The sequence below is a fragment of the Blautia sp. MSK18_10 genome (assembly GCF_020553185.1).
Lineage (GTDB): Bacteria > Bacillota > Clostridia > Lachnospirales > Lachnospiraceae > Blautia_A > Blautia_A wexlerae.
Genome location: NZ_JAJCGT010000004.1, coordinates 1 through 57,671 on the forward strand (window position 1 = coordinate 1; position 57,671 = coordinate 57,671).

49 protein-coding genes, 5 pseudogenes and 1 riboswitch (1 of these 55 running past the window's edge) are annotated in these 57,671 nt (G+C 40.8%); of the genes and pseudogenes, 44 read left to right on the forward strand and 10 right to left on the reverse strand.

Annotated features, from left to right (window positions below):
• The first annotated feature begins 388 nt into the window (after positions 1 to 388).
• The 5 genes from LI074_RS03085 to LI074_RS03105 all read left to right on the forward strand — a co-directional run bounded on the left by LI074_RS03085 (position 389) and on the right by LI074_RS03105 (position 5,754).
• Positions 389 to 628, forward strand: a complete 240-nt coding sequence (locus LI074_RS03085) for a DUF6061 family protein (RefSeq protein ID WP_006859036.1) — start codon at positions 389 to 391, stop codon at positions 626 to 628.
• Between the two features lie 249 nt (positions 629 to 877).
• On the forward strand, positions 878 to 1,567 hold the full coding sequence (locus LI074_RS03090) for a response regulator transcription factor (protein WP_198411024.1): 690 nt from the start codon (positions 878 to 880) through the stop codon (positions 1,565 to 1,567).
• Positions 1,564 to 2,595 (forward strand): sensor histidine kinase, encoded by a 1,032-nt coding sequence (locus tag LI074_RS03095; protein WP_006859034.1) that lies wholly within the window; start codon positions 1,564 to 1,566, stop codon positions 2,593 to 2,595. The genes LI074_RS03090 and LI074_RS03095 overlap by 4 nt, the downstream gene beginning before the upstream one ends.
• Before the next feature lie 151 nt (positions 2,596 to 2,746).
• Positions 2,747 to 3,412: an ABC transporter ATP-binding protein gene (locus LI074_RS03100; protein ID WP_006859033.1), complete on the forward strand. Its 666-nt coding sequence runs from the start codon at positions 2,747 to 2,749 to the stop codon at positions 3,410 to 3,412.
• A gap of 14 nt (positions 3,413 to 3,426) precedes the next feature.
• On the forward strand, positions 3,427 to 5,754 hold the full coding sequence (locus LI074_RS03105) for an ABC transporter permease (RefSeq protein ID WP_118177424.1): 2,328 nt from the start codon (positions 3,427 to 3,429) through the stop codon (positions 5,752 to 5,754).
• Positions 5,755 to 5,949: 195 nt separating this feature from the next.
• On the opposite strand, the gene LI074_RS03110 is transcribed toward LI074_RS03105, so the two are convergent.
• The 5 genes from LI074_RS03110 to LI074_RS03130 form a co-directional block, all read right to left on the reverse strand.
• Positions 5,950 to 6,657, reverse strand: coding sequence for a DUF6040 family protein (locus LI074_RS03110; protein WP_008394183.1), 708 nt, complete (start codon positions 6,655 to 6,657; stop codon positions 5,950 to 5,952).
• Complete coding sequence (locus LI074_RS03115) at positions 6,635 to 8,356, reverse strand: MobA/MobL family protein (protein ID WP_119298419.1); 1,722 nt, start codon at positions 8,354 to 8,356, stop codon at positions 6,635 to 6,637. The genes LI074_RS03110 and LI074_RS03115 overlap by 23 nt, the downstream gene beginning before the upstream one ends.
• A complete protein-coding gene (locus LI074_RS03120; protein ID WP_015515801.1) occupies positions 8,326 to 8,685 on the reverse strand; it encodes a hypothetical protein in 360 nt (119 codons plus the stop codon). Before LI074_RS03120 ends, LI074_RS03115 begins: the two co-directional genes overlap by 31 nt.
• Entirely contained in the window at positions 8,685 to 8,999 is a 315-nt protein-coding gene (locus tag LI074_RS03125) for a hypothetical protein (protein ID WP_055152287.1), read from the reverse strand. The genes LI074_RS03120 and LI074_RS03125 overlap by 1 nt, the downstream gene beginning before the upstream one ends.
• 140 nt (positions 9,000 to 9,139) lie before the next feature.
• On the reverse strand, positions 9,140 to 9,370 hold the full coding sequence (locus LI074_RS03130; protein WP_008704241.1) for a helix-turn-helix domain-containing protein: 231 nt from the start codon (positions 9,368 to 9,370) through the stop codon (positions 9,140 to 9,142).
• Positions 9,371 to 9,541: 171 nt separating this feature from the next.
• Between LI074_RS03130 and LI074_RS03135 the strand changes: the two genes are divergently transcribed.
• The 7 genes and pseudogenes from LI074_RS03135 (at position 9,542) to LI074_RS03165 (ending at position 15,789) form a co-directional block, all read left to right on the forward strand.
• Positions 9,542 to 10,171, forward strand: a complete 630-nt coding sequence (locus tag LI074_RS03135) for a helix-turn-helix domain-containing protein (RefSeq protein ID WP_009265518.1) — start codon at positions 9,542 to 9,544, stop codon at positions 10,169 to 10,171.
• 86 nt (positions 10,172 to 10,257) lie between these two features.
• Entirely contained in the window at positions 10,258 to 11,553 is a 1,296-nt protein-coding gene (locus LI074_RS03140) for a tyrosine-type recombinase/integrase (RefSeq protein ID WP_009265517.1), read from the forward strand.
• Between the two features lie 243 nt (positions 11,554 to 11,796).
• Positions 11,797 to 12,234, forward strand: a complete 438-nt coding sequence (locus LI074_RS03145) for a radical SAM mobile pair system MarR family transcriptional regulator (RefSeq protein ID WP_055058001.1) — start codon at positions 11,797 to 11,799, stop codon at positions 12,232 to 12,234.
• Positions 12,231 to 12,920: a radical SAM mobile pair protein A gene (locus LI074_RS03150; RefSeq protein ID WP_120062780.1), complete on the forward strand. Its 690-nt coding sequence runs from the start codon at positions 12,231 to 12,233 to the stop codon at positions 12,918 to 12,920. The genes LI074_RS03145 and LI074_RS03150 overlap by 4 nt, the downstream gene beginning before the upstream one ends.
• Positions 12,908 to 13,816 carry a radical SAM mobile pair protein B gene (locus LI074_RS03155; RefSeq protein WP_055156457.1) on the forward strand — a complete coding sequence of 303 codons (909 nt, stop codon included), beginning with the start codon at positions 12,908 to 12,910 and terminating at the stop codon, positions 13,814 to 13,816. Before LI074_RS03150 ends, LI074_RS03155 begins: the two co-directional genes overlap by 13 nt.
• A 132-nt stretch (positions 13,817 to 13,948) precedes the next feature.
• Positions 13,949 to 14,809: pseudogene (locus LI074_RS03160) on the forward strand (ABC-three component system middle component 6); the annotation flags it as partial.
• Positions 14,810 to 15,237: 428 nt separating this feature from the next.
• Complete coding sequence (locus LI074_RS03165) at positions 15,238 to 15,789, forward strand: prolyl-tRNA synthetase associated domain-containing protein (protein ID WP_118568899.1); 552 nt, start codon at positions 15,238 to 15,240, stop codon at positions 15,787 to 15,789.
• 389 nt (positions 15,790 to 16,178) lie between these two features.
• Here LI074_RS03165 and LI074_RS17720 read toward each other — a convergent pair.
• Positions 16,179 to 16,364, reverse strand: a pseudogene (locus LI074_RS17720) (small, acid-soluble spore protein, alpha/beta type); the annotation flags it as partial.
• Positions 16,365 to 16,653: 289 nt separating this feature from the next.
• On the opposite strand from LI074_RS17720, the gene LI074_RS03175 reads away from it, so the two are divergent.
• The 4 genes from LI074_RS03175 to LI074_RS03190 all read left to right on the forward strand — a co-directional run bounded on the left by LI074_RS03175 (position 16,654) and on the right by LI074_RS03190 (position 18,909).
• Complete coding sequence (locus LI074_RS03175; RefSeq protein ID WP_008702973.1) at positions 16,654 to 17,049, forward strand: methylglyoxal synthase; 396 nt, start codon at positions 16,654 to 16,656, stop codon at positions 17,047 to 17,049.
• Positions 17,046 to 17,597, forward strand: a complete 552-nt coding sequence (gene rsmD / locus LI074_RS03180; protein WP_020993877.1) for a 16S rRNA (guanine(966)-N(2))-methyltransferase RsmD — start codon at positions 17,046 to 17,048, stop codon at positions 17,595 to 17,597. The genes LI074_RS03175 and rsmD overlap by 4 nt, the downstream gene beginning before the upstream one ends.
• A gap of 126 nt (positions 17,598 to 17,723) precedes the next feature.
• Entirely contained in the window at positions 17,724 to 18,218 is a 495-nt protein-coding gene (gene coaD, locus LI074_RS03185; RefSeq protein ID WP_008702978.1) for a pantetheine-phosphate adenylyltransferase, read from the forward strand.
• 58 nt (positions 18,219 to 18,276) lie between these two features.
• Positions 18,277 to 18,909 carry a hypothetical protein gene (locus LI074_RS03190; protein WP_008702979.1) on the forward strand — a complete coding sequence of 211 codons (633 nt, stop codon included), beginning with the start codon at positions 18,277 to 18,279 and terminating at the stop codon, positions 18,907 to 18,909.
• Between the two features lie 108 nt (positions 18,910 to 19,017).
• Here LI074_RS03190 and LI074_RS03195 read toward each other — a convergent pair whose 3' ends face one another.
• Complete coding sequence (locus LI074_RS03195; protein WP_008702980.1) at positions 19,018 to 19,944, reverse strand: hypothetical protein; 927 nt, start codon at positions 19,942 to 19,944, stop codon at positions 19,018 to 19,020.
• Between the two features lie 169 nt (positions 19,945 to 20,113).
• Between LI074_RS03195 and LI074_RS03200 the strand changes: the two genes are divergently transcribed.
• The 7 genes from LI074_RS03200 to LI074_RS03230 all read left to right on the forward strand — a co-directional run bounded on the left by LI074_RS03200 (position 20,114) and on the right by LI074_RS03230 (position 27,434).
• Entirely contained in the window at positions 20,114 to 21,565 is a 1,452-nt protein-coding gene (locus LI074_RS03200) for an aminoacyl-histidine dipeptidase (RefSeq protein WP_055058008.1), read from the forward strand.
• 198 nt (positions 21,566 to 21,763) lie between these two features.
• Positions 21,764 to 22,576: a GTP pyrophosphokinase gene (locus LI074_RS03205; RefSeq protein ID WP_025576989.1), complete on the forward strand. Its 813-nt coding sequence runs from the start codon at positions 21,764 to 21,766 to the stop codon at positions 22,574 to 22,576.
• Between the two features lie 102 nt (positions 22,577 to 22,678).
• Positions 22,679 to 24,634 (forward strand): YgiQ family radical SAM protein, encoded by a 1,956-nt coding sequence (locus LI074_RS03210; protein WP_118339407.1) that lies wholly within the window; start codon positions 22,679 to 22,681, stop codon positions 24,632 to 24,634.
• Positions 24,631 to 25,284, forward strand: coding sequence for a hypothetical protein (locus LI074_RS03215; RefSeq protein ID WP_008702984.1), 654 nt, complete (start codon positions 24,631 to 24,633; stop codon positions 25,282 to 25,284). Before LI074_RS03210 ends, LI074_RS03215 begins: the two co-directional genes overlap by 4 nt.
• An 81-nt stretch (positions 25,285 to 25,365) precedes the next feature.
• On the forward strand, positions 25,366 to 26,391 hold the full coding sequence (locus tag LI074_RS03220; protein ID WP_120062354.1) for an RluA family pseudouridine synthase: 1,026 nt from the start codon (positions 25,366 to 25,368) through the stop codon (positions 26,389 to 26,391).
• Positions 26,315 to 26,875 (forward strand): signal peptidase I, encoded by a 561-nt coding sequence (gene lepB, locus LI074_RS03225; protein WP_008702987.1) that lies wholly within the window; start codon positions 26,315 to 26,317, stop codon positions 26,873 to 26,875. The genes LI074_RS03220 and lepB overlap by 77 nt, the downstream gene beginning before the upstream one ends.
• A gap of 25 nt (positions 26,876 to 26,900) precedes the next feature.
• Positions 26,901 to 27,434 carry a Holliday junction resolvase RecU gene (locus LI074_RS03230; RefSeq protein WP_120062353.1) on the forward strand — a complete coding sequence of 178 codons (534 nt, stop codon included), beginning with the start codon at positions 26,901 to 26,903 and terminating at the stop codon, positions 27,432 to 27,434.
• Positions 27,435 to 27,602: 168 nt separating this feature from the next.
• Here LI074_RS03230 and LI074_RS17725 read toward each other — a convergent pair.
• Positions 27,603 to 27,734 (reverse strand): annotated as a pseudogene (locus tag LI074_RS17725) (DUF6783 domain-containing protein).
• Here LI074_RS17725 and LI074_RS17730 point away from each other — a divergent pair.
• From LI074_RS17730 to glmS, 15 genes and pseudogenes are all read left to right on the forward strand, one after another.
• Positions 27,684 to 27,809: pseudogene (locus tag LI074_RS17730) on the forward strand (DUF6783 domain-containing protein); the annotation flags it as partial. The pseudogenes LI074_RS17725 and LI074_RS17730 sit on opposite strands and share 51 nt — an antisense overlap.
• 645 nt (positions 27,810 to 28,454) lie before the next feature.
• On the forward strand, positions 28,455 to 29,573 hold the full coding sequence (gene hisZ / locus LI074_RS03235; protein WP_022381095.1) for an ATP phosphoribosyltransferase regulatory subunit: 1,119 nt from the start codon (positions 28,455 to 28,457) through the stop codon (positions 29,571 to 29,573).
• A 3-nt stretch (positions 29,574 to 29,576) separates the two neighbouring features.
• Complete coding sequence (hisG, locus tag LI074_RS03240) at positions 29,577 to 30,224, forward strand: ATP phosphoribosyltransferase (protein ID WP_008702990.1); 648 nt, start codon at positions 29,577 to 29,579, stop codon at positions 30,222 to 30,224.
• Between the two features lie 2 nt (positions 30,225 to 30,226).
• On the forward strand, positions 30,227 to 31,531 hold the full coding sequence (hisD, locus tag LI074_RS03245) for a histidinol dehydrogenase (protein ID WP_008702991.1): 1,305 nt from the start codon (positions 30,227 to 30,229) through the stop codon (positions 31,529 to 31,531).
• A 107-nt stretch (positions 31,532 to 31,638) separates the two neighbouring features.
• The gene (hisB, locus tag LI074_RS03250) at positions 31,639 to 32,226 is read left to right on the forward strand and encodes an imidazoleglycerol-phosphate dehydratase HisB (protein WP_008702993.1); all 588 of its coding nucleotides are present in this window, start codon (positions 31,639 to 31,641) and stop codon (positions 32,224 to 32,226) included.
• Positions 32,227 to 32,316: 90 nt separating this feature from the next.
• Positions 32,317 to 32,631: pseudogene (hisI, locus tag LI074_RS03255) on the forward strand (phosphoribosyl-AMP cyclohydrolase); the annotation flags it as partial.
• Between the two features lie 197 nt (positions 32,632 to 32,828).
• Positions 32,829 to 33,005: riboswitch (cobalamin riboswitch) on the forward strand.
• A 201-nt stretch (positions 33,006 to 33,206) separates the two neighbouring features.
• Positions 33,207 to 34,634, forward strand: a complete 1,428-nt coding sequence (locus LI074_RS03260; protein WP_055058010.1) for a sirohydrochlorin cobaltochelatase — start codon at positions 33,207 to 33,209, stop codon at positions 34,632 to 34,634.
• A 324-nt stretch (positions 34,635 to 34,958) separates the two neighbouring features.
• Entirely contained in the window at positions 34,959 to 35,978 is a 1,020-nt protein-coding gene (locus LI074_RS03265) for a hypothetical protein (RefSeq protein WP_022381097.1), read from the forward strand.
• A gap of 150 nt (positions 35,979 to 36,128) precedes the next feature.
• Complete coding sequence (locus LI074_RS03270) at positions 36,129 to 37,268, forward strand: ABC transporter substrate-binding protein (RefSeq protein WP_120062355.1); 1,140 nt, start codon at positions 36,129 to 36,131, stop codon at positions 37,266 to 37,268.
• A gap of 172 nt (positions 37,269 to 37,440) precedes the next feature.
• Complete coding sequence (locus LI074_RS03275) at positions 37,441 to 38,427, forward strand: FecCD family ABC transporter permease (protein ID WP_370865700.1); 987 nt, start codon at positions 37,441 to 37,443, stop codon at positions 38,425 to 38,427.
• Between the two features lie 79 nt (positions 38,428 to 38,506).
• Complete coding sequence (locus LI074_RS03280; RefSeq protein WP_008702999.1) at positions 38,507 to 39,664, forward strand: ABC transporter ATP-binding protein; 1,158 nt, start codon at positions 38,507 to 38,509, stop codon at positions 39,662 to 39,664.
• Between the two features lie 235 nt (positions 39,665 to 39,899).
• Complete coding sequence (locus LI074_RS03285) at positions 39,900 to 40,619, forward strand: glycosyltransferase family 2 protein (RefSeq protein ID WP_008703000.1); 720 nt, start codon at positions 39,900 to 39,902, stop codon at positions 40,617 to 40,619.
• 431 nt (positions 40,620 to 41,050) lie between these two features.
• Positions 41,051 to 41,314, forward strand: a complete 264-nt coding sequence (locus LI074_RS03290; protein ID WP_008703001.1) for a hypothetical protein — start codon at positions 41,051 to 41,053, stop codon at positions 41,312 to 41,314.
• 78 nt (positions 41,315 to 41,392) lie between these two features.
• The gene (locus LI074_RS03295) at positions 41,393 to 43,015 is read left to right on the forward strand and encodes a hypothetical protein (protein ID WP_120062350.1); all 1,623 of its coding nucleotides are present in this window, start codon (positions 41,393 to 41,395) and stop codon (positions 43,013 to 43,015) included.
• Positions 43,016 to 43,278: 263 nt separating this feature from the next.
• Positions 43,279 to 45,120: a glutamine--fructose-6-phosphate transaminase (isomerizing) gene (glmS, locus tag LI074_RS03300; RefSeq protein WP_120062349.1), complete on the forward strand. Its 1,842-nt coding sequence runs from the start codon at positions 43,279 to 43,281 to the stop codon at positions 45,118 to 45,120.
• Between the two features lie 74 nt (positions 45,121 to 45,194).
• On the opposite strand, the gene LI074_RS03305 is transcribed toward glmS, so the two are convergent.
• Both LI074_RS03305 and LI074_RS17305 read right to left on the reverse strand, forming a co-directional pair.
• Positions 45,195 to 46,250 (reverse strand): tetratricopeptide repeat-containing glycosyltransferase, encoded by a 1,056-nt coding sequence (locus tag LI074_RS03305; RefSeq protein ID WP_330597657.1) that lies wholly within the window; start codon positions 46,248 to 46,250, stop codon positions 45,195 to 45,197.
• Positions 46,251 to 46,331: 81 nt separating this feature from the next.
• Positions 46,332 to 46,832, reverse strand: a complete 501-nt coding sequence (locus LI074_RS17305) for a collagen-like protein (protein ID WP_118613704.1) — start codon at positions 46,830 to 46,832, stop codon at positions 46,332 to 46,334.
• Positions 46,833 to 47,665: 833 nt separating this feature from the next.
• Between LI074_RS17305 and LI074_RS03315 the strand changes: the two genes are divergently transcribed.
• From LI074_RS03315 to LI074_RS03340, 6 genes are all read left to right on the forward strand, one after another.
• Positions 47,666 to 49,261, forward strand: coding sequence for an AAA family ATPase (locus LI074_RS03315; protein ID WP_055058030.1), 1,596 nt, complete (start codon positions 47,666 to 47,668; stop codon positions 49,259 to 49,261).
• A 206-nt stretch (positions 49,262 to 49,467) separates the two neighbouring features.
• A complete protein-coding gene (locus LI074_RS03320; RefSeq protein WP_008703013.1) occupies positions 49,468 to 50,268 on the forward strand; it encodes a DUF4866 domain-containing protein in 801 nt (266 codons plus the stop codon).
• A 19-nt stretch (positions 50,269 to 50,287) separates the two neighbouring features.
• Positions 50,288 to 51,619, forward strand: a complete 1,332-nt coding sequence (locus LI074_RS03325; RefSeq protein WP_173697942.1) for a threonine/serine ThrE exporter family protein — start codon at positions 50,288 to 50,290, stop codon at positions 51,617 to 51,619.
• A gap of 116 nt (positions 51,620 to 51,735) precedes the next feature.
• Complete coding sequence (locus tag LI074_RS03330) at positions 51,736 to 52,077, forward strand: hypothetical protein (RefSeq protein ID WP_173697941.1); 342 nt, start codon at positions 51,736 to 51,738, stop codon at positions 52,075 to 52,077.
• A 231-nt stretch (positions 52,078 to 52,308) separates the two neighbouring features.
• Positions 52,309 to 56,886, forward strand: a complete 4,578-nt coding sequence (locus tag LI074_RS03335) for a leucine-rich repeat protein (protein WP_173702684.1) — start codon at positions 52,309 to 52,311, stop codon at positions 56,884 to 56,886.
• A 93-nt stretch (positions 56,887 to 56,979) separates the two neighbouring features.
• Positions 56,980 to 57,671: the 5' end (the start) of an Ig-like domain-containing protein gene (locus tag LI074_RS03340; protein ID WP_243278821.1), read on the forward strand. The gene runs 916 nt beyond the window's last position; only the first 692 of its 1,608 coding nucleotides appear in the window; the start codon lies at positions 56,980 to 56,982; its stop codon lies beyond the right edge, outside the window.

A 57,671-nucleotide genomic window follows, 5' to 3' on the forward strand; every position in this document is an offset into this window, starting at 1 on the left:
CCAATTGTTAATTCACTTGCTGACTTTGGTAACTACTATAAATCAATTATTGAACAGAATTAAGGACGTTAGTATTTGAAAAGCTTGAACAATTCCAGTTGATATTTCACATATTTTAGGAAATTTAATAACTGTTATATTTGATTATCAAATTCTTCGCAAACCCTTGAAAATACTAAGTTTGTAGCAAGTGAACTTTCCCTTACTCTTTCCCTTGTGTTACATTTTCCCATTGCTTTTCATGAACCTTAATATGGGAAAAATTAAGGGAAAGAAAATTTCATAACACAATATAACATATAACAATAACGACATGGTGAACTGATTGAAATGTTTTCGATATTTAACTCTGTAACTGATTATCAAAAGAAAATGGAGATAAGATACGATGAGAACAATTTATGCAGAATATAATATAAACCACGATAGTATTGATGTTTACACAAGTGCTGGATATATGCTTCGCATTGATTGCTGGGAAGCTGAAAAAAATTTAAAAACCACATATGGATCAGAATGTGCGCTTACTTCATTGGCTGTGGATGAGCCTTTGGAATATGCAAGATTATATCTTGATGGCAATTTACAGATGTGGGTGGATACAGAAGATTCATTAGAACTTTATTAAGCAAGAAGTGAGATAGTGTTGTAGGGAGTTTCCTGTAGTTAAAGATACCACACCCGATATGATGAACCCACGCTTATACACTACCAGCTATGATAAAAGAAAGGACAGCAATTTGACACTGCTGTCCTTTCTTTTATAAAATTGCAGTACACAGAAAAAAGCTGTAAAATGAAAAATATATTTGTCCTTGTAACAATTCTCGGACATTTGCCTGTTATACTATCTGCAAAAAGAAAAGGAAGTGATAATATGAAGCATATTTTAATTGTCGAAGATGATAATCTTTTGAATAAAACGCTTACTTATAATTTGGAATTGGACGGTTACACAATAATTTCTGTTCTGAATGCAAGGACAGCCGCTGAATCATTAAAAACAAACATTTTTGATTTGGTATTGCTGGATATAAATTTACCAGACGGAAATGGTTATGACCTATGCCGTCTTATCAAGCCAGAGCATCCTGATACAGTAGTTATATTTCTAACTGCCAACGATCAGGAAAGCAATCAGATACGGGGATATGAAGCTGGTGCAGTGGATTATATCACGAAACCTTTTTCGATTAGTGCTTTGCAGCGAAAAATCAAAGCCATGTTCGCTATGTTGGAGCATCACAAACCAGCTAAGGATATTTACGAGGATGGTAGCTTGTTTCTGGATTTTTCGGAACAATTTGCAAGTTTGAACGGGAAACCATTAGCACTTTCTGCGATGGAATATAAAATGTTGAACCTATTTCTTAAAAATCCGAAGCAGGTACTTACTCGCCAACAATTTTTAGAAAAACTGTGGGATGTTGATGAAAAATATGTAGATGAACATACCCTTACTACTTCTATCAGCCGTATTCGCAGTAAGATTGAAGCGGATGGCGACACATATATCAAAACGGTTTATGGTATGGGGTATCAATGGACAGGAGGCGAAAAGAAATGAATCTGAATAACCTTTCTGCTAAGAAAATTTGTAGACTGGTTAGTGCTGGCATGGTTTTCTCTATGCTGGTAATTACCGGTATTTTCGGCGGTATAATGCAGGATATACGAATTTTTATAGTGGGTGGAACATTGACACTCTGTGCGTTTTTCTGGATTTGGCTATTGGTGCTGATTTTTGGAAAACGCCTTTCTCATTTTACTTCTAATTTGTGCCGGACGCTGGACAACATGATTGATGGAAACGAGGAATTACAAAAGTCAAATGATAGTGAAACTCTTTTTGCCCGTATCAACCACCGCTTAATTCGGTTGTATGAGATTATGCAGAAAAACCGGCACAAGGTAGACATGGAACGACAGGAGCTTCAAATGCTGATTTCTGATATTTCACATCAAGTTAAAACGCCTGTCAGCAATTTGCAAATGGTAACGGACACACTTTTAACAAAGCCTGTTTCAGAAGAAGAACGGATGGACTTTTTACAAGGCATACGTAGTCAGACTGATAAACTGGATTTTCTGTTCCAAGCACTGGTTAAAACGTCCCGGTTGGAAACCGGAGCAATACGATTAGAAAAGAAAGACAGCAGCTTATTCCATACGCTTGCACAAGCCATGAGCAGTATTGTATATGCCGCAGAGAAAAAAGAAATTGCTGTATCCGTGGATTGCCCGGAAAATTTGATAATCTCCCATGACAGCAAGTGGACAAGCGAAGCCCTTTTCAATCTGCTGGACAATGCAGTAAAATACACTCCGTCAGGTGGAAAGATTTCTGTATCAGTGGTTCAGTGGGAAATGTACGTAGAGGTCAAAGTGACCGACACCGGCAAGGGCATTTCAGAAAGCAATCAGGCTGCCATCTTCCGGCGCTTCTATCGTGAGGAAGAAGTACACGATCAACAGGGTGTGGGAATAGGTTTGTATTTGGCTCGTGAGATTGTAACAAGGCAAGGGGGCTATATCAAGGTTGTTTCAGAGCTGAGGCAAGGCTCAGAATTTTCTATTATGCTTCCTGTAAGGTAAGATATAACCACTTTTTTTGAAATGTCCGAGCGTTGTAACATTTCACTCTGATTTTCGATAAAAATTTTTTCTATCTCGGACATTTGTGTAACATTTGTGGTTTACAATGGCTTTATCAACAGATAGAAAGCCTTGAAAGGAGCATTTGAATATGAGCATTTTACAAACAATCGACTTAAAGAAGTATTACGGCACAGAACCAAATATTACTCGTGCCCTTAATGGTGTAAATTTTACTGTGGAACAGGGAGAATTTGTTGCCGTAGTTGGAACTTCCGGCAGCGGTAAGTCTACATTGCTTCACATGATGGGAGGACTTGATACCCCCACTTCCGGCAGCGTGATTGTACGGGGAGAAGAACTCGCAAAAAAGAATGATGATGAATTGACAATTTTCCGCCGTCGTAACATCGGATTTATCTTCCAAAATTATAATCTGGTTCCGATTTTGAATGTATATGAAAATATCGTCCTGCCTGTGGAACTGGATGGCGATACAGTAGACCAGAAATTTATGGACGAAGTTGTGTATATGTTGGCTTTAGAAGATAAACTGGAAAATATGCCGAACAATCTTTCAGGCGGTCAACAGCAACGTGTAGCGATTGCACGAGCTTTAATTACGAAGCCTGCGATTATCCTTGCTGATGAACCGACCGGAAATCTTGATAGCAAGACCAGTGCAGATGTGTTAGGGCTTTTGAAGCATACCAGCGGAGAATTTAATCAGACCATTGTAATGATTACTCACAACAACGAGATCGCTCAACTCGCAGACCGCATTGTACGGATTGAAGATGGTAAAATTGTTGGCTAAAGGAGGTGGGAATTATGAATTATCCTTTTGAAAATGATACCAGTGCAGTAATTAAAAAATTAGCACGAAAAAGTGTGCGTTTTGATAAGAAGAAAAACTTATTTTGCCTTTCGGCAATTATTGTAGCCGTTGCTATGATAATGATGTCGTTGCTCACAGTGCAAAATATCATTTATCAAAATCAGAAAGAAATCGAAGGATTACATCAAGGGATTTTCTTTGACATTACGCAGGACAGTAAAGAAAAGTTGTTAGCAAACGAAGAAGTAAAAAGTGTAGGACTTTCCTGTAATATCAAAACAGTGAAAGAAAATTCTAAAGAACTGTCTCTGATTTATTATGATGATGACATGCTTAGTTTGATTCCTGCCTTTGACGGAAAATATCCAGAGAAAGCAAGTGAAATTGCTGTTACAGATGCCTTTTTTGCCAGTGAAAATAAGTCTCCGGAAATCAACGCCATAGTTCAGTTGAATCTGGATGGTACTTTGAAGAATTATACTATTGTTGGTATTTATCATGATAAAACTTCTAACGCTTATCCTGTTTTTGTTTCACTTGAAAAATGCCGGGAATTACGTGGAAATAACCTGCTTAATGGATATGTTTGGCTTGAAAATGCAGATACCCTTACAAAAGACGAAGCAACAGAAATATTATCTCAAATTTCAGAGGAGACTGGACTGAATAATTGGACAGTCAGCAGTTACTATGATTATGTAAATACAACTTTGTCCTTCAGTAATTATGCGGTATATGGTGTAGTTGCTGCCATTTTGTTTTTAGCTGCCGCACTTGTAATTTACAGCATTTTCTATATTTCGGTTGGACAAAAAGTTGCTGAGTTCGGACAGCTTCGGACAATAGGGGCAAGTAAAAAGCAAATTTATAAAATAGTTCTTAAACAGGGTTATATGCTTGCAGTTCCGGGGATTTTAATTGGTAGTATCATGGGAACGATCATCAGCTATTGTCTGCAATCAAAAGGCTGGTCAGTATTTGCATTTATTGTTTCTCTATGTGGCGCATGCCTTTTTGGAATACTGCTTGTTTATATTAGTGTTCGTAAACCAGCAAAAATTGCAGCGAATACTTCTCCAATTTCCGCCCTGAAAAATCCAGTGGGAATTGTAAATTACCGCACTCACAAAAGACATCGTATTACGCCTGTATATTTAGCGAAAATCAGCTTTTCCAGAAACAGAAAAAAATCTCTATTGACCATTTTATCATTGGGACTGTGCGGAGTTATATTTTTCCTTGCAGCAAGTTATCAGAGTTCTTTTAATGCCGAGAGTATGGCTCGTTATTGGGATATGAAGTACGGAGATTTCAAAATCAGCATTGATTTAGAAAACGAAAGTGAAAATTTGGATGCTCTCTTGCAGAAAGAATATTTTTCTGATTATGTAAAGCGTGTTGGAGATATAGAGGGAGTTAGCAATATATTTACTTATGCTACCGTACCAGTTGATTTCTCAACAGACAATGATATTTCAGATAGCACCTTGATGCTCGGCTATAATGAAAAGGATTTGGCGTCGCTAAATGCAGCGGTTTTGTCTGGAAATATTACTGATGATACAGAATTAGTTGTAAGTGATCCCGAACGTATTTATGATGTTTACCATTGGAAACCTCAAATTGGGGATACTGTGACCTTTAATTTCAAAAATCATAGTGGTAAAACAATAACAAAAGCATTCAAAATTGGTGCAATCACTTCCAGCAATGATGGAATGGGTGGCTATATTTTCAGAATGCCGGAAAATATGCTCAAAGAACTTGCAGGTTATGACTGTACATACGCAATCGAAATACAAGCAGAAGCTGAATATCAGGAGATAATCGAGCAAGAACTCAAATTACTCGTTTCTGACAATAGGGATGTTCGCTTACAAACCCTTCAAGATTTTATTGTAGAACACCAATCAGACAATCGTGCAGGTTTTACATTAGCTTATGCGATTGCAGCCATCTTGTGGATATTTGCGGTCATCAATCAAATCAATCTTACTGTGACAAATCTTTTATCACAGAAACAGGAAATGGGCACACTAAAATCTATTGGTATGACAAATAAGCAGTTGAAGCAAGCATTTATGATGGAAGGTCTTTTTACTACTTTGATTGCATTGCTTATAACTGCTGTTGTTGGAATCCCCGGCGGATATGCAATCGGTATATTTTTGAAAAATGCAGGCATGTCTACGGGATTTGTATTTCCGGTTGTTGCTTTTACTCTTTTTGCTGTTGCTATGTTTATGCTTGAAAGTTTGATGACAATATTGCTTATTCATTCATGGAAGAAGCAATCTGTTATTGCAATAATGCGAAATTGATGATAGAAAGCTTTTCATATCTCGGTCAGCTCCACAATTACATTACTCTGCTGATACAGCCAGTCCGTAAATTCTTTCGGGCTGGCTGTTCCTGTTTTTACAGCCTTTTTTCTCTGTAATACTTCTTTTCATACAGTAAATTTTCACTAGGCTGGTATGGAGTAATTTTACTGTCTATACAGTAAGTTGAAAATACTAATATGGTCTTTTTTCTAACCAAACTTTAAGATAACATCTAATTCCAACATATGCGCCCTGCGAAAGTACGAAAAGCAATAGAAGATTTACTGACAGTACTTTTTTGATTGATTCTCCAAAATAAATGACAATAGCAACACTTGTCAGTATCATTAGTAGAGTAATAACATCCCAACAGTTTTTCTTATATAATTCTATAACCTTTATTTCTATCAGTATCGCCAGCATCCCTGTTCCTGCCATACATATTCCTACAATCAATATTAGCAATAACCAATATACCATTCCGGCTATAAAAGCATTTGGAATTTTTGTACTAATCTGTGCCGCAGAATGCCCGGCATCAATCGTCCATCCGACAAAGGTTTGTATGAATGATGCTAAATCATTGAAGAATGATTTACAATCGACAAGGAACATATCTGACTGTACTGCTTGAAAAAGAGTGGTTGTCAACGAATACCATGCAAGAAGGAACAAGGTTGTTTGGAACATTACCGTTTTTGCTTTATACTGTCCTGCAAGTCGCTCTTTTTGTGTTTCGTATTTTGCTTTTGCATTCTGATAGGCTGTCCGGTTACAGGCTTCACATTTTTCATAGAGTACCGGCTTTTCTACCGGTATTTCTACGATTTTCTGATGTGTCCGGGCATAATCCCGTTCCTGTGTTAAATAGCATATTTTATCTTGACATTCCTCTATCATGACGTTTGCGCTTCGCAACTTCTCTTTCTCGATCCGCAATGCTCTGTCTGCCAGCTTCAAGTCGTTCTTTAATGCTTGAATATTCCCGGCTCTGTTCTCTTTGTTTAATTTCTCGTTCAAGGTCAGAGATTCGCTGAGCTGCGTCTTCAGTTCCACGATAAGCTGTTCTTTCTGTTCTAGTTCTTCTTGTATCTCCTCGGTCAAGAGCAGAAGTTCTTCCAACTGTTCGGCGTTCTTTGATTCTCTGGATTCGTTCATCTATATCACGTCCTTTCTCTATCTGCTGTTCCAGTTCAGCAATTCGGTGTTCTGTTTCAGTAATAAACTGTTTTCGCTGTTCAGCTTCTGTGCCAATTTCTGCCATTGCTGATTTTCGTTTTCCAAAAGCTCTATCTTCGTTTTCTGTTCTTCCATCTTGGAAAGCAGTTCCTCGGTATTTGGCAAAATGTTGAGCAGCTCGGATAACTCGTTGTTTAATTTTTGTAATTTCTGATTCTGTTTTTGCATAAGAGAGAGTTGAGTGTCCCGGTTCTGCATTTCCAGAATCATTTCTGCCATTAGGTTCTGCTGTTCTTCGATTTGACCAATCATGGATTCCATTAAGGGTATAATTTCCCGGCTTTCTTCTAATGTCATTTAATCGCTCCTTCCATAATGATAATGCACCCGATACTTTCCCAAAGGTGTTTAGTATCTTTTGCAATAACGTGTTTTGTTGTTTTATGATTTGATTTTCCGCTACTTTCCACGAGACTTTTATTTCCTGCCCGGCAAAAAACTTTTGTTCAATCTTTCTTGCGTCAGCTCCTTCATGGATGGTAGGAATCTGGAGTTTTCCCTGCTTTTCATAAGAACGATGATCAACTTGATTATGCAAAGGCAGATGTTCATTACATACCTTTGCCCATTCACTCCGCCACAGTTCACAATTTTTTGGATTGTTCCATCCAGTAGCATCGGTCAGCACCCGTTTCCATTGCAGGCGGTTTCTTGCTCCAATCTTCTGAATTCCGTTTTCGTCTAATACAGGGATACGGATTCCATGACGGTCAGGGTTTTTCTTATCCTGCCACCAGTTCGGATGGGATTCATCAATCACGATATTTCCGTTTTTATCTCTGACAAAATCCCAATCCTTGACTTCTTTCTTTCCCCAAGAATGATCCGGGTTAAAAGGACGCATAGTTAGAAGCAGATGGACATGGGGGTTGCCATCCCCTTTGTCGTGGATACTCCAATCAGCGCACATTCCTCTATCTACAAAAGTTTTTTGGATATAGTCGGTTGTATATTGAATTTGTTCCTGTCTGCTCCATTCTTTGGGGAGGGCAAATTCAAATGACCTGCCAAGTTGGGCATCTGCATTTTTTTCAATCTTCAATACCTCATTCCATAACCTCTGTTTCTGAAATGTGATTTTGAATTTTTTTAAAGCAGCTTCTTTATCTTCTGACCTTTTGTATCGGACAGATTTTTGAAAGCGTTTTATATTTTCTTCTGGTACTATCTGCCATTCAGGAGGTGCGTTTTCGCACATCATCAGCCGGGTGTAGACCACTTCTTTTTTAGAAGTGTAATAACTGATTCTCCCTGTTTCCTCGTTTTTCATCACATCCCCATTGAGATATGCGGAAGCGGAGATAACAGATTTCCCTTTACTTCGTCCGACTATTTTGATTGTGTAATGAAAAATCGCCATGTCTGGATTCCTCCTTTCTGACGTATCCGGCATAGATTTCCGGCAACATTGCTTTCAGTTTTAGAAAAAGCAGCATTGCCGGAACTCCCTCTGCGTAAGAGTGCCCTGCGCATAGCAGCCTGCATGGAATGCGCCTCTCTGGCGAAGAGTGCCTCCTGCGGCATGAGCAGGTCTGGCTGAAAGCCCCGCCGACGGAACGAGCCCGGCAAGCGTGAGCGCAGACCGGTTGACACTTGTGGCAAACTTATTGGGACGACCTCTGGTTGTCCATAAGTGCGCCCTTCATGAAAAAGCAATGAAGGGAATGAAAAACTCATCCCCTCTGCCATTACACTTCCTCCATATCGGTATTGGTTTCTTTCTGCATTGCTTTTGAGAAAAATCTCCCATTGGCTTCCTGCCTTTTCAGAAAAACAATCAGCTTTGGGATGTCTTCTTCCTCAATAGGAGCACCAAGAACGGATTCCACCGCACCGCCAATCTGACAGAGCCTATGGGTTCGTTTTTTACTTTCCTCGGTTTTCTTTCGTTTCAGAAGTTCTTTCTTCTGTGCTGCATATCGTTTTGCTTTTTCAAGGCTTTCCTGTTCCTTTTTTTCCATTTCAAGCATTCGTTCTTCATAACTTTTTGTTGATTTTGCCATTATTACATTCTCCTTTCTTTTGCAAACATAAGTTCTCGGTTGCGTATCAGAAGAAGCACATGGTATAATCTTCTTGCGTGTAGGTATATCATGGCTTTGGTCTGATAGAACCTTTGGCGGTTTCTTTGGAAGCCGCCTTTTTAATTTGCCACAGTTCTTGTTACAGCTTTTACATTTCCTCTATCCCTCAAATCACGACCTTCATTAGCTTCCATAAACATTTCCAGAATATCGGTTTTAATCAGGACTTTGCGACCAACCTTTAATACTGGAAGTTTCTTCCATTCTACAAGCTGTCTTAAGGTGTTTCTGCCGATTCCCGTATAGTCAGCAGCTTCTTCGATGGATAATGCAATTTTTCTTTGCGTCATATAATCACCTCCTTACAAATTGCATTATGCAATTCTTGTGATGTAAGTATATCCTTTTCACATCTTTTTGTCAAGCGTTACGAAATGTCAAAAATAAACTTTATATTGCATATTGCAATTTCAGAAAAACAATGCTATAATTCATACATACCGAAAAAGGAGGCAGTCAGCATGAAAGATAAAGAATTACGCAAGCTGATAGGGAGCAGAGTAAAACAGCGCCGTCTGGAATTGAATCTGACACAGCCTTATGTCGCAGAAAAGATGGGTGTTACCGCTTCTACAATCCTGCGTTATGAGAATGGTTCGATTGACAATACGAAAAAAATGGTGTTGGAAGGTCTTTCGGAAGCACTCCATGTATCTGTGGAATGGCTCAAAGGGGAAACAGATGAATATGAAACCGATATTACGGATAAGAGAGAATTACAGATTCGTGATGCGATGGGAGATATTCTGGAACAGTTACCACTTGCCCTTACCAAAGAAGAAGATGCTTTTTCAAAAGATTTATTACTGCTGATGTTAAAACAATATGGTCTGTTTTTGGATTCCTTTCAGTTCGCCTGCAAAAACTTTAAGGGGAATGATGGTCAGACGGATATTGCCAAAACAATAGGGTTTGAATCGAATGATGAATATAATGAGATTATGTTCTTAAGGGAAATCACTCACACCATCAATGCTTTTAATGAGATGGCAGACATCGTAAGGCTCTATTCCAAGAAACCCAAAACAGCAGAGCAAAGGCTTGCAAATCTTTTATCAGAAGTCTTATACGAAGATTCCGAATCGGTATAGTAAGACAGCCGGAGTTATGATATACTTACACGCACGAAGCATTTCATCAGTTCCGATTGTCTAATATCGAAAGGAGACATACGATTATGGCAAAAGGATCTGTAAGAAAAAAAGGAAAGAAATGGTACTACCGCTTCTATGTAGAGGACGCAAGCGGCAATCTTGTTCAGAAAGAATGCGTTGGAACAGAAAGCAAAAGTGAAACTGAAAAACTGCTCCGTCAGGCAATGGATGATTATGAGAAAAAGAAATTTGTTGCCAAAGCGGAAAATCTCACAGTCGGACAACTTTTGGATGTGTGGGCAGAGGAGGAATTAAAAACAGGTACGCTCAGCAATGGTACTGTGGAGAATTACCTCGGAACAATCCGAAATATTAAGAAACATCCGCTGGCAGAACGGAAATTAAAAAATGTAACCTCTGAGCATTTGCAATCCTTTTTTGATTTGCTTTCCTTCGGGGGAGTTCATCCCGACGGAAAAGAGAGAAAGGGTTACAGCAAAGATTACATCCATTCTTTTTCCGCAGTCATGCAGCAGTCCTTCCGCTTTGCAGTATTTCCAAAACAGTATATTACGTTTAATCCCATGCAGTATATTAAACTGCGGTATCAGACGGATGAAGTTGATTTGTTTTCAGACGAGGACATGGACGGAAATATCCAACCAATTTCACGAGAAGATTATGAAAGATTGCTTGCTTATCTGAAAAAAAAGAACCCAGCCGCAATACTTCCAATCCAGATAGCCTATTATGCCGGGCTTCGTATTGGAGAAGCCTGCGGTTTGGCGTGGCAGGACGTAAATCTGGAAGAACAATGCCTTACCATAAGACGTAGCATCCGATACGATGGCTCAAAGCGCAAATATATCATCGGACCAACCAAGCGGAAAAAAGTGAGGATTGTTGATTTTGGAGATACGCTGGTAGAGATTTTCCGTAATGCCCGGAAAGAGCAGTTAAAAAATCGAATGCAGTACGGAGAACTTTATCACACGAACTACTACAAAGCGGTCAAAGAGAAAAACAGAGTGTACTACGAATATTATTGCTTAGACAGAACAGAGGAAGTCCCGGCAGATTATAAAGAAATTTCTTTCGTCTGTTTAAGACCGGATGGTTGTCTGGAACTTCCAACTACTTTGGGGACTGTTTGCAGAAAGGTGGCAAAAACATTAGAGGGATTTGAAGGCTTTCATTTCCACCAGTTACGTCACACCTATACAAGCAACCTTTTAGCAAATGGAGCTGCCCCAAAAGATGTGCAGGAACTGTTAGGACACTCAGATGTAAGTACCACAATGAATGTCTATGCTCACTCCACAAGAGATGCTAAACGAAAATCAGTTAGGCTTCTTGATAAAGTGGTAGGCAATGATTAAAAAAATTCCCTTATTTCCCTTGTGATTATCTCATAAGGGTAAAAATAAGGGAAACTACATATCATTTCACTAATGGACAGGCGGGAAAGCCTATAAAATGGGGAAAGTTAGAGAGATAATTATATAAATTCCAGTTTGGAGAATTGAAAAAAAACGGAATTTACCTATTAAGACATATAAACTGTTGACAATAAAGCTCCTATATAGTATGTTTTTAATAAACTACTATATAGGAGCTTTTGTATGGAAATGAATGGAGGATTTCTTGTTACCAAAATAAAACAGCTTGGAGACCGGATTTTCGAGAAGATTCTCAGTGAAAAGAATATTGATGCGTTTAATGGAGCCCAGGGGCGTATTCTTTATGTGCTGTGGCAGAAGGATGGTATTTCAATCAAGTCACTCTCGACTAAATGCGGATTAGCGATAACATCTCTTACTACGATGCTGGAAAGAATGGAAAATCAAGGGCTGATAAGCCGTGTTCAGTCTGAAACGGACAAAAGGAAAACGCTCCTGTTTCTGACTGAGAAAGCACATGCCTTAAAGGGCGAGTACGATTCTGTATCTGATGAGATGGGCAGTATTTACTACAAAGGTTTTTCAGAGGAAGAAATTATCCGGTTTGAGGAATGCCTCGACCGCATCAGAAAGAATCTTGAGGAGTGGCAGAAGTCATGAGTATTTGTATCAAAGATCAGATTCAGAACATGAATATCGTCATTGGCTGCACAGTGGGGTGTACATATTGCTATGCCCGCAACAACGTGAAACGCTGGCATATGATTGATGATTTCGCTGACCCTGAATTCTTTCCGGGTAAGCTCAAGATGATGGAAAAGAAACGTCCGCAGAACTTTCTTCTTACCGGCATGAGCGATCTCTCTGGATGGAAGCCGGAATGGAGAGACGAGGTATTTGCAAAGATCCGTGAAAATCCACAGCATCAGTTCCTGTTCCTTACCAAGCGACCTGATTTGCTGGATTTTGATACCGATCTGGAAAACGCATGGTTTGGCGTTACGGTGACGAGGAAAGCAGAACGGTGGCGTATCGACGCCCTTCGGAAAAATGTCAGAGCAAAACATTACCATGTTACCTTTGAGCCGTTATTCGATGATCCCGGCACAGTTGACCTTTCCGGAATCAATTGGATCGTTGTCGGCACCATGACCGGAGCTCAGAGCAGGAAGATTCATACGGAGCCGGAATGGGCACGGTCTCTGACGGACCAGGCACATAAGCTCGGCATTCCGGTGTTTATGAAGGAAGATCTTGTCCCTATCATAGGGGATGAAAATATGATTCAGGAAATGCCGGAAGAATTTAATAAAGTGTTAGAGGTACAGAAATCATGGAAGAAGTAATAAATGGAATCCTCATTCGTGAGGTGGAAACAAAGAACATCATGACTAAGTCCAGTCTACCGGTAGGCGGTTACTCGGTCAATCCCTATGTGGGCTGTACACATGCCTGCAAGTATTGCTATGCTTCTTTTATGAAGCGCTTTACCGGGCACAAGGAGGAATGGGGCACTTTCCTTGATGTGAAGCATTGGCCGGAAATTAAAAATCCGAAGAAATATGTCGGACAGCGGGTGGTCATCGGTTCTGTGACAGATGGCTACAATCCACAGGAGGAGCAATTCGGGAATACCAGAAAACTTCTGGAGCAGCTGATCGGCAGTGACGCAGATATTCTGATCTGCACAAAGTCGGATCTTGTGGTACGGGATATTGATCTGTTGAAGAAGCTTGGACGTGTAACCGTTTCATGGTCGATCAACACACTAGATGAAAATTTCAAGAACGATATGGATTCTGCTTCGAGCATTGAGCACCGTATCGCTGCTATGAAGCAGGTATATGAGGCAGGTATCCGTACAGTCTGTTTCGTATCCCCGGTATTCCCCGGTATCACGAATTTTGAAGCAATCTTTGAGCGGGTAAAGGATCAGTGCGATCTGTTCTGGCTCGAAAATCTCAATCTTCGAGGCGGTTTCAAAAAGACAATTATGGATTATATCGCCGGAAAATATCCTGATCTTGTACCACTTTACGACGAGATCTATAACAAGCATAACCGCAGCTACTTTGAAGCACTTGAAGTAAAAGCTGAGAAAATGGCTAAGAAGTATGATTGTGCCTTTGTGGATAATGAAATGCCTTATGGCAGAGTCCCGCAGGGGCATCCGGTGATCGTAGATTATTTCTATCATGAGGAAATCCGTGGGACAGAGAATACCGGAAAAAGAAATCGCTAACTTCCAGTTTGCCGAACTGGCGAAATACAGAAAACAGCATAAGAATAATCAACAGGCAGGTAGTCTTATAACGAGACTGTCTGCCTTCTTTTATGCCTGCAAGTGCCATTTCTCAAGGGGTGTTCAAATGAACTCTTTGAACAGAGTCATACATGGGATGAACTGATACAGCATTTTGTGGATTCCTATGTTATGGAAACAGATAAGAAGGCGGTATCCGCTTTTTATGACCGTGATTATATTGCAGAAAGGCTGAAGGGGCTGGAAACTGAATTGTCTTTAGAGTGTCGAATCACTCTGAATGGAGAAGAACGATGGGTTCGCAATGTGATCATACGTGGAGAGATAGAGGATTCAGAATATGCCATGATTTTCTTGCGTGATATCACAGAGGCAAAGGTAGAGAGCGCACGGCATCTGCAGATGGCAGCAGATAATGCTTCCATGGAGCAGCTGATTCAGAGTATCGTACGTCTGGTTGACCGCTTTGTTGTCTGTGATCTGGAAAATGACAGATATGAGTCCTACAACCTGAATGGACAGATGATATATAAACCTCTGGGCTTTTATCATGATTTTCAGATGCAGGTTCTTGAAAGGTATAAGACACTGGAACCACTGGAAGCTATAGATATCCTGATAGCCCCGGATAATATTCGGAAAAAACTGAAAAGTGAAAATGATATTTATAAGTTTGAATATTGCAGCCTGGATGAAAAGACTTATAAAATCGCTTCTTATATTCCCTTGGAATGGAAGAATGGAAAGCTGGAAAAGGTATTGCTGGCATCCATGGATGTGACACAGGAGAAGAAAGCAGAGATTGAATCCCGTCAGGCATTGAAAGAGGCTTACCGGTCCGCAGAAAATGCAAATCGTGCGAAAACAGAATTCCTTTCCAATATGTCCCATGTTTTGTTATGTTTAGATTGGTTGTATCTTATAGATGCGGCAGAGGTCGATAAGAAAGGGTGCATAAACTTATGTATATGAACTACTACGGCTATTGAATAGCCGATTTTGTTAAACTCTTTGATATCCGGCAGTTCCATTGCTGTGAGTACCGTTTTATCCCCATGGAGGCTTTCTATGTAAGTATCTACAGCATTGTGGATAGGATGGGGGAATAATCCATATCAGGATGCAGGGATGCTGGCAGTAGATGCAGTTGGATGAGATGTTGTTTCAGCGGATATATAGCGGGTACTGATGGGTACTATGGAGCATCACATGATATTCCTGCTGCGGATAGACCGGTTGGTATCATAAGGTGGGGAGAGCTGGAGTGTTGGTGATCTATTCCGCGGAAGTGGTAGAACGTACAGGATACTAGAAAAATATTCTGGATATTTGCTCTTCTGTTGACATTCCGCTTACAAAAGGATTACACTTTGATAAATGAAAAAAAGGAGAGTTATGAAATGAAATTACAAAAGGGAAGACCCGAAAATACAGATAACCGTCTGAACAAAGAAATCCGCGTCTATGATTTCTTAGACAAGCTAGGTATTCAATATCAGCGTATTGACCATGAGGCTGCTATGACTATGGAAGCCTGCGAAGAAATTGACCACGCCCTTGGCGACAACACCACGATCTGCAAAAATCTGTTCCTGTGCAATCGTCAGGAGACGGATTTTTATCTTCTTCTGATGCCTGGCGATAAACCGTTTAAGACAAAAGATCTCTCTGCGCAGATCCATTCCGCCAGATTATCTTTTGCCAAACCGGAATATATGGAGAAATATCTTGATATCACCCCTGGATCCGTCAGTGTATTGGGACTGATGAATGATTCTGAGAAGAAAGTACAGCTTCTTATTGATGAAGATGTCATGAAGGAGCCATACTTCGGCTGTCATCCCTGTATTAATACCTCGAGTCTCAAATTCACAACTGAAGATCTGATGCAGAAAATTATTCCAGCACTGGAGCATGAGCCTGTCACAGTGACTCTGCCGGTTCCGGAATAAGGAAAATACATAACCAAAGACACAAGAAAGCCCTCAGCTATAGATTTTGTCTATATCTGAGGGCTTTCTGAATATGGACTATTTTAAAATGCCATAATCCTGCATGAATTCCTGCTATCCTTGATACTCCAATCGCATTAGACTCACGCACTGCGTCCAGACGATTACATATGATCACTCTGGGACAGCGAACACCAAGTTCCGGTTCCGGAAATGTCGGAGAATCTTATCATAAGACCGGCCGAGAATAAAGGCTATAATACAATTATTTCGGGGGTTATATGTCTCGGGATAGTGGTGCGTAAACAGTAACAAATACCTGGGAATGTTGTTCTGTAGTTGACAATGACTCTGGGAATGATATAAAATATAGAATTGAAATTCAGCGGTTGTTCTGATACTATTTTCTTGACCATATAACCTCCGACAGAACCATTCTGTTTAGAAGTCAGGTTACCGTTGTACCCGTCTGTAAGCGGTACGCCTAATTCATTTGCAACCTCGAATTTGAAACGGTCTAACGCACCTTTTGCTTCCGGTACAGCTGTCTGGTTAGAAGATTTTGTGTTTGACATATCAATTTCCTCCTTGGTTGTTGTTTTCTTTTGAAAGTGTTTTTGTGTTGCAATGCTAGTATATGAAGATGCAGAAATAATACACTGGAAGTTTTCGCATGGACAGGAAGAGCATGGAAACAGGAAAACTTGCATGATGACTGTAAGAAAAATATTAATAAATTATGAATTATGTATATTTTTTAAGTTTTAATTGCGTTTTATTTAGTGCTTTGTTATAATTACAGTTAGGATTGTGGATAAAAGATAAAATCCGCAAAATAAATAGGAGAAACGGAGAGGAGAAACTATGAACTTAGGTATAATCGCACATAACAGTAAAAAAGTACTGATAGAAGATTTCTGCATCGCTTATAAGAATATACTTGCCAAACATGAGGTCTATGCCACAGGTACAACCGGACGGAGAATAGAAGAAGCGACAAGCCTTCATGTGCATAAATTCCTTGCCGGCAGTATTGGTGGAGACAAGCAGTTTATGGAGATGGTAGAGCGTCAGGATCTTGATATGGTCATTCTGTTCTACAATCCGGTCATGATCGATCCTAAAGAACCGGATATCACAAGCATCGTGAGAAGATGCGACCAGTACAATATTCCTGTAGCGACAAATATTGCCACAGCAGAACTTCTTATTTTAGGGCTTGCAAGAGGAGACCTGGATTGGAGACTGAATCTGAAATGAGAGTGATCGCAGGTAAAGCCAGAAGGCTTAATTTGAAAACAATTCCGGGGATAGACACAAGACCTACTACTGACAGAATCAAAGAAACATTATTTAATATACTTCAGCCGGAGCTTTTGGAATGCCGTTTCCTGGATCTTTTTTCCGGAAGTGGCGGGATCGGAATCGAAGCTCTGAGCAGAGGGGCTTCTTATGCAGTGTTTGTGGAGAAGAATCCAAAAGCTGCTGCATGCATCAGAGAAAATCTTGCATTTACAAAACTGGCAGAAGATGGTAAACTGCTGAACATGGACGTGTTGCAGGCATTGCGTTCCCTTGAGGGAAAAGGTGTTTTTGACATTATTTTTATGGATCCCCCATATAATAATGAACTGGAAAGACAGGTGCTGGAATATCTGAAAGACAGCACAGTTGCAGATAAGAATACACTTATTATTGTGGAAGCGGATCTTCAGACGGATTTCAGTTATGTGGAATCTCTCGGTTACAGGCAGCTGCGTTCGAAAGAGTATAAAACAAATAAGCATGTATTTTTAGAACGTGCATAATTAACTATAATAATTTCAGAATGAATACATTGCTTCCTGAAATTATCATAAGATTGCTGCCTGCAGGCAGCATTCGTGTTGTTATGCATATGTGTATGTGCCAGAGGAAAGAGAGAGTAAAAATAAATGAAAATAGCAGTATATCCCGGCAGCTTTGATCCGGCTACCTATGGACATCTTGATGTGATCCGGAGAGCAGCAGTTTCTTTTGACAAAGTGATAGTGGGCGTTTTACATAATTCTTCAAAAAGTCCGTTGTTTTCTGTGCAGGAACGTGTTAATATATTAGAAAAGGCGACTCGGGACGTTCCTAATGTCGAGGTAAAACCATTTGAGGGATTGTCTGTGAATTTTGCCAGAGAGAATCACGCTCAGGTGATCATACGTGGACTTCGTGCAGTTACAGATTTTGAGTATGAGCTCCAGATGGCTCAGACCAATCGTGTACTTGCACCGGATGTAGATACTGTATTTCTGACTACAAGTCTGGAATATGCATACCTGAGTTCTACAATATTGAAGGAAGTTGCACATTTTGGAGGCGACCTGAGTAAGTTTGCACCGGCCGAGATAACGGATGCAGTTATTGAGAAGATTCGTCTTACAGCAGACAACAAATAAGTTATTGTTCACATAGAGCGTACAGTAACAGAAATAGAAAATAAGGAGTGTATATACTATGAGCAGCAGAATTGAACAGATTATCGGTGAGATTGAGGAATATGTGGACAGCTGTAAATTCCAGCCACTGTCAACTACTAAGATTGTGGTAAATAAAGAAGAAATTGAGGAACTTCTGAGAGAACTCCGCCTGAAAACTCCGGATGAGATTAAACGTTATCAGAAGATCATTAACAATAAGGACGCTATCCTTGAGGATGCTCAGACTAAGGCAGATGCACTGATCGCAGATGCGCAGGCAAGAGCACAGGAACTGGTAACACAGCATGAGATTATGCAGAAAGCATATGCACAGGCAAATGATACGATCAATGCAGCTAACAAACAGGCACAGGAGATTCTGGATTCTGCAACACAGGATGCAAACAGCATTCGTCTCAGCGCGATCACCTATACAGATGATATGATGGCCAATATTGGCAGTGTGCTTAATACAACATTAGAGGATGCAGGTGTGAAATACAAAACATTTATTGATTCCCTGCAGAGCTGTCTTGATGTTGTAAACCACAATCGTCAGGAACTTGCACCTCAGACAGCACAGGCTGCAGCAATTACAGGCTCTTATCATGATAATGACGGAGCGAAAGATGATGATGACGATCTGTTAGATGATCTGGGAGAGAACTAAAAATAAATCAGTTATTAAATATAGAAGATGAGAAAACAAGGGGCAGGAAAATTTCCTGCCCTGATTTTGTATAATGAAATGATGACAGTTCCCGGAAAGAATTTATTTTCACAGATAGGAAATCAGACAGTAAAGAATACCTGCTGTAAGGAATGTACAGATACACTTGGAAATAAAATAAGGCAGAATGCTGAGGTCATGGTGGAGAACACCTTTTGTCTGAGCAAGGATGCACAGACCGCCGGATGCGGTGGTTGCAGCGGACAAAAGTATACGAGTCATGTATGGCAGTCCGGAAACTGAAATAAGAGAAAGTCCGGAAGTGATCTCTGTAAATCCGAGCAGCAGGTATTGATAGAGAAGTGGAAAAGGCGCATAATATCTGATACATCCTGCCAGAATGGAGAACAATAGAATATATCCTCCGAGACGTGTAATGGTTTCAAAACCGTTCATTATAGAAAAATCAAGTATATTTTTTCGAGAAGAAATCTCGGGTGAAAATCCTGGGGAATCTGAGATGGTGGCATTTTGGTACACAAAAAAACGAAAGAACAGTATACATATCAGATTTGCTGAAAAAATACTCGCAAAGACCATGCCGGCAGGTACTGTATCCTTAAGACAGGACTTACAGAGATAGGTAATGATAAAGGCAGGGCTTGGATTGTTGCAGAAGGTGGTGAGATAAAGAGCTTCTTTTTTGCTGATTTTATGTAATCCATACAGATCAGAGGCAAGTTTGGCTCCCAGAGGATAACCACACAGCATTCCGAGAACGAAAACATAACCACCCCAGATGCTGACACCCGGAAAAATATGAAAGAATGATTCAAATGGCAGGAGAAGTTTCCGGATATGACCGGTATGTGTAAGCATTCCTGTGAGAATAATAAATGGGAGAAGCGTTGGGATTAATGTATTCAGCCACAGAGTCATTCCGGCTCTGGCACAGGACAGACTTTCAGCAGGATGCAGCAGAAGAAAGACAAGAAGAAAACAAATACCACCGGTGAGTATGGTGTTTTTGGACATACAACAACCTCTTTGCAATTGTTTGCCATTCTTTATAAAATTTATATGGCGCAGAATGAAAATAAATGCTATAGTATTTGGGTAAAATATATCTGGAAAATTTGTCGTATATCGGGAAAACAATGGTATATTATAAGACAAATGTGTGATTTTTGGAGGTAATATAATTATGGCAGTTTTAGAGAATTGTGAACCCAAAAGAGTGTTCCATTATTTTGAGGAGATATGCAAAATTCCTCATGGCTCAGGAAATACAAAGCAGATCAGTGACTATCTGGTTCAGTTTGCAAAGGATCATGATCTGAAATATGTTCAGGATGAGATGAATAATGTGGTTATTTATAAACCGGGCACAGCGGGATACGAGAATGCTCCTGTAGTGATCATTCAGGGACATATGGATATGGTATGTGAGAAACGTCCGGATGTAGAGCATGATTTTACAAAAGACGGATTAAATCTTTCTGTAGAAGGTGACTATGTATCTGCAAACGGAACAACCCTTGGTGGTGATGACGGAATTGCTGTTGCTTATGGCCTTGCACTTCTGGAAAGTGATACAATTGCTCATCCGCCGCTTGAGGTGTTTATTACTGTAGATGAGGAAATCGGTCTTCTGGGTGCAGTTGGATTTGACTGCAGTGTATTAAAAGGAAGAAGATTTATCAATCTGGATTCTGAAGCAGAAGGAAGCCTCTGGATCAGCTGTGCAGGCGGACTTTCCGGAGTCAGCCATATTCCAGTGACAAGACTGGATGCAGAGGGAGAGAAGCTGACAGTTAAGATCAGCGGACTGATGGGCGGTCATTCCGGAGCTGAGATTGATAAGAATCGTGCAAACGCAAATTCTCTTCTCGGAAAATTTCTCCATGGTCTGGATGAGAAAACAGATTTTGAACTGATCAGTGTGCAGGGCGGACAGAAAGATAATGCCATTACAAGGGAGGCTACAGCAGAAATCCTTGTTCTTGAAGAAAATGCAGATGCTGTCAGAGAATATGCGGCTTCTGTGCAGGGAGCATGGAGAGAAGAGTATGCAGGAACTGATGAGGGTATCACAGTAACTGTTGAAGATGAGGGAAAACAGGAAGTAAGGGTTCTTCATCCCACAAGTAAAGAAAAAGTAATTTTCTTCCTTGTAAATGTACCTTATGGTGTTCAGAAAATGAGCGGAACGATCAAAGGACTGGTAGAGACTTCTACGAATATCGGTATTCTGAAGACTTCTGAGAATGAGGTAATGGGAAGTTCCAGTATCAGAAGTTCTGTGGAGACAGCCAGAGATTCCCTTTCTGACAAGATTGCCTATCTGACGGAGTTCCTTGGCGGAGAGTATGAGAGACAGGGCGTTTATCCTGCGTGGGAGTATCGCAAGGATTCACCGCTTCGTGATAAGATGGTGGAAGTATATGAGGAAATGTATGGACAGAAACCGAATGTGGTGGCAATCCATGCAGGACTTGAGTGTGGACTTTTCTATAAGAAGATGGAAGGACTTGACTGTGTGTCTCTGGGACCTGATATGAAGGATATTCATACGTCTGAAGAGGTGCTTAGTATTTCTTCTACAGAGAGAGTCTGGAAGTATCTGGTGAAAGTTCTGGAGGCTCTTAAAGAGTGATGTTGGAAGCATCCCTGTTGCGCTTTGGCGGCAGGGGTGCTTTTTGAATGTTCTATATGTCCGGTGCTTTGCATATACTGTATCAGAATGCGGAACTAGGCATTTCTAAAAAAAACAGAAACTATTCATATTAGCGAGATATTTTTCAAAATCTATGCTATAATAACAAAATGTATGAAATGCAAGGAGCGAGTGAAAATGGAAATACAGTTATGGAGAAGCATTTTGTGCCCGTATGAACTGGCTGTGAGAGAGCTGGAAGTGAAATTCAATCACATTATTGATGAATGTAAAGAGAATGATGTTTACTGCCCGATTGAGCAGGTGGAGGGCAGGGTTAAGAGCGTGAGCAGTATTCTTGAGAAAATGCAGCGCAAGCATATTCCTATGGAGAGAATGGAAGAAGAACTGGAGGATATTGCCGGTGTTCGTATTATCTGCCAGTTTGAGGAGGATATAGAGACGGTTGCTTCCCTGATCCAGAAGAGAAGCGATATGGTTATAAAGAGTGAGAAGAATTATCTGAAGCATATTAAACAGAGTGGTTACAGAAGTTATCATCTGATTATTTATTATACAGTGGATACGATCAAAGGGCCAAAGAAGCTGCAGGCGGAGATACAGATCCGTACAATGGCTATGAACTTCTGGGCGACGATTGAGCATTCCCTGCAATATAAATATAAAGGGGATATGCCGGAGCATGTGGCAGAACGTCTGAGCAAGGCAGCAGATGCCATTAATGCTCTTGACCATGAGATGTCTTCTGTGCGGAATGAGATTATGGATGCACAGAATTCGTCACAGATGCAGTCTAATCTGGTGAAGGATATTCTGATCAACATTGAAAATCTGTACAAGATTGCAAATAAGCGGGAGATTATGAAGATTCAGGATGAGTTCCTGAGAGTATTTAAAACAAAAGATCTTCAGCAGCTGAAGCGGTTCCACAGACAGCTTGATATTATATCCGAAGGATACCGGGCACAGGCAGTGTATCATCATGTCTGATTATTATCCGGAAATGATAATTTGAAAGGTTTGCTGCAGATGTAGAACTGTGTGGCGGATGATCGTATCCGCATGACTATAATACATACGAGGAAAATATAAATGCAGGATTTTTTACCGGTAACAAAGAAAGAAATGAAACAGAGAGGGTGGGAGCAGGTAGATTTTGCCTATATTACAGGTGATGCCTACGTGGACCATCCTTCCTTTGGTACTGCGATCATCAGCAGACTGTTGGAGAGTCGTGGGTATAAAGTGGGGATCATTCCTCAGCCTGACTGGAGAAAGAAGGAGAGTATTCAGGTATTTGGAGAGCCTCGACTGGGATTTCTGGTGTCTGCGGGAAATATGGACTCTATGGTAAATCACTATACAGTCTCTAAAAAGCACAGGCAGAAAGATTCCTATTCACCGGGAGGCCAGATGGGACTTCGTCCTGACCGCGCGGTGATCGTGTACAGCAATCTGATCCGTCAGACTTATAAAAAGACACCCATTATCCTGGGTGGGATTGAAGCCAGCCTGAGACGACTGGCACATTATGATTATTGGGAGAATAAAGTAAAACACAGTGTACTCCTTGATTCCGGGGCAGATATGATTTCCTATGGAATGGGTGAGCATTCGATCATAGAGATTGCAGATGCGCTGGCGAGTGGACTGCCGGTAGAGGAACTTACCTATATTGCAGGAACTGTATTTAAGTGCAGGGATCTGTCGAGAGTTTATGATCCGATTATTCTTCCTTCTTATGAGGAAGTAAAAGTAAACAAGAAGGTTTATGCAGACAGCTTTGCCATTCAGTATCAGAATACAGATCCATTCAGCGCCAGACCAATGGCAGAATCTTATGGGACAAAGGGATATATTATACAGAATCCTCCTGCTCTGCCCCTGACACAGGAGGAAATGGATGATGTATATGCCCTGCCTTATACGGAGAAAGTTCATCCCATGTATGAGAAGCTGGGCGGAATTCCGGCACTGGAAGAAATCAAGTTCAGCCTGACAAGCAACAGAGGGTGCTTTGGCGGCTGTAATTTCTGCGCCCTGACTTTTCATCAGGGAAGAATTCTTCAGACCAGAAGTCATGAGTCTCTGATCGAAGAAGCTACCAGAATGACAAATGATCCTGAGTTCAAGGGTTATATTCACGATGTGGGTGGTCCCACAGCAGATTTCAGACAACCATCTTGTCAGAAACAGCTCACGAAAGGGGTCTGCAAGAATAAGCAGTGCCTGTTTCCCACGCCATGCAAAAACCTGACTGTAGATCATTCGGATTACGTTTCTCTGCTTCGGAAGCTGCGGAAGATCCCGGGAGTGAAGAAGGTATTCATCCGCTCCGGTGTACGCTTTGATTATGTGGTGGCAGACAGGGACAAGACTTTTTTGCGTGAACTGGTGGAACATCACGTAAGTGGGCAGTTGCGTGTGGCACCGGAACATGTGTCTGATCAGGTTCTGAAGTATATGGGAAAACCAAGTCACAGCGTCTATCAGCAGTTTCTTAAGGAATATGATGCGGCAAACAGGCAAACAGGAAAGCAGCAGTATGCTGTCCCGTATTTCATGTCCTCCCATCCGGGATGTACCATGAAAGAGGCAGTAAAACTTGCGGAATATGTCCGGGATCTTGGCTTTACCCCGGAACAGGTACAGGATTTCTATCCAACCCCGTCTACTCTTTCTACCTGTATGTACTATACGGGAATCCATCCTCTTACAGGTGAGAAGGTATATGTGCCGAAGAACCCCCATGAAAAAGCAATACAGAGAGCTTTGATGCAGTACAAGAATCCTGCAAACAGAGAACTGGTGCTGGAAGGCCTCAAAATGACCGGAAGAATGGACCTGGTAGGTTACGGCCCTAAATGTTTGATCCGGCCGCTTCGAGAGAATCATGGAGGCCAACAGCATACTCAGGGCAGCAGTCGGAATGCGAAAAACAGCAGAAATAGCAAAAATAACAAAAACAACAAAAACAGTTCAGCATCTGCAAAGAAGAACACTATCAGAAATATACATAAGAAAAATTCCGGAGGAGGACGTAAGTGACAGAAAAGAAAAACAGAAATAAAAAACAAAGTAAAGCGAAAACATCTTCAAAAGTATCCAAAGGGAACTTCGGATATTTCAGAAGTGAAAAGAGACGCCGCCTGATCATCACTGCAATTCTTTTTGCAGTACCCTTATTCATCTTTTTTACATCCTGGTTCTATTTTAAGACAAGAATGACTGTTTGGACAGTTGTAACTGTAGTTGGCTGTCTTCCGGCATGTAAATCCATGGTGAATCTGATCATGATTTTGAAATGCAGACCAATGGATGCCGGATTATATCAGAAAATCCATGAGCATCAGGGCAGTCTGGATATGGCATATGAACTTTACATGACTTTTTATGAAAAAAGTGCCTATATTGATGCAGCAGCAGTATGTGGAAATACAGTAGTGGCTTACAGCAGTGATCCGAAAATCGATGCATCTTTCATGGAAACCAATTCCCAGAAGATCATCCGTAAAAACGGTTATAAAGTGACGGTGAAAATTTTTACAGATCTCCGTCCGTTCCTGGAACGTCTTGATTCCATGAACGATCACAGAGAAAGTCTGGAAGAAGGAATCAAATTTACCCCGGACGAAAAATATCCGGATCTTTCCAGAAACGAACTGATCCGACAGACCATTCTGGCATTGTGTCTGTAGTCGCCGGAATTCAATTACAAAATATATCTATAGCAATGTGTTATTTCGGAGTTTGATATAATTATACAGGAACAATTAAATATGAAAGAATTTATTATAGAAGAAAATGAAGCGGGCCAGCGCTTTGATAAATATCTGGCCAAGCTTCTCAGAGAAGCACCTAAAAGTTTTTTTTACAAAATGCTCCGCAAAAAGAACATCACTCTAAATGGAAAGAAAGCCACAGGAAACGAAAAACTTCTCAAAGGCGATACCATCAAACTGTTTCTGAGTGATGAAACTTTCGATAAATTTGCAGGAAGCAGTCAGGCAGCAAGAGCATACTGCGAACTGGATATTGTTTACGAGGATCCTGATATCATTATCATCAATAAACCGGCAGGGATGCTTTCACAGCCGGCAGATGACGGGGAACCGTCCCTTGTAGAATACCTGACCGGCTACCTTTTAAAGAAAGGTGACCTTACAGAAGAACAGCTCAAAACCTTCAGACCTTCTGTATGTAACCGACTTGACCGTAATACCAGCGGAATGGTCTGTGCAGGGAAAAGTCTTGCCGGTCTGCAGTTTCTGTCCAGGATATTCCACGACAGAACACTTCACAAATACTATATCTGCCTCACAAAAGGCAAAATAGAAAAACCGGATCATATCAGGGGTTATCTGCACAAAGATAAAAAAACAAACAAAGTAATCGTAAGCAGACAGGAATTCAAAGATTCCCTGCCGATTGAAACGAAATATCGTCCTCTTGGCAGCAACGGAAAAATAACTCTTCTGGAAGTTGAGCTGATCACAGGCCGTACTCACCAGATTCGTGCTCACCTTGCAGGAATAGGATATCCATTGCTTGGAGACACCAAATACGGAGATTCTGAATTTAATAAGCAATACATCCGCCATGGAGTCAGGCATCAGCTTCTCCATGCATACAGGTTAGTAATTCCGGAGACAGACCAGACCTTTGTGGCGCCGGCACCGGAGCTTTTCTGTAAAATCATCAAAGAGGAAAATCTTGAGGAGGCTTATCATGAGAATCTGGAAAGAAATATGGGATTACGCAAAAATGATCATCATAGTAGTAGTGATCGTAACGCTTGTGAATAGCGTAGTACTGATCAATGCCAAAATTCCTTCCGAATCAATGGAAAAAACCATTATGACAGGAGACCGTATTTTCGGATTTCGCCTTGCATATGGACTCAATCTGGATTTCTTCGGACATGAAATATCAAAAAAAATAAAAGATCCGGAACGCTTTGACATTGTTATTTTCAAATACCCGGATGACGAAAGCAAGCTTTTCATCAAACGAGTCATCGGACTTCCGGGAGAAAAAGTACAGATTAAGGACGGCAAAGTCTATATCAATGATTCAGAGATTCCTCTGGATGACAGTTTCGTTCCGGAAAAACCAAGGGGCAGCTTTGGCCCGTATGAAGTTCCCGAAAACAGCTATTTCGTCCTGGGTGATAACCGCAATCATTCCAAAGACTCCCGTTGCTGGAAAAGCACCAGTTTTGTGACCTTTGATGAGATTGTCGGAAAGGCAGTTATCAGGTATTATCCGTCGGTAAAATTATTGAAGTAGAAAATAAAATTTACGGAGAAATAAAGTGGCAACATGGAACAGCAGAGGTTTGCGGGGATCCACTCTGGAGGATCTTGTAAATCGTACAAATGAACAATACAGAGAAAAGGGACTGGCACTTATCCAAAAAATTCCCACTCCGATCACACCTGTCCGTATGGATAAGGAAAACCGTCATATTACGCTGGCATATTTCGAGCAACGAAGCACTGTAGACTATATCGGAGCAGTACAGGGTATCCCTGTCTGCTTTGATGCCAAAGAATGTGCGGCGGATACTTTTCCACTTGCGAATATCCATCCTCATCAGGTGGAATTTATGCAGGCATTTGAAAAGCAGGGAGGGGTGGCTTTTTTTCTTATATTCTACAGCCATGAAAACCAGTTCTATTACCTTACACTGCGCAGTCTCCTTACTTTCTGGAACCGGATGCAGGAAGGCGGCCGCAAGAGCTTCCGGCGCGAAGAACTGGAATCTCAGTATTATTTGAATAAAAAAAGCGGGTTTCTTGTGCCCTTTCTGGATGGGATTCAGATTGATCTTGATGAGAGGGAATAGAAGAGGGACGCGCAGAAATTTATTTTATTTCTGGTGCGGTTTCGGCATCTAAGAGTTTCTAAGGCAAAAAAAATCTGCTAAAAGCATGAGCCGTCTTCTCAAACTCGCTCCGTCGCCGACTTCGCTCAGACAGTGAAACAGCCGGCTCATAACGCAGATTTTTTTTGCCTAAGAAACTCTAGAGTGTGTCTGAAAAATCATTCCCGCAATCTGCACGCCCCACTTTGCGGGATATTTCACCCGAATTCAGTTGCCGTAGCCCGCTACGGCGCCCTCATCCGGGCAAAATATCCCACAAATTGTGACGCACATCTTGCAGAAAGCCTTTTTCAGACACGCTCTAAGATACCTGCAAATGCACCGGAAATAAAATAAATTTCTGCGCTGTGTATTGGCAGTAACTATGAAGAAATCAACTTGCTGGCATACTATAGCAAGCCTCTTATAATGTATATTGATTCAGTTCATCAGAGCGTAAAATCCTGCGTCAGATATCCTTGACGTGCGTCAGCACGCCTGTAGGTATCTTCCTTGTCTTTCGCACTCGGCTGAACTGTCTTAAATGCATTAGTTAATAGACTTGCTATAGCCATCATAATCTTCCATATTGTGAGAACCAGCTCGGAAACATATTGTATTTGAGGTGCATTTGCAGGTGTCTTAGAGATTCTTAGTTTTCAGGAAATCTGCGTTATGAGAAGAAAAGCCCCTTGTCTGAGCGACAGCGAGTAATTCCGGGCTTTTCTTCTCATGGTTTTAGCAGATTTTCTGAAGACTTAGAAGCTCTTAGGCACCGAAACCGCACATCAAATACAATATGTTTCTGAGCGTCCCTCTAAACACACATAACGAATAGACAAAAACAACAATACAATAACATTAACTGTACTTGACATTTATTTGAAAACCTATTATAATTCTATCTAGTTACACATTGCTTTGGTAGCACGTTACCACACTAAAGCAAAATATAAAATAATAACAAAAAGAATTACAACATAACCAAGAGGAGGACCACCCATGCAGCGTATTTTCCACACCCCTGAAGGTGTAAGAGACATCTACAACGGCGAATGCAGCCAGAAAAGAAAGGTACAGGAGAAAATCCATCGCGTCTTCCACCAGTATGGCTATGAAGACATAGAAACCCCGACATTCGAATACTTTGAAGTATTCAGCCGCGAAGTAGGAACCATCCCATCCAAAGAACTTTATAAATTCTTTGACAGAGAAGGCAATACCCTGGTACTCAGACCTGACTTCACCCCGTCTGTATCCAGAGCCTGTGCAACCTACTTTTCCCCGGACAAAGAACCTGTAAGCCTCTGCTACACAGGAAACACATTTATTAATAACACCAGCTACAGAGGACATCTCAAAGAAACCACACAGATGGGAGTAGAACGGATCGGTGATGAATCCGCAGATGCAGATGCAGAACTTCTTGCCATGACAGTGGAATGCCTTCTGGCAGCAGGTCTTACAGAATTTCAGGTCAGTGTCGGACAGGTAGATTACTTCAAATCCTTATTAAAAGAAGCCGAACTCGGTCCGGAAGCAGAAGAACGTCTTCGTGTTTTGATCTCGCAGAAAAATTCTTTCGGAGTAGAAGAGTTTGTAGAAGAACAGAAACTCAAAGACAGTATGCAGAAAGCCTTTACTGAAATCCCACAGATGTTTGGTTCAGAAGAAGTCTTAAAGAAAGCCAGAAGTCTGACAAACAACGCCTGCGCACTGGAGGCAGTTTCCAGACTGGAAGAAATCTATGAGATTATGAAAAACTACGGATATGAAAAGTATATCTCTTTCGATTTTGGAATGCTTAGTAAATATCAGTACTATACAGGTATCATTTTCCAGGCATATACTTACGGAACCGGTGAACCTATGATCAAGGGAGGCCGTTACAATGGCCTGATGAAACACTTTGGCAAACCTGCGGCATCTATCGGATTTGCCCTTGAAGTAGATAACCTTCTTCTTGCACTTTCCAGCCAGAAACTGATCTCTGAGAAAGAGGAGAAGCCGGAAGTGATCGAATACGAGCCACAGAACCGTACAGAAGCCATTAAAGAGGCACAGAAACTTCGTGCAGAGGGCAGATGTGTGGCATTACGTTTGAAAAAGGAGGCCAGATAAGCCATGAGATACCTGACAGTTGCCCTGACAAAAGGCAGACTTGCCAACAAAACAATGGAGATGTTTGAGAAAGCAGGAATCACCTGCGAAGAGATGAAAGATAAAGATTCCCGTAAACTGATCTTTACCAATGAAGAACTGAAGATGAAATTCTTCCTTGCAAAAGGGCCGGATGTTCCTACCTATGTAGAGTATGGTGCGGCAGATATCGGAATTGTGGGAAAGGATACGATCCTGGAGGAAGGCCGTAAGCTTTATGAAGTGATGGATCTTGGATTTGGAAAATGTAAGATGTGTGTCTGCGGACCGGAGAGTGCCAGAGAAGTTCTGGAGAACAACCAGCTGATCCGTGTGGCGACTAAATATCCAAATATTGCCAAGGATTACTTCTTTAACAGAAAACACCAGACAGTAGATTTGATCAAATTAAACGGTTCCATTGAACTGGCACCCATCGTTGGTCTGTCTGAAGTGATCGTAGATATTGTGGAGACCGGAAGTACACTGAAGGAAAACGGACTGAAGGTGCTGGAAGAGGTCTGCCCGTTGTCTGCCAGAATGGTAGTCAATCAGGTGAGCATGAAGATGGAAAATGAGAGAATCCGTAAACTTATTGAAGACTTAAGAAGAGTTCTTCAGGAGGAGATGTAAAGATGCGTACAGTAAAATTAACAAAAGAATCAACAAAGGATATTCTTGAGAATCTGCTGAAAAGAAGCCCGAATAACTATGGGAAATTTGAATCCACAGTAGCTCAGATCCTTGATAAAGTAAAAAATGAAGGGGACGCAGCCCTTTTTGCCTATACAAAAGAATTTGACAAAGCTGATGTGACAAAAGAGACTATCCGCGTCACAGATGCAGAAATTGAAGAGGCTTATGCGCAGATTGATCCTGCACTTCTTGGAGTGATCCGCAAAGCTCTGGTCAATATCCGTCAGTATCATGAAAAACAGATCCAGAACAGCTGGTTTACAAGCACAACAGATGGAACTATGCTTGGACAGAAAGTAACACCGTTAAATCGTGTGGGTGTCTATGTACCCGGTGGAAAAGCAGTTTATCCGTCTTCTGTACTGATGAATATTGTACCTGCGAAAGTGGCAGGAGTCCCGCATATTGTTATGACAACACCGCCCGGAAAGGATGGCAAAGTATGCGCTTCCACACTGGTAGCAGCCAAAGAAGCAGGAGCAGATGAGATTTATAAGGTGGGTGGTGCACAGGCGATCGGTGCCCTTGCTTTCGGAACAGAGAGTATTCCGAAGGTAGACAAGATCGTAGGTCCCGGAAACATTTTCGTAGCTCTTGCAAAGAAAGCAGTATATGGCTATGTAAGCATTGACTCCATTGCAGGACCGAGTGAGATCCTTGTTCTTGCAGATGAGACAGCTAATCCGCATTTTGTGGCAGCTGACCTTCTTTCCCAGGCAGAGCATGATGAACTGGCATGTGCTATCCTGATCACTACAAGTGAGGAATTTGCGAAGAAAGTAGATGAAGAAGTAAAAGGTTTCGTGGAGGTTCTTTCCAGAAAAGAAATCATTCAGAAATCTCTTGATAACTTTGGATACATTCTGATCGCAGAGGATATGGACGAGGCGATTGAAGCAGCTAATGAAATCGCTCCGGAACATATGGAGATCGTGACAGCCAATCCCTTTGAAGATATGATGAAAGTGAAGAATGCAGGCGCGATCTTTATCGGAGAGTACAGTTCCGAGCCACTGGGAGATTATTTTGCAGGTCCGAACCATGTACTTCCTACAAACGGAACAGCCAAATTTTTCTCAGCCCTTTCCGTAGATGATTTCATCAAGAAATCAAGTATTGTATATTACTCAAAATCCGCACTGCGTAATATACACAAAGATATCATTCAGTTTGCAACTTCTGAGCAGCTTACTGCACATGCAAATTCTATTGCAGTTCGTTTTGAGGATGAAGATAAAGAATAATGGTAAGGCTTTGAATCTGAAATCTGCTATAATGTAAACTGTAGTTTGCGCATTAAAACAATGGATTCAGAGTGTTTGAAAATAAGTAAGACAGAGAGGACTTAACCATGGCAAGAGAAGCCTCAGCAGAAAGAAATACAAAAGAAACAGAAATCAAATTAAAAATAAATCTGGATGGAACCGGATATTCTGATATTGAGACAGGTGTGGGATTTTTTAACCATATGCTGGATGGATTTACCCGTCATGGGCTCTTTGATCTCAGTGTCAGAGTCCATGGTGATCTTCAGGTGGATGACCATCACACCATCGAGGATACAGGAATTGTTCTGGGAACTGCATTAAAAGAAGCAATTGGTGACAAAAAGGGGATTAAGCGCTATGGAAGCTGCATCCTTCCCATGGATGAATCCCTGGTGCTCTGTGCGATTGATCTGTCCGGAAGACCTTACTTTGTATGGGATGCAGAGTTTACCACAGACAGGATCGGTGACATGTCCACGGAAATGGTAAAAGAGTTCTTCTATGCCATTTCCTATGCCTGTGGCATGAATCTTCATATCAGGGTTCTGGCAGGTGGGAATAATCACCATGTAGCAGAAGCAATGTTCAAAAGTTTTGCCAAAGCACTGGACGCAGCCACATCCTATGATCCAAGGATCACAGATGTTCTGTCTACCAAGGGCAGTTTGTAAAATTTGAAAATTTACGAAATGATTTATGGCAATCAATAAATTAGATGGAGACAGAAAATGGAAAATACAGTGAATTTAAAAAGCAGCATCGCATGGTCTGATTTTAAATTAAACAGTGATGGAATGGTACCTGTTATAGCCCAGGATTATCAGACAAACGAAGTGCTGATGCTGGCGTATATGAATGAAGAAGCATTTAATACCACTCTTGAAACAGGTAAAATGACTTACTGGAGCAGAAGCCGCAATGAACTCTGGACGAAGGGACTCACATCCGGACATCTCCAGTTTGTAAAATCCCTTACACTGGATTGTGACAATGATACGATCCTTGCTAAAGTAGAGCAGATCGGTGCAGCCTGCCATACCGGAAACAGAACCTGTTTTTTCAAAGCCCTGACAGAAGTGTAATGAATAACGCGATAATATACATACAAGCCAAAATTCCATTGCCGCAGGCAATCTGGAATGAATTTTGGCTACGTTACTGTGAACGGAGTGAACAGTAACACTAATGCCAAACATTAAAGGAAAATATACACGAATTGTATTGACATTTTTGTTAAAATGTGATAAAAAAAGAATATCCGAATTGAATATGTGCAATGTTATAACGCAAAGGTTGCATCGTACTTGATGTGCAAAAGAGAATCCGGTGAGAATCCGGAGCGATACCGTCACTGTGTATGGGAGCTGCTTTTCAGAAACCACTGGGAAACTGGGAAGGGAGAAACAGCGATGATCGAAGTCAGGAGAACTGCCTTGGCGTAGAATTTAAGGTCTGCGGTATACAGAACCTGTATTCTCATAACGATACATAGCTCTTTTATTAAATGAATCAGACAGAATCGGAAATTACAGATATATCTGGTACATATAAACCATGTATTTATGGGAAAGCGGTAGCTGCAGAATATGCAGTTGCCTTTTTTGTGCATACAATTGTCCGGAAATACGAGAAATAAAAGAGGAAAAACGAAATGAAAAGAAAATCCATGTTAGCCTTATTACTGGCAGTATCCATGACCTGTTCCATGACAGCAGCAACAGGTACAGTTGCTTTTGCATCTGATGATGCAGCAACAGAAGAGGCTGCAGATGACACAGAAGCAGCTGCAGACGATGCAGATGCAGCAGATACAGAGGAAGCATCTGATGATACAACAGAAGCTTCTGATGATGATCAGAAAGCCGCAGACGAAGTTGGTGCCCTGATCGATAAGATTTATGTTCAGGAAAGAACAGACACAACTGACGAAGACTGCAAAGCAGCAAAAGAAGCATGGGACAAACTTACAGATGCTCAGAAAGAACTGGTAACAGGTGAAGAAGCAAGCCCTGAATACTTTGGACGTGACACAGGTGATGCTTCCAAAGATGATCCTCGTAACCAGGATGAGATTGGTGAGAATGAACTTCTTGTAGTAAGTTTTGGTACATCCTTCAACGACAGCCGTGCAGAGGATATCAAAGGAATCGAGGATGCCCTTGCAAAAGCATATCCGGACTGGTCAGTAAGACGTGCATTTACAGCACAGATCATCATCAACCATGTACAGGCAAGAGATGATGAAGTAATCGATAATATGCAGCAGGCTCTTGACCGTGCAGTAGCTAACGGTGTTAAGAATCTTGTTGTACAGCCGACACATCTGATGCATGGTGCAGAATATGATGAAATGACAGAGGCAATTGATGGATACAAAGACAAATTTGAATCTGTTGCAATTGCAGAGCCAATGCTCGGTGAAGTTGGTGATGACGCTACAGTGATCAATGATGACAAGAAAGCAGTTGCTCAGGCAATCACAGATGAAGCTTGCAAGGAAGCTGGATTTGATGATATGAAAGCAGCAGCAGATGCAGGCACAGCATTTGTATTCATGGGACATGGTACATCCCATACAGCTAACGTAACCTATGACCAGATGCAGACACAGATGGATGATCTTGGATTCACAAACGCTTTCATCGGAACTGTAGAGGGAGAACCGGAAGACACAGCATGTGACAAGGTTATCGAGAAAGTAAAAGAAGCAGGATTCAAGAATGTAATCCTTCGTCCTCTGATGGTTGTTGCCGGAGACCACGCTAACAATGATATGGCTGGTGATGATGCAGATTCCTGGAAATCTCAGTTTGAGGCATCCGGTGATTTCGACAGTGTTGACTGTCAGATCGCAGGTCTTGGAAGAATCGCAGCAGTAGAAGATCTGTATGTGGCTCATACAAAAGCAGCAATTGATTCTCTTGGAGCATCTGACGATGCAGCAGCAGAAGATACTGATGCCAAAGCAACAGATGACAGTGCAGACGATGCACAGGCAGACGATGCACAGGCAGACGATGCACAGGCAGATGACGCAGCTGAGACAACAGCTGATACTGCAGAGGCTGACGCTGAATAAAAAATATTGTTCAAACAAGATAAACTGCCCGGAGAACTTGCAAAAGTTTCCGGGCAGATATATTATATGATAAGAAAAAAAGAAGTCATAGCAATTCCATAAAATACTGCAAACAGTTCGCACGTTTCTGTTCATTCCGTTCACAGTAACGTGCGCACATCTGAGAAAGATCCAGAGGAACTGTCTTAATTGCATTATTTTCTGGAATTACTATAATATATTTGCCATCACCTGTTCAAAAGCCTGTTGCTCTGCAGCAGATGGGTTGAACAGCACGATAGAAAAAACTATAAAAAATATGAAGATAAGGGAGAAGAAATAATCATGAAGAAACGTTCATTTACATTATTAATGTCAGCACTTACTATTTCAGCTACTCTGATCGGTACAAGCCCGGTTGCTGCAAAGACAGATACTGATACGGCAACAGAAGAAACCACTGATAAAGAAGAAACAACTGCAAAAGATGCTGATTCAGAAAACACAGATAATAAAGAAACAGATGCATCCAAGAGTGATACATTAGAGGATGGCACCTACACAGCAGAATTTGATACAGACAGCGGAATGTTCCATGTAAATGAAGCAAACGATGGAAAAGGAACCCTTACAGTAAAGGATGGCAAGATGACTATCCATGTAAGCCTTGCTTCTAAGAAAATTGTAAACCTTTTCGTCGGAAAGGCAGAAGATGCACAGAAAGACGGGGCAGAGGTTCTTGAGCCAACCACAGATACTGTTACATACAGCGATGGAATGAGTGAGGAAGTATATGGATTTGATATCCCGGTACCCGCAATTGATGAAGAATTCGATGTAGCTTTGATCGGAACAAAAGGAAAATGGTATGACCATAAGGTAAGTGTCAAAAATCCTGTAAAATCCGATGATACAGATGCAAAAAAAGATGATAAAGAAAATAAAGATGCAGATTCCAAAGCAGATGACACAGACAAAGATGCGAAAGACAGTAAGACAAGTGAAGGTAAGACTCTGGCAGATCTGAATCTTGAAGACGGCGATTATACCATGGATGTAACTCTCACAGGCGGTTCAGGAAGAGCAACCATTGATTCTCCTGCAGCCATTAATGTAGAAGGCGATAAAGCTACAGCAACTATCGTATGGAGCAGTCCGAACTATGATTATATGCTTGTGGATGGTGAGAAATATGAGCCGGTTAATAAAGACGGAAACTCCACTTTTGAAATCCCTGTCAGCGTATTTGATGCAGAGATGGAGGTAACAGCAGATACAGTAGCAATGAGTGAGCCTCACGAGATTGACTACACCTTAAATTTTGATTCCACAACTGCCAAAGAAGCAGAAAAAACAGCAAAATAATCATATCAAATTTCCATTTCCAAAAGTGATTTTTGATGTATTCTGACTCGTAACTGTGAAGGTACTGAACAATTACAAACAAAGAAAGAAACAATTATAAAGATGAAAAACATAATAAAGAAACAGCAAAAAACAATATTTATCGGTTTTATGTCAGTTGCATTATTTATTATCTGTATATGCACTGTCTGTACAGCATACGCAGCAGATAAAGACAATGCAAAAACTCCTGTGGATATCCCGGGACTTACCTATGATCACAGTATGGAACTTTCCTACGCAGAAGAATTCAGTGTGGACTATTACAATGATGGCTATGCTCTGATTACTATCGATCAGGAAGGACAGTTTCTTGTAGTTCCAGAGGGAAAAAAGGCTCCAAAGGGGCTTGAAAAAGATATCACAGTCATTCAACAACCGCTGAACAACATCTATCTGGTAGCAACCTCTGCCATGGATCTTTTCCGCGCAATTGACGGTATTGACAGCATTCGTCTTTCAGGAACTCAGGAGAATGGATGGTATATCCAGGAAGCAAAAGATGCCATGGAATCCGGAAAAATGATTTATGCAGGCAAGTACAATGCACCGGATTATGAACTGATCCTGGATGAAGGCTGTGGTCTTGCCATTGAATCAACTATGATCCATCATAATCCGGAGGTGGAAGAGAAACTGGAACAGTTTGGTATCCCGGTAATGGTAGAACGTTCCAGTTATGAGAGCCATCCTCTGGGAAGAACTGAATGGATGAAACTCTATGCTGTGCTTCTCGGAAAGGAAGATGTAGCTGAGAAGGCATTTAAGGAGCAGACAGACAAGCTTGACAAAGTTCTGACCTCTGATGATAAAGATACAGGTAAAACAGTAGCATTCTTTTACATTAATTCCACAGGTGCTGTCAATGTGCGAAAGAATGGTGATTATGTTTCAAACATGATCGAGCTGGCAGGCGGCAAATATGTTCCCGAAGATACAGGAGAAAGTGATAATGCTTTGTCTACCATGAATATGCAGATGGAAGAATTTTATGCCAAAGCAAAAGATGCGGACTATATCATCTATAACAGTACTATCGACGGTGAACTTTCTACTATTGATGAACTGTTGGCAAAAAGTAATCTTCTGGCAGATTTTAAGGCAGTGAAGGATGGAAATGTGTGGTGTACGGGTAAAAATCTTTTCCAGGAAACCACCGAACTTGGAACCATGATCGAAGATATTCATACAATCCTTACTACAGATGATGATTCGCTGGATGAACTTGCATATATGCATAAGTTAAAATGATATTTATAACTTTTCGGCACACTCGAATCCGCATCCTATGCGATTGGTATAGTTATTTACGAATGGCACTGAAATATGTTTGCGGGATTCTGCAGAACTGCCAAAAGCAGGAAATATAAAAACAAAAGGAACAAAAAATATGGATGACAAAAAACGTACAGCCAGATACTGGATGGCATTTCTTATACTGGCGGTGTTTCTGATGATTTTATTTGTCTGGAATGTAAATGCCGGAAGCATTCATCTTTCAGTGAGTGAGATTCTGAATATTATTTTCAGACATCAGGGAGATGCGACTGCTTACAATATAATATGGGAAATCCGTCTTCCCAGGATTCTGTCAGTGATCATTCTTGGAGGAGCACTTTCTGTATCCGGATTTCTTCTTCAGACATTTTTTAATAACCCTATTGCAGGTCCCTTTGTACTTGGAATTTCTTCAGGAGCCAAGCTGGTAGTTGCACTTCTGATGATTTATTTTCTGAGCAGATCTATTTCCATGGGTTCTGCAGCCATGATCATTGCAGCATTTATCGGTTCTATGATTTCCATGGGATTCGTCCTGCTGGTTGCAAAAAAAGTCCACAACATGTCCATGTTGGTTATCAGCGGTGTCATGATCGGTTACATCTGTTCTGCAGTTACAGATTTCGTAGTTACCTTTGCGGATGACTCCAATATCGTTAATCTTCACAACTGGTCACTAGGAAGTTTTTCAGGAATGTCCTGGGGTAATGTGAAAGTAATGGCAATAGTAGTTCTGCTCACAATGGTGATCGTGTTCTTTATGTCTAAGCCTATCGGTGCCTATCAGCTGGGTGAAGTTTATGCCCAGAATATGGGAGTGAATATCAAGCTGTTCCGCATAGGACTGATTCTCTTATCCAGTATTCTGTCTGCCTGTGTGACAGCTTTTGCAGGACCAATTTCTTTTGTTGGCATTGCAGTGCCTCACATTGTAAAAAGCCTGCTGAAAACAGCCAGACCGCTCCTTGTGATTCCGGCTTGCTTTCTGGGAGGGGCAGTATTCTGTCTTTTCTGTGATCTGATCGCCAGAACCGTATTTGCACCTACAGAACTCAGTATCAGTTCCGTAACAGCAGTGTTTGGCGCACCGGTTGTAATCTATATCATGATCCGCAGACAGAAGAGAAATTGATATAAAAAGCAGGAGTAGAATACGCTATCCGGGCAGATTACTATAAGATGCAGCATAAAAAAGGAAAACAGGAAAAAATATGTCAGAGAAAATAGCAGATGTAATAAAGGAAACAGAAAATAACAAAGCAGACCGGCAGGAACAGTATTTTTTCCGTACGGATCAGCTGACTGTGGGATATGACGGAAAACCTCTTATCAGAGAAATCAATATTCAGCTGAAAAAGGGAGAAATCCTCACTCTCATCGGTCCTAACGGTGCCGGAAAATCCACTATTCTTAAAAGCATCACCAGACAGCTTGCCACGATCAGTGGTACTGTTTATCTGGATAAAGAGAAAATGGCAAAGATGACCAATAAAGAGGTCTCTCAGAAACTGGCAGTCGTGCTCACAGAGCGTATGCGTCCGGAACTGATGACCTGCGAAGACATTGTAGCCACAGGGCGTTATCCTTATACAGGAACTTTGGGAATACTCTCCGCAGAGGATAAGACAAAGGTAAAGAAATCAATGGAAACCGTCCATGCATGGGATTTAAAAGACAGGGATTTTACAGCCATCAGTGATGGTCAGAGACAACGAATCCTTCTTGCCCGGGCTATCTGTCAGGAGCCGGAGATCATTGTACTGGATGAGCCGACTTCTTTTCTGGATATCCGTCATAAGCTGGAACTTCTTACCATTTTGAAACAGATGGTGCTGGATCATCAGCTTACAGTGATCATGTCGCTGCATGAGTTGGATCTTGCACAGAAAATATCTGATAAAGTTATCTGTGTACATGGAGAATATATAGAAAAATATGGTGCTCCGGAAGAAATCTTTACTTCTGAGTATATTCGGAAGTTGTATGGAATTACCAGAGGAAGCTATAATGCTGCTTTTGGATGTGTGGAGATGGATCCGCCCAGAGGTGAACCTCAGGTGTTTGTAATTGGCGGTAATGGAAGCGGAATTCCGTATTATCGAAAACTGCAGAGACAGGGAATTCCGTTTGCGGCAGGAGTGCTTCACACGAATGATGTAGACTGTCAGGTAGCCGGTGCACTTGCAGACCAGGTGATTACAGAGAAACCTTTCGAAAGTATTTCACAGGAATCTTATGATAAGGCTGTGGAATTGATGAAAAAATGTCAGAAAGTTATCTGTCCTCTGAAAGACTTCGGAACAGTGAATGCCGCAAACAGGGAACTGCTTCGCCTTGCGCGGGAGCTGGGAATACTGGCAGAGCTATAGGTTACTGTTCACTCCGTTCCCAGCAACACGCTTCGCGATGCACAGAATTTATGCTAATCGCATAAATTCGCGCAGTATGTCTCGGGTTTTCTGTGACCTTCGCTCACAAAAAACACCTCGCGGGATATTAGCAGTGAACAGTAACAGCTATAGTACATCGTTTTCGAAATAATATTATTATTTCATGTATATGTATGCTATAATGGATACCATCAATCATCCAAAGGAGAGAAATATGGATAAGTTATACATTGTTATCCCGGCATACAATGAGCAGGATAACATTGAACAGGTCATTAATGACTGGTATCCTGTTATAGAGAAGCATAACGGAAACGGTCAGTCACGTCTGATTGTCATTGATGACGGGAGCAAAGATTCTACATATGAAAAACTGAAACAGTGTACAAAGACACGCCCTCTGCTGATTCCGATAACAAAACCAAACGGCGGTCATGGTGCAACTGTGCTTTATGGCTATAAATATGCACTCAAAAATGGTGCAGATTACATTTTCCAGACAGATTCAGACGGCCAGACATTGCCGGAAGAATTTGAACCGTTCTGGAAACGAAGACAGAAATATGATATGGTCATCGGCTGGAGAAAAGACAGACAGGATGGAATATCACGTGTTTTTGTAACAAAAACTCTGAAACTGGTTATCCGTATCTGTTTTGGGGTAAATCTGACAGATGCCAACACTCCGTACCGTTTGATGAAAGCAGAGACGATGGCCAGGTACATACATCTGATTCCGAAGGACTTTAATCTTTCCAATGTACTTCTGGCTGTTATTTATAAGAAGAAGGGATGCAGCATCAAATTTCTTCCTGTCACATTCAGACCTCGTCAGGGCGGGGTGAATTCCATTAACATGAAGAAAATCTGTAAGATCGGAAAACAGGCGGTAATAGATTTTGTGAAATTGAACAGGATTATCCGCCGAACATAAAAAATGATGAAAAAAAACTGTTGTTCCTACAGTGATCGTGAGGAACAGCAGTTTTTTTATGTTATAGGAAATTACTCCGTAATGTTCCTATAACATAAAAAAGCCCTCCGGGCAGGATCGCACTGCGACGGAGAGGAATTATGTCGCTGAAGCGACCCGCCGCAGGCGGAGAATCCTGCAAGCAGGATTCTTTCTTGTATTTTCAGATAAATGTCGAATCATATCATAAGATGTCGGACGAAATAAATTGACATTTTCTTTAAACAAAATTACAATTATAGTTGTAATAAGACAGAAAACGGTATGTACCGATCTGCACACATCGGGTACATAACACACATAACACAACAAATCAACATATAACAAAACAACACACACAGGTAACAAGGTTACCACAAATGTAAAAATAATAATAGGGAGAAAAGAATAAGATGAACAAAATGAATGAATTGTGCGAAATGGAATTAACAGGTCGTTACGAGGAGAAACTTTCTGCTCTGAAAGCGGAAATCAGTGCAGCAGATGAGTATATCAGGCAGGATAACAGTGACCTGACGGAATTTGAGAACCGATATGAGCGCTTAGATATCCCGTATCGTGTAAAAAGATTTCTGGATGACTATATTGCGTGTATGCAGACAAAATATGAACGTCTTGCAGACCTGTGCTATCTGGCGGGAGAACAAGGATTATAAAAAAATCTTGTTTTATCTGTCGAAATAAAGTATTGTAGTAATATACTATATTTACGACAGATAAGGAGAAAATGCGTTATGTACAGAAAGAAAAATTTCATAAGTCTGGGAATAAGCCTGGTTCTGGCAGCAGGAATTACGGTAACACCTGTAACAGCAGCAGATTTCACAGATGGTACAGTTTCTGAATTTAATTCAGATGATGCAACAGAATTTGATGTACAACAGGAAACTGCGGATAATGCGGAGTTTGCATCAGATACAGAGGATAGCATTTCGGACAAAGCAGGTTCAAATGAAGCAGATTCAGACGAAGAAGTCTTTGCAGAGGCTGTAATTCCGGACGAAAACGGTGCTGTGGATAACAGACAGCTTCTGGAGAAATATCTGAATGACATTCTGTACGGACAGGATCCGGACACACAGCCAGCAGCTTCTCTGGGTGAGGATGTACTGAATGGACAGCAGCAGACCTTATATGAGGAACTTAAGAGTAAAATCAGCGCAGTGGCATCGAAAGGTGGTTCTACCAGGTTTAAAGTCAGTTCAGATCTGGGACTGACCTGGCAGACAACAGCAAGCGGTAATGCGCTCAAAAGAGAAGTAGCCGCACACCTTAATGAACTGGATATTTCAAAGATTATCGATTGCCTGGCTGTAGATTGTCCATATGAATTGTACTGGTACGAAAAGACTGCGGCTACTACCTGGCAGTATGGTTACAGCACAAAGGCAACAGGAAACAAAACAACTGTAAAAATTGAAAATCTTTCCATATCTATGCCGGTGATCAGCAGTTATGCTTCCGGTAAATATAAAGTAAATGCAGGGATTGTACAGCTTGCAAAAAGTGCAGCAGAAAATGCCAGAATGATCGTAAAAGAATTTCAGGGTTATACAGAGACAGAAAAGCTGTACGGATATAAAGAAATGATCTGCTACCTGACTTCCTACAATGATGATGTGACGGAGGATGATGAATACGGAGATCCATGGCAGTTAATCTATGTTTTTGACGGAGATGACAGTACTAATGTGGTCTGTGAAGGTTATTCCAAGGCATTTCAGTATCTGTGCGATCTCAGTGACATTACTTGCTATACAGTGACCGGTATGATGAATGGCGGTACAGGTGAAGGTCCTCATATGTGGAATATTGTGGCAAATAACGGCAAATATTATATGGCAGATATCACAAACAGCGATGAAGGAACAGTTGGAGAAGACGGAGGTCTGTTTCTGGATACTCCGATCTCAGGAAGTATTTCCCGGGGTTATACATATGCGACAGACAGTGCGAATATATATTTTGCATATGACAAAGAAGCAAAGAGCTTATATGGAACCAGAAAAAATTCCATTCTTTATATGACGCAGGAAACGTATTCTGCTGATGATCTGACTGCAAAACCAGCAAAAACTTCAATTACAGGTATATCAAACAGGACTGCCGGAAAACTTGTGATTACATGGAAAAAGGCAAAGAGTGCAGACGGATATGAGATCTATCGCCGGGCAGGAACCACTAATCCATACGTAAGAGCAGCGGTAATTAAATCCGGTTCAACTACAAAATACACAAATGCAAAACTGAAAAAAGGACATACATATTATTACAGAATCCGTTCATACAGATATGATGAGAATGGAAGAAAGATATACAGCGGCTGGTCAACAGTAAAGAAGCAGAAAGTAAAATGAAATCGGTAATCAGAAAAAGACACAAAGGATAACGTGGATAAAACAATGATGAAAGTACTTTCGTAAAAACAGAGTACACAGTTTCAGGGGATTTTCTTGTCATATGTGGAACATCATGATACAATGAGACACGATATGACAGAGAGAACCCCTGAAATTTTATTATGTTATAAGAAATTACTCCATAATGCTCTTATAATATAATAAAGCAGTATTTTTATAATGCTGTAAATATCTGGAAAATATGGGAGGAATAAATATAAATGTGTGGAATTGTTGGATTTACAGGTAATCATCAGGCAGCACCTATATTATTATATGGTCTGTCCAGACTTGAATACAGAGGTTATGATTCAGCGGGACTTGCAGTTCGCGACGGCGAAGGTGATATAGAGGTTATTAAAGCGAAAGGCAGACTGAAAGTTCTTGCAGATAAAACTAATAATGGAGAATCTGTACCTGGAACATGTGGTATCGGACATACCCGTTGGGCGACACATGGAGAACCCTCTGAGACAAATGCGCATCCCCATATGAGTGATGACGGTAACGTAGTAGCAGTTCATAATGGAATCATTGAGAATTATCAGGAACTGAAAGACAAACTGATCCGCAATGGCTATGAGTTTTATTCATCTACAGACACTGAAGTAGCAGTTAAACTTGTAGATTATTATTATAAGAAATATCTCGGAACACCGGTAGATGCCATTAACCATGCAATGGTCCGTATCCGCGGTTCCTATGCTCTTGCGATCATGTTTAAAGACTACCCGGGAGAGATTTATGTGGCAAGAAAAGACAGCCCGATGATCCTTGGGGTGGAGAACGGTGAATCTTACATTGCATCCGATGTTCCTGCAATTTTAAAATACACCAGAAATGTATATTATATTGGAAATCTGGAGATGGCTCGTATCAGAAAAGGGGAGATCACGTTCTACAATCTGGATGGTGATGAGATCCAGAAAGAGCCGAAAACAATTGAATGGGATGCAGAAGCGGCGGAGAAAGCGGGATTTGAACATTTCATGATAAAAGAAATTCATGAACAGCCGAAAGCAGTTCGGGATACTTTGAATTCTGTACTCAAAGATGATCGTATTGATCTCTCAGAAGTAGGTCTTACAGATGAGGAGATCAAAAAAATCAGCCAGATTTATATTGTAGCCTGTGGCTCTGCTTACCATGTGGGAATGGCAGCCCAGTATGTGATTGAAGATCTGACAAGGATTCCGGTACGTGTGGAATTGGCATCGGAATTCCGATACAGAAATCCGATTTTAGATCCGGAAGGTCTTGTGATCATTGTCAGTCAGTCAGGGGAAACAGCAGACAGCCTTGCGGCACTTCGTGAGGCGAAACAGAGAGGTATCCGTACACTGGGAATTGTCAATGTGGTAGGTTCTTCCATTGCCAGAGAAGCGGATAATGTTTTTTACACTCTGGCGGGACCGGAAATTTCTGTAGCAACTACCAAGGCATACAGTACTCAGCTGATTGCCTCCTATGCACTGGCAGTGCAGTTTGGAAAAGTCAGAGAACAGATTACAGAAGAAAAATATCAGGAGCTGATCGCAGAGCTGAAAACACTTCCGGATAAGATTGCCAAGATCATTGAAGATGACAAAGAGCGTATCCAGTGGTTTGCGGCTAAGCAGGCAAATGCCAGGGATGCTTTCTTTATCGGGCGTGGTATTGACTATGCCATCAGTATGGAAGGCAGCTTGAAGATGAAAGAAGTCAGTTATGTACACACAGAAGCTTATGCGGCCGGAGAGCTGAAACATGGCACAATCTCTCTGATTGAGGACGGAACTCTTGTGATCGGAATTCTCACGCAGAATCATCTCTATGAGAAAACAGTCTCCAATATGGTAGAATGTAAGAGCCGCGGTGCATACCTGATGGGACTCACCACATATGGACATTATAATATAGAAGATACTGCAGATTTCACAGTTTATATTCCGAAAACAGATCCACACTTTGCAACTTCACTGGCAGTTATTCCTTTGCAGCTGCTTGGCTATTATGTCAGCGTAGCCAAAGGCCTGGATGTAGATAAGCCGAGAAATCTGGCTAAGAGTGTAACTGTAGAATAGTGCCGGGAAAACAATACAATATGTAGCGTAATGCCACAGACTGTAAAGGATTAATACGGTCTGCGGCATTTTTTTCAAAATCCCAGAATCTCATGAAAATAGATCTGATTTTGAATAACAGAAGGATGTTCCGGTTTCAGTGTTCTGGCTTTCCGGTGAAATTCAAAAGCTTCTTTGTGCATTCCGGATTTGTCCAGACATACACATAATTGCAGAAATGGTATGAAATTATGGCAGTCCGGAATATAGAATCCTCCGTTTTGGTTGTTGTCCGGTGCAAGAAGTGCCTGATGATACCAGTGAGCTGCCATGGAAAAGTTCTGTTTCATAAAAAATATTTTCCCAATCTCACAGCATATTTCGGCTCTTGGAATATCTGATATGAAACTGTGAAACAGTATCTCAAGAGCATGCTGGTCATTGCCTGATGCCTGATAACAATAGGAGAGAACCAGACAACTGTCCAGTCTGTTTTCAATCCAGCCGTCTGGCTCTTTCAGAAATTTTTTCAGAACACAGATGGCATACTCGTATTGCTTATGGTAAAAAAGTTCCCGGCCATAATAAAATAAGTCTCTGGGTTCCAGAGGCTCTCCTTCTTCGATCATCTGTTGATAGATGTGCAGATTTCGAAAGGAAGAGCAGGGTTTTATTTTGCGATGTTCAATCTGTATGGGAGAATAAAGGATGTTCCCGGTGGGAATGATGGATTCATGAACTCTTCCCCGCCATCTGAAATTTCGGGAAGTTTTTAAGATGCGTTCTCTGTAACAGGAGAATGCAGCATGATTCCATTCATCGAAATCTGTGACATAATCCATCATAACCATATCTGTGTTCGGACTCAGTGTTTCTTTTAATTGTTTTAGTCTGTACAGATTTTCCTGAGTGATCATGTCGTCTGCATCCAGCCACATCCAGTAATCAGTACTGACTTTTTCCGAAATAAAATTCCGGGCAGCAGAAAAATCATTTTTCCATGGAAAATCATAAACTTCTGCTGTAAATTCTCTGATAATTTCTTTGGTCCTGTCTGTAGAACCGGTATCACAGATAAGAATTTTGTCTACAATTTCTTTCATGGGTTTCAGGATACGCGGCAATACTTTTTCTTCATTTTTTACAATCATACAAAGGCTGAGAGAAATCATGGAAGATAATTTAAAGCACCTTTTGAGAAAATCAGGAGGAGCATTTGCCCCTCCTGAGGTTTAAGTTGCAAGAAGTCCGGCTGCGCGGAGATTTGCGAGAAGCTGATTAAATTGGGTTACAATATCTGTCTGACCTGTGGCATCTGCTACGGCCGCTGCCGGAGCTACAGTACCGGCAGGTCCGGTAGCACCAGTGGCTCCAGTAGGTCCGGCAGGCCCGGCAGCACCAGTAGGTCCGATAGGCCCGGCAGGGCCAGTAGGTCCGATAGCTCCGGAAGGTCCGGCAGCGCCAGTGGCTCCGGTAGCTCCGACAGGTCCGGTAGCGCCAGTGGCTCCAACAGGTCCGACAGGACCTGGGTAGCCTTGAAGTCCGGGTTCACCCTGGGGGCCCTGAGGTCCCATTGGACCAACGGGACCGGGACAGCCTCTGGGTCCGGTAGGACCAGGACAACCGCGCGGCCCCTGAGGTCCCTGACAGTCACAGCTGCAACGATTGTTATTGTTACAACAGGATGTACCGGATAATTCCGGATCATCTGAGGTATGACGACTAAACAGCATAGAAAAGTATCACCTCTGGAAAATCTTATATCGTCAGACTAGACAGTCTGCCCGGCAGACTGTAATTTTACAGGACATTCCGGCAGTTGTCGTGGAATCTGACAATAATAGATTGCAGTTCTCGATATTAGTATATGTTTCATATGTGAGTTTGTGACTTACTATTGTATAACTGTCAACTACCCATTACCTAAAGGCAATGGGCTTGTAACTGCCCAGTCGTAGTAACGGTTTACGCCTTCGACCTTTTATCCCCAATAGGTATTGCTATCTAAAGTGGCGCTACATCATAGGGTGGTTGACAGCATCCTTTACAGACAAGATATACTCATCTGTAACTGTATCAGATACTAAACTTCCCATGCTATACAGCAAACATTCTTTTACGGGTAAGATTTTACGCAATACGCGAGTTTTTTACTTTATAGGAAAGAAATATAAAAACTGCTGTGGAAGATAAGTTTATTTTCCTGACAGGATAATTATCAAAAATGAAAAGAGTCTGATGCATAAAATATATAGGTTTATGCGTTGGATTCTTTTTTGTCTCTTGCCCAATAAGTTCCGGTATGCTATGATAAACAAAAGCATATTTTCTAATTATCTAAATCTATGTAACTGTCCGGTATTTTCAACAGTTACAGCCAAATCTCAATTCATATACAGATCATGAATCTGTTCTTTCAGAAAAGTCATGCTTTAATTTTCACTATTTATTTTTAGCAGGAGTTTTCTAAAAGACAGGAACTCCTGAACATATTTATTAAGGTGGTTATAAGATGCTGTATAAGAAGACAGAAAAGCTATCAATAATAAAGAGGGAGGGTGAGATAATGGGTATGTTTGTAAATCCGAATGCTGCAGCATTTCAGTGTGCAGTCAATTCAGAAGTATATATAGACAAAACGGGATTATTGGAATATACAAATAAAGTATTGGGCACAAATGCCAGGTTTATATGTAACAGTCGTCCGCGCAGATTCGGGAAATCTGTTACTGTAGATATGCTGACTGCATATTACAGTAAAGGATGCGACACTGAAAAAATGTTTTCAGGACTGGAAATCAGCAAATGTCCGGATTTTTACGAACATTTAAATAAATATGATGTCATTCATTTTGATGTACAATGGTGCTGTATATCAGCAGGTTCCAGTGAGAATTTAATTTCATATATCACGAATATCGTTGTTTCCGAATTAAGAGAGACTTATCCTGAAGTCAATCTGGTGGAAAACAGCACTATATATGGAGCAATGGCACGCATTAATACTGTATTAGGAAAACAGTTTATTGTAATCATTGATGAATGGGATGTTCTGATTCGTGATGAAGCCCATAATCAGGCAGCACAGGAAATGTATATTGACTTTCTCAGAAACATGTTTAAAGGAATTGAGGCATCAAAATATATCGCACTTGCATATCTGACCGGAATTTTACCGATAAAGAAATTAAAAACCCAGTCTGCCTTAAATAATTTCACCCAGTTTACAATGCTTAATGCCGGCCCATTGACACCATATATCGGTTTTAATGAAGACGAAGTAATCGATTTGTGTGAAAAATATGAGATAGATTTTGCAGAAGTGAGGCGGTGGTACGATGGTTACCGTCTTGGAGATTACCATGTATATAATCCCAATGCGTTAGTAAATCTGACAATCATGCGAACATTTCAAAGCTACTGGTCACAGACAGGAACCTATCTGTCAATCCTGCCACTGATCAACATGGATTTTGATGGTCTGCGGACATCCATCATAGAAATGCTGTCCGGTTCCTCTGTAGAAGTAAATGTCAATGAATTTCAGAATGATATGGTCAGCTTCGCAGACAAAGATGATGTATTGACTCTGTTGATCCACCTGGGTTACCTTGCCTACGACCAGAGAACCCAGAGAGCTTATATTCCCAATGAAGAAATCCGTCAGGAATTTCGTGCCGCAACCAAACGAAATAAATGGAACGAACTGATTGAATTCCAGCAGGAATCTGAGAAACTACTGGAAGCTACCTGGGAAATGGATGCAGAAACAGTTGCTGAACAGATAGAGAAAATCCATGCAGAATACACATCAGTGATTCAGTACAATAACGAGAATTCCCTGAGCAGCGTACTCAGTATTGCGTACCTAAGTGCAATAAAATACTATTTTAAGCCAATCCGGGAACTCCCGACAGGAAGAGGCTTCGCAGATTTCGTCTTCATCCCCAAACCACTGTACAGAGACTATTATCCTGCATTACTCGTCGAACTGAAATGGAACAAAGACGCAGAAACTGCTCTGAATCAGATAAAAGAACGAAAATATCCAGAGTCATTACAGCAGTATACAGGAGATATTTTGCTGGTGGGGATCAACTACGATAAAAAAGAAAAAGTTCATCAGTGTGTAATCGAAAAATGGTTTCCACTGTGTATATAGAACGTAACTTCAAAAGAATCATATAAGTTATGAGAAAAGACATTCTACCCCAGTGGATGGAATGTCTTTTTTATATAATTTTTAGCTTGCATCTATGTAAAATTGATATCAGAAAATCCCCTCTTTTTATGTTGACATTACTAAAAGCAAGACTATAATGAAAACCGAAAAAAGAATCTGACACGATTGGAAAGGGGAAGTTAATTATGAGTACAGTTTTGCCAAGAGAAGAAGCAGTAGAAACAATTTTTTCTAAAATTTTGGCTTCGCCGGAAGCATCCGGACGATTAAGCGGAGTTTTTTATGACCATATAGATGACGACCATCGTCTGACAGATAATGACAGAGATCATTTCCTGCAGGTATTGTTTCATGCGTACCAGAACGGTGATATCAGTGCACTGCTGTTGGAATTATGCGGCAGAAGTATGTTTGACCTGTTAAGGGAGGCTTATCTGATCCCGAAGAAATTCCACGGAAAAGCAGGAGAGAACCCGGTGCTCCTTACAGATGCAGCCGGAGAACTTCTTCCCGGGGAAAAGGTTTCAGCCAGAGAATATGCAAAATTCAAGGAAACATATGAACATCATGAATGTGCCCCCAGATCTGCGCTGTATCTTGCAGATGGTTATGATCTTGTCCGTACCTATACAGAAGGTCTGAACATTACAGAAGAAAAAGATAACCGTAAACGTGGTGTCCTGGCTCTTTATGCACTTCCCGACACCTGTAAACTGGGTCTGACAGAAGCACAGGCATATGCCGTTGTATGGGATGCTTTCCAGAAGATTCAGGAAGAAGCCCCAAGAGCCATGGTATACTACGGACAGGAAACAGGTCTGAAGAAAGAGAATCCGGATAAACCCTATGATGAAATTGGAATTCTTCTTCCTATCCATGAATTTGAGAAAAAAATGCTGCAGCATTTAGACGAGATTGACGGAATCGTACTGGCATGCAGAGAGAAAATGATGGAGAAAGCAGGAAATGACAGTCTGCAGCTCTAAAAATAAGGAAGTGATTAAAATGCCGCAGGAAGTGATTAAAAAGAATCATATGGATGTTGCTTGGCATGAATACACAGATGAAAATGGAGAAAATATACCTGTTTCAGATGCCAGTATTGCAGAAAAAGCATCTATTATCGGACGTGTGGGGATTATGTTTCTCTCATGCGGTACCGGAGCCTGGAGAGTAAGAAGTTCCATGAACACATTGGCAGAAGCACTTGGCATTACATGTACGGCGGATATTGGTCTGATGTCTATTGAATATACATGCTATGACGGAGAAGAAGGCTTTACCCAGTCACTGTGCCTGACCAATACCGGAGTAAATACCTTAAAGTTAAACCGTTTGGAACACTTTATCCGGAACTTTAAAACAGAAGGGAAACATATGTCAGGGGAACAGCTGCATACTTTCCTTGATAATATTGAAAAAACACATGGTCTCTATTCCCCGCCTGCACTGGGACTTGCAGCAGCAATCGCATGCTGTGGATTTACATTTCTGCTGGGAGGCGGTCCGATTGAGATGTTCTGTGCATTTGTGGGTGCAGGAATTGGTAATTATCTTCGCTGTAAACTGACAAAATATCATTTTACATTATTCTTATGTATTGTATCCTCTGTATCCTTGGCATGTTTTGCATATGCAGGTATGCTCAAACTGGGAGAAATACTGTTTGGGATTTCTGTTCAGCATGAGGCCGGATATATCTGTGCCATGCTGTTCATCATACCGGGATTTCCATTCATTACCAGTGGTATTGACCTTGCCAAACTGGATATGCGTTCCGGAATGGAACGTCTGATGTATGCTTTGATCGTTATTCTGGTAGCAACTATGTCAGCGTGGATCATGGCCCTGATTCTGCATCTGAAACCTGTAAATTTTATGAAACTTTCGCTGACAATGAGCCAGTGGATTCTATTCCGGATTCTTGCCAGCTTTTGCGGAGTATTTGGATTCTCCATTATGTTTAACAGCCCGGTACGTCTGGCAGTTGCAGCAGCCGGGATAGGAGCAGTGGCCAATACCCTGAGACTGGAGCTGGTGGATCTTGCCAATATTCCTCCTGCAGCCGCTGCATTTATCGGTGCACTTACTGCGGGACTTCTGGCGTCGTTGCTGAAGAATAAAGTTGGATATCCAAGGATATCTGTAACAGTTCCGTCAATCGTCATCATGGTTCCGGGTCTGTATTTGTACAGAGGATTTTATAATCTTGGAATCATGTCATTATCGGTAGCTGCATCCTGGTTTGCATCTGCAATCCTTATCATTGCTTCATTGCCGCTGGGACTGATCTTTGCACGTATTCTGACTGACAGATCATTCAGATATTGTACCTAATCCGGCAATTGATTTGGCAATTATTTTTAAAATCATTAAAAAAACCATGTATCTTTTGTGTATTGTGTGGTGGGTTTGGGTTACTGAAAATCGTGAAAAATCGACGTTAAACTGCAATGATTACAGTGATAGTTCCGGATGAACCTGTGATCAACAGGACAACAGGTTTCGGACGTTTAAGAGCCCGCTCCGTAAAGCAGACAAAAACTTCTGTGACATTACAGTGGAATATAATCAAAGATGCAGATGGCTGCTTCATATACGAAAATCACTGCAATACCGGCACAAAATCCTACAAATACAAAAAACCTGCCACCATCACCAACGGCGCTACAGGCACATGGACACAGAAGCAGTTGCCGAACAATAGAGAAAATCCATGCAGAATACGCCTCAGTGATCCAGTACAACAACGAGAATTCCCTGAGCAGTGTACTCAGTATTGCTTACTGATATAGTGTCGTTAGAATTATCAAAGGAGTCTGATGCATAAGTGAAAACTTATGCGCCGGGCTCTTTTGTTTTGAAAAAATTTCAGGATTATTGATTTAGATCAAGCGCCTGGCAAGACAGAAAACGAAAGATGTAGTATAATATATTGTGACAATAAAAGTGGTACAATCTTTCATATCAGAAAGCGAAACACTGAATTGAGAAAAAGTGATTATTATAAGAAGGAGAGAGTGCGTATGAAGAGAAAACTAATGGCTCTTATGCTGGCGGGAATCATGGTGATACAATCAGCAGGCACATCATGGGCAGCAGAATTCACAGATGGAGTGAATGTGGAATATGGAGATTCGTCAGAAAATGTTAATGAAGAAGCATTTTCTGACGAGCAAACGGAAGCAGAAAATTTTGAAGATGATTCTCCTGAAAAAGATCTGACAGAAGAAGCAGAAGTACCTGCAATGGCATCTGGTAGCACATCGGACGAAAATTTAGAAGTATCATTTAATAATGGGACACTTACCATTAGTGGAAGTGGGATGATTACTCAAACATCAGTAAAGAATTGTGGACATTCATTAAGTGAAATAAAGAAGGTAATTATAAAAAAAGGAATAACAAGTATCGGAGCGTGTGCGTTTTATGTTTGCAGTAGTTTAAACAGCATAGAAATCCCGAACAGTGTAACGAGTATCGGGAATTATGCGTTTTATAGTTGCAGTAGTTTAAACAGCATAGAAATCCCGAACAGTGTAACGAGTATCGGGGATTATGCGTTTTATAGTTGCAGTAGTTTAAACAGCATAGAAATCCCGAACAGTGTAACGAGTATCGGATGGGGTGCGTTTGAGGATTGCAGTAGTTTAAACAGCATAGAAATCTCGAACAGTGTAAGGAGTATCGGGGAGTGGGCGTTTGCTGGTTGCAGTAGTTTAAACAGCATAGAAATCCCGAACAGTGTAACGAGTATCGGATGGGGTGCGTTTGAGGATTGCAGTAGTTTAAACAGCATAGAAATCTCGAACAGTGTAAGGAGTATCGGGGAGTGGGCGTTTGCTGGTTGCAGTAGTTTAAACAGCATAGAAATCCCGAACAGTGTAACGAGTATCGGATGGGATGCGTTTGAGGATTGCAGTAGTTTAAACAGCATAGAAATCCCGAACAGTGTAAGGAGTATCGGGGATTGGGCGTTTGATGGTTGCAATAGTTTAACTGATGTATATTACACTGGAAACAAAACACAGTGGGAGAAAGTAGATATTAGCTCATATGGTAATCAACAATTATCGAAAGCAACAATCCACTATAATAGCACAATATCCACAAATAAAAAGTTCAATTTGAGCATCAAATCCCCTGCCATTCTGGGAAATCAAAATTCAATTTCCGTAGATTTCGAAGCATCAACTCCAGGCAATGTAGCGAATGAGGAGAAGGCAATTACCTGGAAGTCAAGTAACCCTGCTATTGCAGAGATAGACAAAAATGCAACAGGGTTAATAGACAGCGTTGATGGCAACCGTGCATCTGGCTGGATAAGCTTATTAGCTTATGACGTAGGTGAAGTAACTATAACAGGAACTACACAGGATGGAAGAACTGCAAGTATAGAAATCAATGTAGAACCGAAACTGCAGACTCAGACCACAATAATTAACATTTCAGAAAAAAAATCAGTTACTCTGTGTTCCGTAGAGCTTGAAAAAGGAAATAAGGAATATCTGGAAAGGTTCATGAAGAACTTAAAGATTCAGGATACAGGTTCTTATTTAGCAGGGCCATATGTAACGATTGATAAAACGGAATACCGTATCTCAGATGATGGAAAGAAAGCAGAACTGATCTGCACGTTTACTCCGATAGGGAATGGAAGTGAATCTAGCAAAATTACATGTACAAGTCCAAATGGACAGAAAATTACAGTGTCAGTCGGTAAGAACGGCAGTCACACTGAATCCCTGACTGCAACAGCCGCTTTTGGTGACAAATCAAAGAAAAAGACCTTACACTGGACTAAAGATGGTTATAATGAGAAAGAAATAGAAGTTAATGTGCAGATTTATAATCCTTCAGGAACAGTTAATCTGAATGAGTTAAGTGTGGAACTGAAGAATTTGAAGATGTTTAAAGTAAAAGATGCGTCAAAAGTAACCAATATAGGCTCTGATTATACTTATGATCTGAATATGGATCAGTCCATAAATGAAGGGAAAACAATCACCGTTAAATTGACATTGGTAAAGAAGGGAGTAACATGGTGGAAACCGAATGACAGCAGTGTACATTCCGGAGAAATTATTGTTACAGTTACCGGAAATAACAAAAAGGGAAACAGTATCAGCGGAACCGCTGCTTTAAATGTAAATTATCAGAACGACCTGAAAAAAACAGATGATGAACAAAAAGCAGAGCAGGAAGCAGAAAAAAATGCAGAGAAGTCTTTAGCAGATGCAGTAGATTCTTTTGTGGATCTCAGTGATAAAATGGCACTTGATCCTGATATTGAAAAATATATTGGTCACAATCAGTTTGAAGGATTAAAATTATTGATTTATTCAGAAATTGCAATGGCAAATATTTCCAAAGAATATTTTACAGCCTCCGGTTTGTCCGATGAAGTTGCAGAGCGGATGATGAAACAGTTTTTGGGATATGAAAAGCCGAAATTTGGGATAGCAAGTAAAGAAGTACCTGTTGAAGTAGTTGTGCAGGGACTGAACAATAAGCTGTATCAGTTCAGATTTGACTGTGATGTTTCTGTATATTCTTATGACGGTTCACCATTTGGAATCAACGGTGGCATTACAACTAAAATGTGGCTGGTTTCTGAACCGAACCAAAAGCAAGAAGAAATTCTCTGCGATAAAGGATTAATTAATGAAGCAGATTTGGACAGCTTCTGCCAGAGCTTATGGAAAGCAGCAGAATCATCAATAAAAAGTGCATACAAAGAAATCTGGGGCAGTAATGCAGATAAACTTGCCAATGAAGTCATCGAGGACAGTATCGACAGTATCGCCAGCAAGGCAGCAAAATACGGTCTGGAGAGACCGGTTAAAATGCTTCTGGAGAAACTTTATGAAAGAAAACTGAAAGGCAGATTTTCATCAGGCTTTTTCAATCTGTTGATTTATCCTTCTAAAAAAGCTGTGATAAAATGCCCTGTAGATGTTTATGTATACAATTCCGATAATGTTCTGGTAGGAAGCATTGTTTCTGATAAGGCAACGATTATAGGGGATGGTGTAGCCCTCTGGACGGTGGGGGATGACAAATATGTTCAGTTATTTAATGATACCTATCGTCTGGTTTATAAAGCAACAGGCACCGGAACCATGGACATTAATATTTATGACCAGTTAGCAAACAATTACAATTACAGAAACTGTGAGTTCACTCAGATACCATTAAGTCCGAACATGAAGTATTCGCAGTCGATTAATGATGAACTGATGACAGATTCCGGCAATTATAAGGTGCAGTCTGATAATGGCACAATAATCAATGTAACAAAAGAGCAGAATTTATATGAAACGACCACAATCATTGAAACACCAACACCTACTGCAACGCCTACACCTGCCGCAACACCTACACCTACCGCAACACCTACACCTATAGTGACAGTGACACCTACTGTAACACCTACAGTGACAGTAACTCCTACTGCAACACCTACACCTGCAGTTTCACCAGATAAAAAACCTTCAGTACCGAAGTTAAGCAAGATAACTACATTATATAATTCAATTACAGTCAAATGGAACGCAGTTTCTGAAGCTGATGGCTATCAGGTTTATCGAAAGGTGAATTCCGGTAAGTGGAAAGTTGTAAAAAATACAACCGGAACTTCCTATAAAGACAAAAATGTAAAAGCCGGTTACAAGTATTCTTATACAGTAAAGGCTCATAAAAAAGTAAATGGCAAAAAAGTGTATAGTGGATACAACAAAAAGGGGTTATCAGGGAAACTGAATACGGTTGTTTCTTTGTCCGTTAAAAATAAAACAGTATCTATAAGCTGGAAGAAAACAACAGGTGCAACAGGATATTATATTTATCGGTCAGGAAGCAAAAACGGTAAGTTCAGTAAGATAAAAACGATTACCAGTGGGAAAACTTTAAAATATACAGACAAAAAAGTGAAAACCGGAAATACATATTATTATAAAGTAATTCCTTTCAAAAAAATTAACAGTAAGGCAGTAAAGAGTGCAAGTAGTACAATAAAGAGTATTGTATTAAACAAAACAGCTCCGACACCTACCCCAACGTCAGGCATTACAAAGAAATATTCTCCAGCAGCACAGAAACTGATTAATTATCTGATAAAAGCTGGAGAAAAATGGGAAGGTTCAATGGGAGGCACAAATTATACTATACATTATTTTGAAGTTGGAAAAGGAAATGTGACATTTCAGTATCAGAAGGCTTACAGTGATCAGCCCAGTGTACTCTGGATGTCTTATACTTTAAATTCGGAGACAAATTCAAAGTACAGGGAAGAGATTACACTTCATTGGATGGAACGATATGATTCTTCTGCTTCGAATATGAATGAAATATCAGTTAATTATGCGATAAATACTAATAATAATGTAGTTGGAGGAGATATTTTGATGGATTCATTTACTAAAGAATCACGAATTAAATTTCATAATCGCTACTGGAATTTAAAAGAATATACTTTGGAACAGATGAACGAAAAAGGAAACAAACGTTTGCAAGAAGCAATGCCGCTATTTGAATCCTGCCTGAAAAAGGGTGATTCTGGTGTAACTATGTCAGATTTGGGTTTTACAAAGTATAATTTTTAAATTTCTTATAAGATACTCAAAAAAGATTTAAGAAAAATAGCAAAACTAAGAAAGAATGTTTTATAGAACAAAAGATACATTGGAGAAATGAGTATGAAAAAGAAAGTATATAAGATGCTAATTTTTGCATGTATTATTTTAGGAGTATTATTATTGCATAGCGGTGTTAGGGTTGAAGCTTCTGAAATTCATGCATTATGTGTAAGCGGTTATCCGTTGGGAAATAATAACAGTGAACTGATGTATGACCGTATTGTAGAAAACAAACTTCAAGGATATAAAGCAGGAAAATACGTGAAGCAATATACCTATAATTCTGAGAAACCAGAAAATGGAGGTGGTTCATCAGAAAGTGATTTTGATTCTAAAATATCAGAAGTAATTCAAAATTCATCCAGTAGAGACATTTTGATATTTTACTATTACGGACATACAGTATCTGATGGAACTGGAAGTTCTTTGGGATTTGCTTTGACAGGTTCCAAGAAAGCTTGTGATACTTGGTATAGATGGCAACATCTTGCTTTAATGTTGGCACAATTTCCAGGGAAAATATATGTAATCCTTGACACTTGTCATGCTGAAGATTTCTGGACACAAGGGGTTAGTTCAATTCTGAACCAAACAGTGAGAGAGAAATTTTCGTGTCTGCTTGCATGTGGTTCGAATGAAAGCAGTAACTATGGACCGAAGCTTTTGTTTACTACACCAAGAAAATTGGTTGATGCCAAGTATTATGGAAGTTTTACTTTCAACATAGGAAAAGCTCTTGGATATTGGAACGG

What these genes read in the sequence shown, in the direction of transcription:
- LI074_RS03085 (WP_006859036.1), top strand. Translation starts at nt 389, where the DNA reads ATGAGAACAATTTATGCAGAATATAATATAAACCACGATAGTATTGAT.
- LI074_RS03090 (WP_198411024.1), top strand. Translation starts at nt 878, where the DNA reads ATGAAGCATATTTTAATTGTCGAAGATGATAATCTTTTGAATAAAACG.
- LI074_RS03095 (WP_006859034.1), top strand. Translation starts at nt 1,564, where the DNA reads ATGAATCTGAATAACCTTTCTGCTAAGAAAATTTGTAGACTGGTTAGT.
- LI074_RS03100 (WP_006859033.1), top strand. Translation starts at nt 2,747, where the DNA reads ATGAGCATTTTACAAACAATCGACTTAAAGAAGTATTACGGCACAGAA.
- LI074_RS03105 (WP_118177424.1), top strand. Translation starts at nt 3,427, where the DNA reads ATGAATTATCCTTTTGAAAATGATACCAGTGCAGTAATTAAAAAATTA.
- LI074_RS03110 (WP_008394183.1), bottom strand. Translation starts at nt 6,657, where the DNA reads ATGATAGAGGAATGTCAAGATAAAATATGCTATTTAACACAGGAACGG.
- LI074_RS03115 (WP_119298419.1), bottom strand. Translation starts at nt 8,356, where the DNA reads ATGGCGATTTTTCATTACACAATCAAAATAGTCGGACGAAGTAAAGGG.
- LI074_RS03120 (WP_015515801.1), bottom strand. Translation starts at nt 8,685, where the DNA reads ATGGCAGAGGGGATGAGTTTTTCATTCCCTTCATTGCTTTTTCATGAA.
- LI074_RS03125 (WP_055152287.1), bottom strand. Translation starts at nt 8,999, where the DNA reads ATGGCAAAATCAACAAAAAGTTATGAAGAACGAATGCTTGAAATGGAA.
- LI074_RS03130 (WP_008704241.1), bottom strand. Translation starts at nt 9,370, where the DNA reads ATGACGCAAAGAAAAATTGCATTATCCATCGAAGAAGCTGCTGACTAT.
- LI074_RS03135 (WP_009265518.1), top strand. Translation starts at nt 9,542, where the DNA reads ATGAAAGATAAAGAATTACGCAAGCTGATAGGGAGCAGAGTAAAACAG.
- LI074_RS03140 (WP_009265517.1), top strand. Translation starts at nt 10,258, where the DNA reads ATGGCAAAAGGATCTGTAAGAAAAAAAGGAAAGAAATGGTACTACCGC.
- LI074_RS03145 (WP_055058001.1), top strand. Translation starts at nt 11,797, where the DNA reads ATGGAAATGAATGGAGGATTTCTTGTTACCAAAATAAAACAGCTTGGA.
- LI074_RS03150 (WP_120062780.1), top strand. Translation starts at nt 12,231, where the DNA reads ATGAGTATTTGTATCAAAGATCAGATTCAGAACATGAATATCGTCATT.
- LI074_RS03155 (WP_055156457.1), top strand. Translation starts at nt 12,908, where the DNA reads ATGGAAGAAGTAATAAATGGAATCCTCATTCGTGAGGTGGAAACAAAG.
- LI074_RS03165 (WP_118568899.1), top strand. Translation starts at nt 15,238, where the DNA reads ATGAAATTACAAAAGGGAAGACCCGAAAATACAGATAACCGTCTGAAC.
- LI074_RS03175 (WP_008702973.1), top strand. Translation starts at nt 16,654, where the DNA reads ATGAACTTAGGTATAATCGCACATAACAGTAAAAAAGTACTGATAGAA.
- rsmD (WP_020993877.1), top strand. Translation starts at nt 17,046, where the DNA reads ATGAGAGTGATCGCAGGTAAAGCCAGAAGGCTTAATTTGAAAACAATT.
- coaD (WP_008702978.1), top strand. Translation starts at nt 17,724, where the DNA reads ATGAAAATAGCAGTATATCCCGGCAGCTTTGATCCGGCTACCTATGGA.
- LI074_RS03190 (WP_008702979.1), top strand. Translation starts at nt 18,277, where the DNA reads ATGAGCAGCAGAATTGAACAGATTATCGGTGAGATTGAGGAATATGTG.
- LI074_RS03195 (WP_008702980.1), bottom strand. Translation starts at nt 19,944, where the DNA reads ATGTCCAAAAACACCATACTCACCGGTGGTATTTGTTTTCTTCTTGTC.
- LI074_RS03200 (WP_055058008.1), top strand. Translation starts at nt 20,114, where the DNA reads ATGGCAGTTTTAGAGAATTGTGAACCCAAAAGAGTGTTCCATTATTTT.
- LI074_RS03205 (WP_025576989.1), top strand. Translation starts at nt 21,764, where the DNA reads ATGGAAATACAGTTATGGAGAAGCATTTTGTGCCCGTATGAACTGGCT.
- LI074_RS03210 (WP_118339407.1), top strand. Translation starts at nt 22,679, where the DNA reads ATGCAGGATTTTTTACCGGTAACAAAGAAAGAAATGAAACAGAGAGGG.
- LI074_RS03220 (WP_120062354.1), top strand. Translation starts at nt 25,366, where the DNA reads ATGAAAGAATTTATTATAGAAGAAAATGAAGCGGGCCAGCGCTTTGAT.
- lepB (WP_008702987.1), top strand. Translation starts at nt 26,315, where the DNA reads ATGAGAATCTGGAAAGAAATATGGGATTACGCAAAAATGATCATCATA.
- hisZ (WP_022381095.1), top strand. Translation starts at nt 28,455, where the DNA reads ATGCAGCGTATTTTCCACACCCCTGAAGGTGTAAGAGACATCTACAAC.
- hisG (WP_008702990.1), top strand. Translation starts at nt 29,577, where the DNA reads ATGAGATACCTGACAGTTGCCCTGACAAAAGGCAGACTTGCCAACAAA.
- hisD (WP_008702991.1), top strand. Translation starts at nt 30,227, where the DNA reads ATGCGTACAGTAAAATTAACAAAAGAATCAACAAAGGATATTCTTGAG.
- hisB (WP_008702993.1), top strand. Translation starts at nt 31,639, where the DNA reads ATGGCAAGAGAAGCCTCAGCAGAAAGAAATACAAAAGAAACAGAAATC.
- LI074_RS03260 (WP_055058010.1), top strand. Translation starts at nt 33,207, where the DNA reads ATGAAAAGAAAATCCATGTTAGCCTTATTACTGGCAGTATCCATGACC.
- LI074_RS03265 (WP_022381097.1), top strand. Translation starts at nt 34,959, where the DNA reads ATGAAGAAACGTTCATTTACATTATTAATGTCAGCACTTACTATTTCA.
- LI074_RS03270 (WP_120062355.1), top strand. Translation starts at nt 36,129, where the DNA reads ATGTCAGTTGCATTATTTATTATCTGTATATGCACTGTCTGTACAGCA.
- LI074_RS03275 (WP_370865700.1), top strand. Translation starts at nt 37,441, where the DNA reads ATGGCATTTCTTATACTGGCGGTGTTTCTGATGATTTTATTTGTCTGG.
- LI074_RS03280 (WP_008702999.1), top strand. Translation starts at nt 38,507, where the DNA reads ATGTCAGAGAAAATAGCAGATGTAATAAAGGAAACAGAAAATAACAAA.
- LI074_RS03285 (WP_008703000.1), top strand. Translation starts at nt 39,900, where the DNA reads ATGGATAAGTTATACATTGTTATCCCGGCATACAATGAGCAGGATAAC.
- LI074_RS03290 (WP_008703001.1), top strand. Translation starts at nt 41,051, where the DNA reads ATGAACAAAATGAATGAATTGTGCGAAATGGAATTAACAGGTCGTTAC.
- LI074_RS03295 (WP_120062350.1), top strand. Translation starts at nt 41,393, where the DNA reads ATGTACAGAAAGAAAAATTTCATAAGTCTGGGAATAAGCCTGGTTCTG.
- glmS (WP_120062349.1), top strand. Translation starts at nt 43,279, where the DNA reads ATGTGTGGAATTGTTGGATTTACAGGTAATCATCAGGCAGCACCTATA.
- LI074_RS03305 (WP_330597657.1), bottom strand. Translation starts at nt 46,250, where the DNA reads ATGATTGTAAAAAATGAAGAAAAAGTATTGCCGCGTATCCTGAAACCC.
- LI074_RS17305 (WP_118613704.1), bottom strand. Translation starts at nt 46,832, where the DNA reads ATGCTGTTTAGTCGTCATACCTCAGATGATCCGGAATTATCCGGTACA.
- LI074_RS03315 (WP_055058030.1), top strand. Translation starts at nt 47,666, where the DNA reads ATGGGTATGTTTGTAAATCCGAATGCTGCAGCATTTCAGTGTGCAGTC.
- LI074_RS03320 (WP_008703013.1), top strand. Translation starts at nt 49,468, where the DNA reads ATGAGTACAGTTTTGCCAAGAGAAGAAGCAGTAGAAACAATTTTTTCT.
- LI074_RS03325 (WP_173697942.1), top strand. Translation starts at nt 50,288, where the DNA reads ATGCCGCAGGAAGTGATTAAAAAGAATCATATGGATGTTGCTTGGCAT.
- LI074_RS03330 (WP_173697941.1), top strand. Translation starts at nt 51,736, where the DNA reads ATGATTACAGTGATAGTTCCGGATGAACCTGTGATCAACAGGACAACA.
- LI074_RS03335 (WP_173702684.1), top strand. Translation starts at nt 52,309, where the DNA reads ATGAAGAGAAAACTAATGGCTCTTATGCTGGCGGGAATCATGGTGATA.